The sequence below is a fragment of the Lentzea sp. NPDC036949 genome (assembly GCF_055608075.1).
Genome location: NZ_JBVJRA010000002.1, coordinates 1 through 55,159 on the forward strand (window position 1 = coordinate 1; position 55,159 = coordinate 55,159).

Here is a 55,159-nt window from a genome sequence, read left to right on the forward strand (position 1 = left end):
CCGTCACCAGCACAAACAAGCAGAAATCCAGCCGCAGCAAGAAGACCAAGTCCAGCAACCCGCGACCACGCCGAACAGGTTAAAACTCAAGCTAGTGCTCCAGGCCGAGGGCCAGCGTCAGCTCCAGCACCCGCTGCGGTGACCCGAGGTCCGGGAACAGGTCCCGCAGCTGCTGCATCCGGTACCGCACCGTCTGCGGGTGCACGAACAACGCCGTCGCCACCTCTTCCCGCCGCCCCTGGTGCAGCAGCCACGCCCGCAACGTCTCCTCCAGCCGGCGCGCCGAGTTCTCCGGCAGCGCATGCAAGGGGGCCAACGCGCGTGCGCGCAGGTCGGCGTACGCGTCGGCATCGGCGGTCAGCACCAGTTCAACCAAGTGCTGCTCGGTGTCACGGATGTCCGCCGACACCGCACGCGCGCGCAACGCCCGTGCGTACGAGGCTGACGCACGCACCCAAGGTCGCGCGGGACCGACAACGGCACTGCGGTCGGTCAGCTGGCGCAACAGATGCGCGCGGTCGGCGTCGGGCACCAGCAGGACGCCGGTCGCGTCCGGCAGGTCGTCCAGCACCAGCGTGCCGGGGTCGAGCGCGCGGAACGCCGGGCGGGCCTGCGCGGCGGGCAGCAGCACCACGGTCACCGTCGTGGGCGGTGGCCAGCCGGCCCTGTTCGCCGAGGCCAGCAGCGCCTCGGCGCCCGCGCCGGTCAGCAGGTCGCGGGCGAGCTGCTCCAGGTGCCGCTCGTGGGCCATGCCGCGTGCGGCCAGCTCGTCGGCGTGACCGGCGGCCGACGCGGCGGACAGCTCGTCGATGTAGGCGAAGGTCAGCTCCGCGAACTTCGCCACCTCCTCGGCGGGCAGACCGGCCGCCACGGCGCCTTCGGCGAGCCCGCGCCAGGCCACGCGCGCACCGACGCGGTAGGCGCTGAGCAGGGCGTCCATCGAACGGCCGTCGCGGACCTCGCCGCGGCCGAGCTCGTAGGCGGCGTCGCTCGCGTCCCCACCGGTGGCCACGCCACCCGCGAGGTCCAGGTAATGTCCGAGCGCCGTGCGCACCGCACGCCGTATCGTGCCGCCCATCCGGCCCGACAGGGCACCGGCGTAGCTCGGCACCTCGTCGATGATGGCCTGCACCACCTCGTCGGCCGTGGTCTTCAGGGCCGCCCGCAGCGCGGTGACCGTCGTCTCGTCCAGGGCCAATTCGGTGGCCCGCCGCATTGCCTGAGTCACGATTTGTTCCCTGCGAACAATCTGGTCGAGCAAATTCACGTCCTGCGGACAGGACTTTACGCCCTGTGGCGCATCAAGCTGGAGTCATGACGAGTGCCGCCCTACGCAGCAGGGCGTGGAAACTGCTTGAGCTGGTCACGACGCCACTGCTGCCGTCCGACTACCTCGACCTGGTGAGCCCGCTGCGCGCGGGCGCTGACCTGCGTGGTCGCATCGAGGCCGTCCACCCCGAGACGGGGGACGCCGCGACCATCGTGATCAGGCCGGGCAGAGGCTGGCGCGGTCACGTCGCCGGCCAGTACATCCGCGTCGGTGTCGACGTCGACGGCGTGCGCCTGTGGCGCGCGTACTCGGTGACGTCACCGACGAACCGCGCCGACGGCCGCATCACGATCACCGTCAAGGCCATCCCGGACGGCAAGGTGAGCAACCACCTGGTCCGCAAGGCCAAGCCGGGCATGGTGATCCACCTCGACCAGGCCACCGGCGAGTTCGTGCTGCCCGCCGCGAAGCCCGCCAAGGTCCTCTACCTCACCGCCGGCAGCGGCATCACGCCCGCGATGGGCATGCTGCGCGACACCCGGCTCGACGACGTGGTGATGATCCACTCCGCGCCACGCGAAGAGGACGTCATCTTCCGCAACGACCTGCACGACCTCGTCGCCGACAAGGCGCTGCGGCTGCTGGAGCTGCACACCGACACCCACGGCATGCTCGACGTCGCCCGGCTCGAGGACCTCGTGCCCGACTGGGCCGAGCGCGAGACCTGGGCCTGCGGTCCCGCGGGCCTGCTCGACGCCGCCGAGGCGCACTGGGCCCGGCACGGCATCCCCGAGCGCCTGCACACCGAGCGGTTCCGCCCGACCGTCGTCGTCGCCGGCGAGGGTGGCGAGGTCACGTTCGGCACCACGGGCAAGACCGTCGAGGCCGACGGCGCCACCCCGCTGCTGGACGTCGGCGAGAGCGCCGGCGTGCTGATGCCCTCCGGGTGCCGCATGGGCATCTGCTTCGGCTGCGTCACGCCGCTCAAGTCCGGTGCCGTCCGCGACCTGCGCACCGGCGAGATCACCGAGGCAGAGCCGGGCGTGCTCGTGCAGACCTGCGTGTCCGCTGCCGCGGGTCCGTGCGAGCTCGAACGCTGACCCGCACCCCACCACAGACATCCTTCCCCCGCGAAGCGGCCCACCTCCAGCCGCCGAACCCCTCGAAAGCGAGCTCCATGACCGCCATCGACCCCACCGCCCACCTCACCGACGAGCAGATCGAGGAGCTCGGCCGCGAGCTCGACGCCATCCGCGACGAGGTGATCGCGAGCCGCGGTGAGAAGGACGCCGCCTACATCCGCAAGGTGATCTCGGTGCAGCGCAAGCTGGAGCTGACCAGCCGCGGCATCCTGCTGTTCTCGATCTTCCCGCCCGCGTGGCTCATCGGCACCGCCGGCCTGTCCGTGGCGAAGATCCTGGAGAACATGGAGATCGGTCACAACGTCCTGCACGGGCAGTGGGACTGGATGCGCGACCCGAAGATCCACTCCACCACCTGGGAGTGGGACCACGTCTCGCCGGCCGACCAGTGGAAGCACTCGCACAACGAGCTGCACCACACGTACACCAACGTGATCGGCAAGGACAACGACCTCGGCTACGGCATCATGCGCGTCGACGAGGACCAGAAGTGGCACCCGATGCACCTGGGCCAGCCGCTGTGGAACTTCATCAACGCCTGCTTCTTCGAGTACGGCATCGCCGCCTACGACCTGGAGCTCGGCAAGAACCTGCACAAGCGCCGCCGCAACAACCCCGAGTTCCGCGCCCGCGCCAAGGCGGTCGGCCGCAAGATCCGCAAGCAGGTGCTCAAGGACTACGTGATCCACCCGCTGCTGTCGGGCCCGTCGTTCCTCACCACGCTCGCCGCGACGTTCACCGCGAACCTGGTCCGCAACCTGTGGTCGCACTCGGTGATCATGTGCGGTCACTTCCCCGAGGGCGTGCAGGTCTTCGAGCGCCGCTCGATCAGGGGCGAGACCCGCGGCCAGTGGTACCTGCGCCAGATGATGGGCTCGGCGAACATCAGCGGCAGCAAGGCCATGCACATCATGACCGGCAACCTGTCGCACCAGATCGAGCACCACCTGTTCCCGGACCTGCCGAGCAACCGGTACGCCGAGGTCGCGGTCAAGGTGAAGGCCCTGTTCGAGAAGTACGAGCTGGACTACGTCAGCGGACCGCTGCCCAAGCAGGTGTTCTCCGCGTGGCACAAGGTCTTCCGGCTCTCGCTGCCGAACAAGAAGGTCAAGCAGACGACGAAGAAGTCCGAGAAGGAACTGGTCGCCGCCTGAGCACCTGGCCAAAAGCTTTGTCCGCCACCTCGTTGCTGCTCAGGCGTCTGCAAGTACGACTTGGGGCGTCAAAGGCACGACAGCTGGCAACCTGCTCAGAAGGTGCCGTGTCTTCCGGCGCCGTCCGTGAACCGGGCGGCGCCGGCTGCACCCTCACGGGCCACGACCGGCACACCGGCCGCGCCTTCCGCGCGCAACGCCTCCGCGAGCGGCAGGTCGAGCCCCGCGTAGGTGGACGCCCGGTCCGCGAGCACGCACTCGAACGGGAACCCGGCGATCTGCTCGGCCAGCTCCAGCGCCGCCGCGACCGCCTGACCGGGTTCGACGACCCGGTTGGCCAGTCCCATCGCGAGCGCCTCGTCGGCGGCGACCGGGCGGCCGGTGAGGATCAGGTCCAGCGCCCGGCCCAGGCCGACGACCCTGGGCAGCCGGACCGTGCCGCCGTCGATCAGCGGCACGCCCCAGCGCCGGCAGAACACCCCGAACACCGCGTCGCTCTCCACGACCCGCAGGTCCGCGAGCAGCGCCAGCTCCAGCCCGCCCGCCACGGCGTGCCCGCTGACGGCCGCGATCAGCGGCTTGCTCAGCCGCAACCGGGTCGGCCCCATCGGACCGCCACCGCCGCCCGCGGGGTCGAGCTCGTTGCGCCGCGCGGGATCGCCGACCGACGTCAGGTCCGCGCCCGCGCAGAACGTGCCGCCCGCACCGGCCAGCACCGCCACCCGTTGCGCGGGGTCGGCCTCGAACGCCCGGAACGCCTCCAACAGCTGCGCGGCCATCGGGCCGTCGACCGCGTTGCGCCGGTCCGGGCGGTCCAGCCAGATCAGCGTGGTGGTGCCGGACACCTCGACGCGGACGTCCTCCACGAACCCTCCCTCAGCGCGGAACGGACTGGGCGAAGGCGAACACCCCGTCCGGGTCGTACCTGCGCGCGACGTCCCGCAACCGGGCCAGGTTGTCGCCGTAGTACGCCTTGGCCCATCGTGGCAGCTGCGGGTCGATGTAGTTGACGTAACCGGAGTCGCCGACCAGCTCGCCGAGCCCGTCGCGCACCTGGCCCATCGCCTGCGCGGTCGCGGTGGCGTCGGCCGGCGGTGTCTTGAAGTAGACCTGCGCGCAGGCCAGCGCGGTGCGGTGGGGGAACGCGGTGGCGGCCGGCGCGACATCGGACACCGCGCCTCCCAGGCCGTCGAAGATCAGGTACGACTCGCTGGACTGGCCGTTCATCAGCGCCACGGCCCGCGCGGGGTCGCTGATCGGCTTCTGCACGATCCGCGACGACGCCACGAACGACTCGTGCTGGATCCCGGTGCCCGCGAAGTACTGCGTGGCCTCGGGGTAGCTCTGCGGCTGGACGAACCGGGACGCGGGCGCGGGCAGCGCCGCCAGCAGCGAGGTCAGCTCGCCGGGGGTGCCGACGAAGCAGCCGCCGACCCGGCAGGTCGGCTCGGCGGCGCCGCGCACCACGACGTTGGACCACAGCTCGTTCGGCGCCTGCGCGATCCAGCCCTGCCACGCGCCGAGCACGTCGGCGACACCGGCGTTGTACTGCAACGAGAAGACGGTGACCTGCGGCGCGGGCACCGTGCCGAACACGAGCTCGGTGACGATCGCGAAGTTCCCGCCGCCACCGCCGCGCAACGCCCAGAACAGGTCGGGCTCCTGCTCGGCCGAGGCGGTGACGACCCGGCCGTCGGCGGTGACCGCCGTGGCCGAGACCAGGTGGTCGCAGGTCAGGCCGTACTTGCGGGTGAGGACGCCGATGCCGCCGCCGAGCGTGAGACCGGCGACGCCGACGGTCGGGCACGTGCCGGTGGGCAGGCACCGGCCGGACGCGGCGAGCACCCGCGCCACCTCGCCGAGCTGGGCGCCGGCCCCGACGCGGACCCGGTCACCGGGCAGCACCTCCACCGCGGCGAGCTCGCGCAGGTCGACCTGCAGCCCGTCCTCCGGCGAGGAGTAACCCGCGTAGCTGTGGCCACCGCCGCGGGCGGCGATCGGCACCCGCCGCCGGGCCGCCTCGACGCACGCCCGCACGTCGTCGGCCGACGCACAGCGCGCGACGGCGGCGGGGGTGCGCTGGTTCCACACCGGGTTGAAACCCTGGTAGGTGAACCCCTCCTGGTCGGGCAGCAGCAGCTGACCGGACAGCCGCGCCCGCAGCGCCGCCCAGTCCGGCGGTCCACTCGGAACGGACGAACTGGACGGTGCGGCCGCCGCTGGCGTCGGGGTCGAGGTCGGCGTCGGGGGAGGGGCGCCGGTGCAGGCGGCCAGCGCGGTGGCGGCGCCCGTCAGCCCGGCGGCCAAGAGGAAGCTGCGTCGATCGACTGCCACGCGGCCATCGTGGCACGACGTGATCATCACGGCATGTCGTGATCACCCGTGGCGTTCGGCGAGCGGGTGTCGTCTACTTGTGCCCATGGCAATCGTCTCTCCTGGCTTCTCCGGGCGGCGCCGGTCCTCCGACGTGCAGCTCCCGCCAGGGCAGTACCTGGCAGAGGACTTCCCGGTCCTCACCGCGGGCCCGACGCCGCGGGTGCCGACCGACCGGTGGGAGCTGACCATCAGCACCGAGGCCGGGCACAGGCACGTCTGGTCGTGGCAGCAGCTGATGGAGCTGCCGGCCGAGAAGATCACGACGGACATCCACTGCGTCACCAAGTGGTCGAAGCTCGGCACGCGGTGGAAGGGCGTCTCGCTCGACGTGCTGCTGGAGGAGGTCGAGACGGCGGCGGACTTCGCGCTCGTCCAGTCCTACGGCGGCTACACGACGAACCTGCCGCTGGAGGACCTGCTCGACGGGCAGGCCTGGATCGCCTACCGCTACGACGGCGACGAGATCACGCCCGAGCACGGCGGTCCGGCCCGGTTGCTGGTGCCGCACCTGTACTTCTGGAAGTCGGCGAAGTGGGTCCGCGGGATCCAGTTGCTGCTGGAGGACGAACCGGGGTTCTGGGAAACCGCCGGTTATCACGACTACGGAGATCCATGGCGCGAACAGCGGTATCAGGGCGACTGACCTGGCGGGTGGCCTCGGTCGCCGAGAACAGGGCCATCACCGCGAGCGCGCGCAGCCTCGTGCTCGACGTGCCGGACTGGCCGGGTCACCTGGCCGGCCAGCACGTCGACGTGCGGCTGACCGCCGAGGACGGCTACTCGGTGCAGCGCAGCTACTCCATCGCCTCCGCACCCGACGGCGACCGGGTCGAGCTGGCCGTGCAGCGGGTGGCCGACGGCGAGGTCTCGCCGTACCTGTGCGACGTGCTCTCCCCAGGCGACCAGGTGGAGCTGCGCGGCCCGGTGGGCGGCTGGTTCGTCTGGCGCGCGACCGATCCGGCACCGGTGCTGCTCGTCGCGGGCGGCTCCGGCATCGCGCCGCTGATGGCGATGGTCCGCGCGCGGGCCGAGCAGGGCAGCCGCGTGCCGTTCCGGCTGGTGTACTCGGTGCGCACGCCCGAGGACGTGTACTTCGCCGACGAGCTGCGCCGGCGTGCCCGCGAGGACGCCGGTCTGGACGTGCACCTCGTGCACACGCGACGGGCCCCGGACGGCGCGTCGGAACCGAAGCGGATCGGCGTGGCCACGTTGAACACGCACGGCTGGCCACCGGACTTCACCCCGAACTGCTTCGTGTGCGGGCCCACCGGTTTCGTCGAGACGGTGGCCGACATCCTGGTGGCACTGGGCCACGACCCCCGACGTGTGCGCACCGAGCGCTTCGGCTGACAGGAGACCACCGATGAGCGACGACCACGTCGACGGCAACGCGCTCGCGGGCGACCTGCGGGAGATCTTCGCCGTGGACCTGACCGCGGCGACCGGCCGGTGCGCCGGCTGCGGCCACCGGGGCTCGGTGGCGGCGCTGCGGGTCTACCGCAACGCGCCGGGCCTGGTGGCGCGCTGCCCCGAGTGCGAGGAGGTCGTGCTGCGGCTGGTGCGCGGGCCGGACCGGGCGTGGCTGGACCTGCGCGGCACGGTGAGCCTGGAGATCCCGCTGGGCTCGTGACCCGCGGCTTCGGCCGGGGCCTGCGGCCGGCCTGTGACTGCGGCTTCGGCCGTGACCCGTGGCTCAGCCCGGAGGTGCCCCGGCCTTGTCGCGGGACGCGTGGCTTAGGCGCGTGACCGGTTCGCGACGACCGCGGCGAGGCCGAGGAACGCCGCGAACATGCCGTACGCGAGCACGAGGTCGCCGGCCGACACGAGGGCACCGCCGACGGCACGGCCGAGCAGACCGCCGAACGCCTCGGCGGTGATCACCGCGGTGGCCAGCTCGGTCGCGCCGAACCGCGCACCGGTCGTGCACCGCAGGTACAGGCCGGGGTAGGCCAGGCCGACCCCGGCGCCACCCAGCGTCCACGCCACCACAGCCGTGGTGAAGACCGGTGCTCCCACCGCGAGCACGCCCACCCCCGCGGCGGTGAGCGCGAGGCCGAGTGCCGGGGGTGGCTCCCGCCCGGCGCGGCGCAGCCGGGGCACGGTCAGGCTGGTCAACGCCCACGCCAGCGGAGCCGCGCTGAGGACCACGGCCGCGCGCGCCATCGTCGAGCCGTAGCCGTCGGTCAGCAGGACGGTGACCAGGCTGTCCGCGCCGAAGTAGCCGACCGCGAACAACGTCATCGCCACCAGCGCCGCCGGTGCGCCCCGGCGTGCGCGCAGCGTGCCCGCGGGCATGATCGACGCGACACCGGCCAGGGCGACCGCGATGCCGGCGGCCCCGAGCCACCACCGGTCGCCGAACACGACCACGCCCACCCCGAGCGGGACGAGCAGGGTGCGCCACAGCGGCCGGTCCGCGCCGCGGTCGACCGGGCCGGACGCCGCCCGCAGGACCAGCACCCGCCCGGCGACCACGACCGGTACCGGCGCGAGCAACGTCCACCGCCACCCGACCAGGTGCTCCAGCGCGAGGGTGGCCGCCGGCCCGGCGAGCGCGGGCAGGACCCACATCGCCGACGACGCCGCGATCACCCGCACCCGCCACTGGTCGTCGAGGTGCTGGATGGCGGCGCTGATGCCGAACACCGCCAGCAGCCCGCTCGCGCACCCGGCGACGAACTGCCCCGCCGCGAACACCCAGGCCGACATCGCGGTCGCCGCCGTCGCGGTGCCGGCGAGGTAGGCGAGCACGCCGATGGCGAGCGTGCCGCGCGCGCCCGTCAGGCCGAGGACGCGGGTGGCCAGCGGCAGCGCCACGAACAGGCCCAGCGTGGCACCCGAGATCAGCAGCTCCACCGAGGTGCGCGCGTCGAGGTCGCGCACGACCGCCGGCAGCAGCGTGGAGGACACGAAGGTCGCCACGGCGGCCGCGAACTCCAGCGAGACGATGCCGATGGCCAGCGTCAGCGCAGGCGTCCGCGGCGTCGTCACGTGCAGAGCTCGCGGTCCAGCGCGTTGACCTGCACCCACACCCCGTCCGGATCGCGCACCCGCAGCGACCGCCCGTGGCTCTCGTCCAGCACCGGCCCCGGCGCGAACCCCGCCAGCCGCAGCCGCCGCGCCACGTCCTCCAGCGGCTCGTCGGTCTCGAACGTCAGCTCGCACGTTCCCGCCGCGACGTCCTTCGCGTCGTGCAGCGCGACCATCCCGGAGGCGGCCGGCAGCTCGACCCAGGCGCCCGGCCGGGACTCCGCACCCGGTCGCAGGCCCAGTGCCAGGTAGAAGCGCCGTGCCGCGGCGACGTCCGCCGTGTAGCGGATGGGCACCACTCTCATCCCCGTCCTCCCTCGTCCAGCTGGCGCAGGTAGCTCTCCAGCGCCTGCTCCACGAACGCCGACAGCGACACGTCCGCGTCGACCGAGGCGTGCTTGACCCGTCTCACCAGTGCGGCGGGGAGGTAGATGTTGAACTGCTGCTTCTCTCCGGCCATGGCTACTATGCTAGCAAACTAGCTCCTCCGGTGTCACTCGTCGCCTCTTTCTGTCCACATTGGACCGTCTTAACGCGACACATCCTCTGCGGCTGAAGAAGAAGACCTGGGGGTCCGTCACAGGTTTGGGATCGGCGATCTGCGGGCAACCGCGCTTTGCGCTAGGTTCGAAATCGGGTTCAGCATGCAGCCCTTTGCGTACGGTCTATTCCGTTCGGAAAGGATGGCTTCACGCCATGAGGATTGCGATGCTCACCGTCCAGGACGCGCCTGGCTGGCGCGAGGTGCACGTCACCGGGTTGTCCGGGGCGTTGACCGCGCTGGGGCACGACGTGACCGTCCACCACCAGCCGCCCGACCTGCCGGAGACCCAGCTGGGCCGGTACGTCGACGAGCTGCGGTCCGAATGGGAGAGCGCACGGCCCGAGGTCGTGCACGCGCACTTCTGGCGCCCTGGTCTGGCGGCCGTGCTGGCCGCACAACCCTCCGGTGTGCCCGTCGTCCAGTCCTTCCACGGCCTCGGCGGCGGTCGCGATCAGCGCGCCGGAGTCGAACGGCTGGTGGGCAGGGAGGCGGCGCTGGTCGTCGCTACCTGCGAGCAGGAGATGCTCGACCTGGCCGCCGCGGGAATTCCACGCCGGCGGATCGCGCTCGCGTCCCGCGGTGTCGACGTCGGCCTGTTCGAGTCGCACGGCACCACCGCGGAACGATCGGAGCTGCAGCGGATCGTCACCGTCGCGGACCCGCTGGCGGACAACGGGCTGACCGACCTGGTCACGGCGTTGCCGCGGCTGCCGCGGGTCGAGCTGGTGATCGCGGGTGCGCTGTCGGCAGGGGAGGCCGACCGGGTGCGGCGGTGGGCGCACCGGCTGGGAGTCGAGAAGCGGGTACAGCTGGCCGGGCCGGTCGGCCGCGCGGAGCTGCCCGCGTTGTTGCGGTCGGCGGACGTCGTGGCGTGCGTGCCGGCGCAGGCGACGTGGGACGCGCTGCCGTTGGAGGCGATGGCCTGCGGTGTGCCCGTGGTGGCGACCGCGGTCGGCGGGCTCACCGATGCCGTGATCGACGGCGTCACCGGCGTCCTGGTGCCACCGCACGACGTGAAGCAGCTGGTCAGAAAGCTGCGGATGGTCCTGGACGACGAGACGTTCCGCATCACCTGCGGCATCGCCGGTGTGGACCGGGTCCACGCCCGCCACACCTGGCCGGACGCCGCACGCGGCGTCGAACGGCTCTACCGGCAGCTGCTCGCCACTCCCGTGCCGAGCCGCCGCTGACCTCGCAGCGGGGGTGACCCGCCGTGCGACCCGAGGAGACCGGGCACGACGTCACCGGTGCCGCCGATGCCGTCCGGCGGGTGTTCGAGTTGTTGCCGTTCGTCGCCCACCGCGGTGAGCTGGGCCCGCGACGATCACCCTGACGAGTTGTCCCGCCCGTTGTGCAGACCTCCGACCAGCCCCATACGGTCGTCCACAGGGAGGCGGACGGATGCGAAGCCAGTACGAGTACCTCGCGGTGCTGGGGGTGTGCCTGCTGATCACCCTGCCGCTGGAGTGGATGGGCCGCGGTGTCTACCGCCGGTGGCCGGAGCTGGCCCGCGCGGTCGCTCCGGTGCTGCTCGTCCTCGCCGCCTGGGACGTCGTGGCGATCTTGCGCGGTCACTGGAGCTTCCACCCGCGGGCGACCACGGGGATCGAGCTGGCCGGGGTCCTGCCGATCGAGGAGGTGCTCTTCTTCGTCGTCATCCCGACCTGCGCGGTGCTGACCTACGAGGCGGTGCGCGGCCTGGCCGGCCGGTGGTTGCCCGATGGTTGAGGAGTACCTGCTCGCCGCGGTCGCCGCGGCGGTGCTCGTGGTGCTGCTGGAGCTGCTCGTGCTGCGGACGGGGCTGTTCGCCCTGCCGGCGTACTGGGTGACGATGGCGATCGTGCTGGGGTTCCAGGTCCCGGTGGACGGGTGGCTGACGAAGCTGGACGCACCGGTGGTGCTGTACGCGGACTGGGCGATCAGCGGGATCAGGGTGCCGTGGGACATCCCGGTGGAGGACTTCCTCTACGGCTTCGCGATGGTGACGGCGGTGCTGATGGTGTGGGAACGGGGAAGGCAGGCACGTGAACAAGCTTGAGGTGCCGGGGAAGTTCGACCGGGCGGCCCGCGGGTACGACCTGCTGGTGGGGCTGAACCCGGGCTACCACCAGGCGTTGCGCCGCTCGGCCCGCGCGCTCGGGCTGCGGCCGGGCATGCGCGTGCTCGACCTCGGCTGCGGCACGGGCGCCTCGACCGCGGCACTGGTCACCGCGGCGCCGGGCGTGGAGGTCGTCGCCGTGGACGCGTCGGCCGGGATGCTCGCGCAGGCGCGGCGGAAGCGCTGGCCGAGCACCGTGCGGTTCGTGCACAGCCGTGCCGAGGACGTCGACGAGGGCGAGTTCGACGCGGTGTTCGCCGCGTACCTGCTGCGCAACCTGCCCGACCCGGACTCCACGTTGCGGCACATCGGAAAGTTGTTGCGGCCCGGCGGCCGGCTGGTGCTGCACGAGTACTCGGTGCGCGACTCGCTGGTGAGCCGCGCGGTGTGGACGGCGCTGTGCGGCCTTGTCGTCCCGGCCGGCTGGCTGGTCACCGGCGACCGGTCGCTCTACACCTACCTGTGGCGCAGCGTGGTCGACTTCGACGGCGCCACCGCCCTGCGGGACCGGTTGCGGCGCAACGGGTACACCGGCGTGTGCAGCTCGCCGGTGCCCGGTCTGCAGCTCGGTGTCGTGCACACCTTCCTCGGTCACGCGCCGGGAGGGCAGCGGTGAGGGACCGCAGGGCCGTGCGGGTCCCGGCACCGGCCGGGCGCCCGCAGTTCGACGGCGACGCACCCGTCGTGGCCGTGGTGGGCGGCGGCATCGCGGGACTCGCCGCGTCGACGCTGCTCGCCGAACGGGGCGCGCGGGTCGTGCTGTGCGAGCGGGAGGACTACCTCGGCGGCCGCGTCGGTGGCTGGAGCACCCGGCTCGCCGACGGCAGCGCGGCCACCATGACCCGCGGCTTTCACGCGTTCTTCCGGCAGTACTACAACCTGCGGGCGCTGCTGAAGCGCGTCGACCCGGCGGGCCGCGCGCTCACCGCCCTGCCGGACTACCCGCTGCAGCACGCCTCCGGGCACCGCGACAGCTTCGCGGGGCTGCCGACGACCGTGCCGTGGAACGCGCTGGCGTTCCTGCGCAGCAGCCCCACGTTCCGCTGGCGCGATCTGCCCGGCATCAACGCACGGGCGGCGCTGTCGCTGCTGGACGTGTCGGTGCCGCGGGTCTACGAGGAGCTCGACGGCCTCGACGCCGCGACCTACCTGGAGCGCATCCGGTTCCCCCGCGCCGCGCACGCGCTGGCGTTCGAGGTGTTCTCCCGCAGCTTCTTCGCCCACCCGACCCGGATGTCGGCCGCGGAGCTCGCGGTCATGTTCCACATCTACTTCCTCGGCTCCGACGAGGGCCTTCTGTTCGACGTGGCCGCCGACCCGTTCCCGCACGGCCTGTGGGACCCGCTGGGCCGGCACCTGGCGTCGCTGGGCGCCACCCTGTGCACGGGTGCCGAGGTGCGGTCGGTGCAGCCGGGTGAGAACCGGCGGTACTCCGTGACCATCGGCGGCGGCGCGATCGAAGCGGACGCCGTGGTGCTCGCCGCCGACGTCCCCGGCCTGCGCTCGGTCGTCGAGGCGTCGCCCTCCCTCGGTGACGCGGCCTGGCGCGAACGGGTCGCCGGCCTGCGCACCGCACCGCGGTTCCTGGTCTCCCGCTACTGGCTGGACCGCCCGGTGAACGCCGACCGGCCGGGCTTCCTCGGCACCGGCGGGCACGACCTGCTCGACAACATCAGCGTGCTCGACCACTACGAGCACGAGGCACGGGCGTGGGCCGCCCGCACCGGCGGGTCGGTCGTGGAGCTGCACGGCTACGCACTTCCGTCCGACGTGGACGAAGCCGACGCCAGGAAGCGGTTGTGGGACCAGCTGACCGAGGTGTACCCGGAGACGAAGAGCGCCGTCGTGGTGGACGAACGGCACGAGCTGCGCGAGGACTGCCCGCTGTTCCCCGCAGGCGGCTACGCGCGCCGGCCGGGGGTGCGGACCCCCGACGAGTTCCTGGTCCTCGCCGGTGACCTGGTGCGGATCGACCTGCCGGTCGCGCTCATGGAACGCGCGGCCACCACCGGGTTCGCGGCGGCCAACCGGCTGCTGAGCCGGTGGGGGGTGGCCGGGACGGAGCTGTGGACGGTGCCTCGGGAAGGGCGGGTTCCGCTGCTGCGCGGTGCGGCGCGCCGGTGGAGGACGGTGTGACCGTGTCCGCTGTACCGGTACCGGCTGGAACCGCACCGACGCCCGTTGCCCGTTCTCGGCCGCCCGTCGTCCGTTCCCGTTGGAGGCCATCGTGATCGTCGTCGTGGGCGCCGGCCTGGCCGGTCTGAGCGCCGCACTGGAGCTGACCGCCGCCGGTCACGAGGTCACCGTCCTGGAGGCCGGCGACGAGGTCGGCGGGCGGGTGCGCACGGACGTCGTGGACGGTGTGCGGTTCGACCGGGGCTTCCAGATCATGCTGCCCGCCTACCCGGAGCTCGAACGGCTCGACCTCGGGCCGTTCCCGCTGCGGCACCTGCGGCCCGGTGTGTTCGTGCACGACGAGGGCCGGCACGACCTGCTCGCCGACCCGCGCAGCGGTGCGTCGGCGTTCGACGGCTTGCTGCGCCAGCACGTGCTCGGTGCGCGGGACCTCGCGGCGCTGGCCCGGTTCTCCGCACCGGACGCGTTCGGGCCCGTGCGGCCGTTGCTCGCCGCGCCGGACCGCACGACGTACGACGAGCTGCGGCGGCTCGGGGTGACCGAACGGGGGGTGGAGGCGGTGTTCCGGCCGTTCCTGTCCGGGGTGTTCCTGGAGCGGGAGCTGCGGACCTCGTCGCGGTTCTTCCACCTGGTGTGGCGCAGCTTCGCACGCGGGGGAGCAGCGGTGCCGGCGCTCGGCATGGGGGAGCTGCCCAGGGCGCTGGCGGCCCGGTTGCCCGAGGGGACCGTGCAGCTGGAGACCGCGGTGCGGGCCGTGCACGACGACCGGGTCGACCTGGCCGAGGGCGGTCGGGTCCCGGCGGACGCGGTGGTCGTGGCCACGGACGGCTCGACGGCGGCGCGGCTGCTGCCGGGGCTGGTCGAACCGCGCTGGAACGGTGTCACCACCTGGTACTTCGGCCCGCCGCGGTCGCCGTTGCGCGACGGGTGCCTGGTCGTTGACGCGAACGGCGGGCCGGTCGTGAACACGGCGGTGATGTCGGAGGTGTCGCGGCCGTACTCGCCGCGGACCCCGCTGGTGCAGGCCACCGTGCTCGGCGCAGCGTCCGAACAGGACGTCCGCCACCACCTGAACCGCCTGTACGACACCGACACCCGCGACTGGGAGGTGCTGCGCCGCTACGACATCCCGCGGGCGCTGCCGTCGATGGCCGCACCGCACCGGCTCAAGCAGTCCGTGCGGGCGGGCGAACGCCGGTACGTCTGCGGCGACCACCGCGACACCAGCTCGATCCAGGGCGCGCTGCACTCCGGCCGCAGGGCCGCGCACGCCGTGCTGGCCGACCTGCGCGGTGGCCGGTGACCGGTGAGAAGGCGCTGCTGCTGTTCGGCGACCAGCTCGGTCCGCACTGCCGTCGTGGTGGTCGGAGCTGCGGCCGGCCAGCGTGCGGGCGGTCTGCCTGCGCGCCGCGCTGAAGGGCGTGCGCGACCACGGCTGAACTTCGCCGGCGTCTGCAAGTACCACCAACTCAACATCAACAGGCACTTTTCTACTGCCAACAGCGCCGCCGGCCGTCCGCGGACCTGGAACCTGGTTCGACAGGTGGTGACCGTGTTGGTGGTAGTCAGCGACGGTTTGATCATGTGTTGGTGGTACTTGCAGACGCCTGGGCAGCAAGGAGGGGAGAGGGCGGACAAGACTTCCTAGCCCGCGTCCTGGCCGCGGTGAGAGGGACGCGGGTCAGCCGCGGACGCGGTGGAGCACCAGGTCGATGGCCTCGCTCAACGTGCCGGGCGCCCGCACGAACGACGGCAGCGCCACCTCGGCCCAGCCGGGCCCGGCGACCGCGACCAGGGCGCTCGACCGCTCGGCGAGCTTCGCGAGCGGCACCTGCCGGGCGAGGTCGGGGCGGTGCGCCCACACCAGCACGACGGCCGGGCGCAGGCGCACCACCGCGTCGTACAGCGCCTGGGCGGGTACGCGGGCGCCGAGGTTGCGCCACAGCACGTCCTCCTCGGACAGCGCGGCACCGAGGGCCTCCAGCGCCAGGCCGTGCTGTTCCTCCGGGGCGCACGAGAGCAGCGCGGCCAGCACGCCGGGGCTGCTCGCCACTGGGACGCCGCGCAGCGCGTGCAGCAGGCTGGAGCTCGCCAGGTGCTCGACCTCCACGCCCCGGCCGCGTTCGGTGACCATGTGGCCCAGTTCCACCAGGCACGGCGCGAAGACCTGCTCCCACGCGGCCACCACGCCGTGGGCGGTGAGGAGCTTGCCGGCGAGGTCGAGCATCAGCGGTTCGTCGAGGCGTTTCGCGGCCGTGATGAAACCGCGGCGTACCGACTCGGCCTCGTCGGCGCCGAGCAGGGCGCGCGGGGTGCCGCGCCGGTCAGCCGGTCCGCGTTGCGCCAGCTCGGCCGCGGCCGCGGGGGTGACGCCCTGGCCGGTCAGCGCGACCATCCGGCGCAGCACCTCGACATCGGCCTCCTCGTACCGCCGGTGGCCGCCCTCGGTGCGCCCGGAGGGGCCCAGCCCGTAGCGCTGGTCCCACGTCCTCAACGTGACAGGGGAGACACCGAGCATCGCGGCGACAGCGCGGGGTGCGTAGGTCACCGCCGGCGGGAGCGCTCGGAGAGGATCGCCCTCAGCTCGCTCTCGCCGAGGCCGCCCCAGATGCCGAACGTCTCCTGCACCTCCAACGCGTGCGACCGGCACTTCTCCATCACCGGGCAGCGCTGGCAGATCGCCTTGGCCGCGGCTTCGCGCTGGTCGCGCGCGGAGCCGCGCTCGTTGGGCGTGTGGAAGAAGTAGGCGCTGTCCATGCCGCGGCACAGGCCGGAGAGCTGCCAGTCCCACGAGTCGGTGACAGGCCTGGGCAAACGAGACAGTTCGGGCATGGCGCACGTCCTCTTCGGGGTCTGACCGTGCTGACGCCTCCTAGCCTAAATTCGATTCAAAATCGGTGCAAGTCGACTCGCTCAGTCGGGGAACCGCCCGTTTCGCCGAAGGGCGTACCGGCGTTCGGCGTAGGCCAGGTCGTCGCGCCACAACCGGGCCGCCGCCCAGCGCATCATCGGGCGCAGCGCACCGGCCACCGGCCGCGCCAGCGCGAAACCGGGCCGGTCGGAGTGCGCGATGGTCGCCTCCACGACCGCGGTGCGGCCCTCGCGGATCGGGGTCGCGTGCGTCTCGACGACGCTGCCCTCGCCCTCGCCCTCGACGATGTGCATCACCACCGTCCGCGGCTCCGGGCAGGTGAACGCCGCGACCACCGGCACCCCGACCCGGCCGGCGAGCCGGAATGTCACCTCGACGAGGAACCTGTCGTCCTCCTCGGTCGGCGTCTCGACGACCTTGAGGTTCGCGAACGAGTACGGGTGGAACCACGCGCCGTGCCACGGGTCGAGCCGGTTCGCGACCACGTCCTCCGGGTCGCAACGGCCGATCAGCGTGGCCACGGCGTCGATCGCACCGGCCGGCGGGCGCTGCGGCAGCACCGGCGCCGGCAGCGGCTCCTCGCCACCGGCCTCGTCCAGCCGCACCCACACCAGCACGCCGTCGTCGTGCGCCGGGTAGGGCGTCCACGCGCCGAACTTCTTGCCCTCCAGCGCGAGACCGTGCCAGCGGCAGATCAGCCTGCCCTCGGCCACGGCACCGTCGCACAGCGGCGCACCCAGGTGCGGGCACGACCCGGAACCCGCCATCAGCACGCCCCGCGGCCCGCGCCAGAGCACGACCTCCTGCCCGGCGATCGTGCGGCCGCAGGCCTTGCCGCGCTCGACGTCCCCGCTCGCCCCCGCGACGAACCAGTTGCCCGACGGGCGGGCGGTGGCGCGCTTGAGCGCCGCCTCGATCAGCGCGGGCTTGGCGTCCTGCCAGGTCGGGCGCTGCTCACGCCACGGCGGGCTCGAGTAGACGCGCAGTGGAATCCGGTCGCGCATGGCTTTCCCTCCATCAGGCCGCACGGGCGAACACCGCCCTGGCCAGCGCCGGGAGCGCGACGGCGAGCCGCCTGCCGTTGGACACCACGACGCGCCGGGACAGCACGTCGCAGTCCGCCTCCTCCACCAGGTCGAGGATGCGGCCGTAGAGCCGATACGCCGTCAACACACACGGGCGCGAACGCGGCGCGAGCATCGCGATACCCGGCCACGCCTCCGTGTACACCCGCTTCGCCCGCTGCACCTGGTCGCGCAACGCCGCCCGCACCTGCTCGTCGGCCTTGCCGGTCTTGCGCGCGTGCACCAGCCGCTCGCGGTCGACGCCGAACGCCGCGAGCTCGTCCGCGGGCAGGTAGACCCGGCCGCGGTCGAGGTCCTCGCCGACGTCGCGGATGAAGTTCGTCAGCTGGAACGCGACGCCGAGCGCGGCGGCGGCGGGTTCCGCCTCCGCGCGCGGCACGCTCGTGCCGAGCACCGGCAGCACCTGCAGGCCGATCACCGCGGCGGAACCGTGCACGTACGTCTTTAGATCGGAGAAGGTGGGGTAGTCGGTGGTGGTCAGGTCCATGCGCATGGACGTCATGAAGTCGCGGAAGTGGACGTGCGGGATCTCGTAGCGGTGTGCGGTGTCGAGCAGGGCGGACATCACCGGGTCAGTGGAGGCGCCGTCGCGCAGGGCGGCCTCCAGGTTCCGCTCGGCCTCGGCGAGGGCGGCCTGCTTCCGGTCGAGTCCACTGTGGAGGTCGTCGACGATGTCGTCGACCCAGCGGGCGAACCCGTACAGCGCGTGGACGGCGGGGCGTTGCTCCGGACTGAGCAACCGTGTTGCGAGGTAGTAGGTGCGGCCGTGTTCCGCGTTCAGCGCACGGCAACGCCGGTACGCCTCACGCAGGGCAGGTGTGGTGATGCCGGCGGCGTCGAGCTCCCGGTCTGCGGACATGTGCCCACGCTAGAACCGGCTGTGTCGCCGTGCACAACGACCACGCTCATCATGCGAAGCCGCTGCGGCGCTGATTAGCTCCATTCACCTGACCAGGACCGACCGCCGAGAGGGGCGACGATGTCGCTGCTGACCAGCGTGGACACCCGCATGTCGCGGGTGGACGACTTCGCCGCCCTGTTCGACGCGGCGTTGCACGAGTTCCTCGCCGACCGCCCGGACGTGGCGCCGGAGCTCGCCGGCGAGCTGCACGCGATGCTCGCCGCGGGAGGGAAGAGGATCCGGCCGCGCTTCGCCTGGGAGGGCTGGCGCGCCGCGGGGGGAGGGGAGCGGGACGCCGTCGTGCGCGCCCTGGTTTGCCTGGAGTTGCTGCAATGTTGCGCTCTGGCGCACGACGACGTGATGGACCGCTCCACGATGCGGCGCGGCCGGCCGTCGGTGCACGAGCTGTTCGCACTGCGGCACCGCCGGTCGCGCTGGGCCGGAAGTGCCCGCCAGTACGGCGACTCGGCCGCGGTGCTCGTGGGTGATCTTGCCCTCGCCTGGGCCGACGACGCGCTCGTGACCGCGGGGCTCTCCCCGGCGGCGCTGCAGCGCGCGTGGGTGCCGTGGCAGGCGATGCGCGCCGAGATGATGGCGGGCCAGCACCTCGACCTGCTCGGTGTCGCGCGCCGGGAGGAGTCGCTGGAGCAGGCGCTGCGGGTGGCGGCGCTCAAGACCGCCGCCTACACCGTCGAACGGCCGCTGCAGCTCGGTGCGGCGATCGCTGGCGCCGGTCCGGACACCGTGGCGTGCCTGCGCGAGTTCGGCCGTGACATCGGCATCGCGTTCCAGCTGCGCGACGACCTCATCGGCGTGTTCGGCGACCCGGCGGTCACCGGCAAGCCGGTGGGCGAGGACCTGCGCGAGGGCAAGCGGACGGCGTTGATGGCGATCGCGCTGTCCCGTGCCACGAACGGGTCGGCGGCGGTGCTGCGGCGCAGCCTCACCGGGCCGGTGAACGACACTTTGGTGGAACGGGTGTGCGAGCTGCTGGTCGAGCTCGGTGCCGTCGACGCGGTGGAGGAGCACATCGACGTGCTGTCGGCGAACGCGCTGATGGCGCTCGACCGGGCGGGCATCGACCCCGATGCGAAACGCGAGTTGATCAGGCTGGCCGGCAAGGCCACCGTGCGGAAGGCGTGACCGGGCAGTGGTGAACGTGGTGAAGGGCCGCACCGACCGGGTGGTCGTGGTCGGTGCCGGGCTCTCCGGGTTGTCGGCAGCGCTGCACCTGCGCGGTGCGGGGCACGAGGTGACGGTCCTGGAACGCCTGCCGCACCCCGGCGGGCTCGCGGGGCGGCTCGACGTGGACGGGCACCGGATCGACACCGGGCCGACGGTGCTGACGATGCCGGAGCTGCTCGACGACGCGTTCGCCGCCGTGGGCCAGCGGCGGGAGGACCACCTCGAACTGCTGCCGCTGCACCCGGCCTACCGGGCGTCGTTCTCCGACGGGTCGGCGCTGGACGTGCACACCGACGGCGAGCAGATGGAGCAGGCGGTCCGCGACTTCGCGGGCGGCCGCGAGGCGCAGGGTTACCGCGACCTGCGGGCGTGGCTCAAGGAGCTGTACGAGGTCGAGCGGGACAACTTCATCGGTTCGAGCTTCGACTCCCCGCTCGACCTGGTGGGGCCGGAGCTGCTGCGGCTCACCCGGCTCGGCGGCTTCGGGTCGCTCGACCGGGCGGTGGGCAAGTTCCTGCACGACGAACGGCTGAAGCGGGTCTTCACGTTCCAGGCGCTCTACGCCGGTGTCGCGCCCAAGGACGCCTTGGCCGCGTACGCCGTCATCGCCTACATGGACACCATCGCCGGCGTGTGGTTCCCGAAGGGCGGCATGCGCGCCATGCCCCAGGCGCTCGCGGACGCCGCGGCACGCGCGGGCGTGGAGTTCCACTACGGCGTCGAGGTGACGCAGCTCGACCGCACCGGTCACCGGGTGCAGGCGGTGCGCACGGCCGACGCGCGGTTCCCGTGCGACGCGGTGGTGCTCGCGACCGGCCCGGCGCAGAGCACGCGCCTGCTGCGCGGCGAACCGCGCCGGGTGGTGCCGTTGCGCTGGTCGCCGTCGGCGGTCGTGGTGCACCTGAGCGCCCGCCGCATCGCCGACGACCTCGCCCACCACACGATCTCGTTCGGCGACCGGTGGAACGAGACGTTCGACGAGATCATCCGGCGCGGCCGGCTGATGAGCGACCCGTCGCTGCTGCTGACCACCCCGTCGCTGACCGACCCGGACCTCGCACCGCAGGGGCGGCACCTGCAGTACCTGCTGGCGCCGTGCCCGAACCTCGACGCGGCGCCGATCCGCTGGGACGCGATGGCCGAGCGCTACGCCGAGGAGCTGGTCGCCGAGATGACCGCGCGCAAGCTCGTCGTGGACGCCGAACCGCTCGCCGTCATCACGCCGGACGACTGGGCCAGGGACGGCCAGGCGGCGGGCACGCCGTTCTCCGCCGCTCACACGTTCGGGCAGACCGGCCCGTTCCGGCCGAGCAACCTGCCGTTCCGCGACGGCAACGTGGTGCTCGCCGGCAGCGGCACCACGCCCGGCGTCGGCATCCCGCCGGTGCTGATCTCCGGCCGGCTCGCGGCTCAGCGGCTGTCGGCGTAGCGGAACCGGGGACTGAGGTAGAACGCCGGGGTGGTCGCGGCGAGCACGGCGAGCAGCAGCATCGCCGGGGTGAGCCCGATCGCCCCGGCGAGCGCCGTCCCGAGCACGGCACCCAGCGGCACCGTGGCGACGGTGACGGCGCCGACCAGCGAGCCCACCCGGCCGAGCAGCTCCGGCGCGGTCCGGCGTTGCCGCAGGGTCAGCAGGATGACCGCCCACGCGGTCGCGGCGGCGCCGAAGACGAACTGGTAGACCGTCAGCACCGGGAACGCCAGGCCCAGCGCCGCGGCCGGGATCAGGAAGAGCGCGGCCGCCGCGACGGCCGCGCACACCGCGCAGGCGAGACCGGCGGTCAGCCTGCGCGTCACCCACGCCGACCCGGTCGCGCCCAGCACGGCGCCGAGGCTGAACGCGGACATCGTCAGGCCGACCTCGTCCGGGCCGAGCCGCAGCTGCTGGTAGGCGTACACGAAGAACAGCGCGCCGATGCCGCTGCCCGCGAGGTTCATGGTCGCCGTGCCGAGGACCGCCCGGCGCAGCACCAGGTCGCCGCGCAGGTACCGGACGCCGTCGCGCAGCTGGTCGGCCAGGGACGGACCGTCCGCCGCGGGCGAGCGCCGGGTCAGCAGCGTCGCGGAGGTGGCTCCGACGAGCACCACCGCCGAGGCGAAGAACGTGCCGGCGGTGACGAGCAGGGCGAGCTCGGAGGCGGCCACCGCGATGATCAGGCCGCCCAGTCCGGGACCGGCGACGCGGACCAGGTTGAGCAGCCCCGACCGGGTGGCGTTCGCGCGGTCCAGCCGGTCGGGCGCCACCAGACCGGGGATCGCGGCCTCGGCGGCGGCGTCGAACACCGCGCCCGCCACACCCAGGACCGCGGCCAGCACGTACAGCACCCAGATGTCCCGCAGCCCGGACGCGACGACCAGCGCGACCACGGCCGGGGCGGCGGTGCGGACGAGGTCCATGGCCACGAGCACGGTGCGCGGCCTCAGCCGGTCGATCAGCACGCCCGCGAACGGCCCGAGCAGCGCCGCCGGCAGGAACTCGGCGACCAGCAGCAGCGTCGCCGAGCCGATGCCGGAGCCGAACGCGAGGATGGCGACGGCGGGGATCAGCACGACGGTGACCTGCGTGCCCGTCGTGCTGATGCCCTGCGCGACGAGTAGCAGCCACCAGTCGCGCTCGACCTTCCCCCGCACGGTCACAGCCTTCCCGCGTTCTCGTGCAACGCGCGCACGGCGGGGGTGAACGCCGCTCCGCTCAGGTCCGTCGTGATGCCGTCGACGTTCATCGTGCCCCTGCTGGTGACCGCGAAGACCGTCCCCTGCCCGGTCGCCGCGTCGAAGTCGCGCAACCACGGCCCACCGCTCGTCCCCCCGGCCAGGTCGCAGTCCGTCCGCCACTCCGCCATGACGGAGTTGACCCGCAACGACGCCGGTCGCACGCACTCGACCAGCGCCTCGCCCCGGTTCAGCGCCGAGACCGGGTAGCCCAGCAGCGTGGCGCCGACCGGTGAGCCGGCCTCGTCGAACGACACCCGCTGCGCACCCGCCACGTCCCGGACGTGCCGGCCGCCCACCGGGTCGAGCGCGACCACGGCGTAGTCGTCCTCTGCGCTCGACGGCCCGCGGTAGGTGTCCGGCCAGGCGAACGCGCGTGCCGCGAACACCGGGCCCGCTCCGTGGTCGTAGCCGGGGACGAACACCACGGCGCCGATCGTGATCGGCCGGCCCAGCCGGTCCGTGCCGCCGTGGACGCAGTGCCCGGCCGTGAGCACGACGTCTCCGCTCGCGCTCGGCACGACCGTCGCCGAGCAGGAGCGGTCCTCACCCCGGGAGCTCGACGTGAACAACCGCCCCACCCCCGCGGGCGCCGTCCCCGCGTACGGCCTGCCGATCGTCTCGGCCGGCGGGACCTCGCCCTCTCCGACGGCCTTCACGCGCTCCGGTGTCCAGTGCTCCAGCGCGGCTGTCCGGTCGGCTTCCGGTACCCGCGTGACCACCTGGCCGGCGGCGTGGGCGGGGGTCACGAGGGTCGCGCAGAGGACCGCGGTCGCGCCGAGTGCTTTCCACGTCATGATCGGCTGACGTGCGGCGGTGGCGCGGCGTTGCTCCCGGCACGTCCGGATCAGACCAGGGGATGACCTCAGGCGGGTTCCCAGGCGGCCAGCCGGTCGAAGATCCGCGCGTCGCCCTCCAACTCCAGCGCCTGCGCCGGGACACGGCCGTAGAACGCCAGCACCAGCTCGCTCGCCGTGCCCGTCGCGGTCAGGTCGGCCGGGCCCTCGCCGGTGATCACGCGGGCCCCTTCCGCGGAGAGCCGCACCCGCCACGACCGGCCCTCGGTGGCGCGGTAGTCGACCACCGCGGGCTCGTGCGGCCACGGGCTCGTCGTCGCCACGCAGGTGCGCTGGAACTCGTCGACACCGTCGAGCGCCACGTCGGAGGGCAACGGCTGCGGTGCGCCGATGGTGAGCTGCGCGTCGTAGGTGTGCACGGCGAGCTGCTGGAGCTGGTGCCGCGCAACGGCTCCGCAGGTCGCCGGCGACTGCGAGCCGGTCCACCACACCCAGCACCCGCGGTCGGGACCCGCTTCCCGCAGCGCGGCCAGCAGCAGCTCGGTCGACTCGGCGAGCCACGCGTCCAGCTCGGCGCGGTCCCGCGGCGCCACCCCTTCCGCGGGTGACCTCCCCGCGGCACCGGGACCCGCGGCGACGGTGGCGGCCCAAGCGCGCCGGCCCTCGCCGATGTGCTGGGCCAGGTCGTGCAGCGTCCACTCAGGACAGCTCGGTACCTGCGCGTCGAGGTCGGGTGCGGCGGCGACCGCGGAGCGGAAGGCGGTGGAGCGTTCGTCCATCGACCGCAGCAGTTCGGGGAACGCCGGAGGATTCTGCACGGCGGCTGTCTACCACCGCGCCACGCCACGCGACAGCGAATTTCACGAGCGCTGCACGAGCCCGTTCATGTGCGCGTAGGCGACGGCGTGCACGCGGTCCCGCAGCCCCAGCTTGGCCAGCACCCGCGACACGTGCGTCTTCACCGTCTCGTCGCCGACGTGCAGCCGGGCCGCGATCTCGGCGTTGCTGTGCGCCGCCGCGACGAGTTGCAGCACCTCGCGTTCCCGCGCGGTCAGCAGCGCCAGCTCCGGCGGCGTCGGGGGAGGGGCGAGGCTCACGGCGAACCGCGCGATCAGCCGCTGCGTCACCGACGGGTCGATCAACGCGTCCCCGCGCGCCGCCACCCGCACCGCGGAGATCAGCTCCTCCGGCGGCAGCGACTTCAGCAGGAAACCGCTCGCACCGGCGTTCAGCGCCCGGTAGACGTACTCGTCGGAGTCGTAGGTGGTCAGCAGCAACACCTTCGTGCGGTTGCCGGGGTCGGCCAGGATCTGCTCGGTCGCGCCGAGGCCGTCGAGCTTCGGCATGCGGATGTCGAGCACGGCCACGTCCGGGCGCAGCCGCGCCACCTCGGCCACCGCGGCCCTGCCGTCGGCGACCTCGCCGACGCACCGCAGGTCGGCCTGCGTCTCGAAGATCGCGCGCATGCCGGAGCGCAGCATCGCGTGGTCGTCGGCGACCAGCACCGACAGGGTCATGACGCCTCCAGGGGGAACGTGACGGCGGTGCGCCAGGTCCGGCCGTCCGGTTCCAGACCTGACTGGGTGGTGCCCGCGAACATGCCCGCGCGGTTGCGGATGCCGACCAGGCCGCGGCGCACGGAGCCGGAGTGGCCGGTGCCGGAGCCGGCGGTGTTCTCGGCGGTCACGGTCAGCGCGCGCGGCGCGTACTCCAGGGTCACCGTCACCCCGGACGCGTCGCCGTGCCGCAGCGCGTTGGTGAGCATCTCCTGGATGATCCGGTACACGGTGACGTCCAACGACTCCGGGATCTCCCGGTGCTGGCCGCGCACCAGCAACCGCGCGGGTGTGCCGGCCGCGCGCACGCCGTCGAACAGCTCGTCGAGGTTGTCCAGCCCCGGCTGGCGCGCGCCCTCCGCGTTGGTGCCGTGTAAAAGGTCGAGCAGGTGGCGCAGGTCCACCATGGCCGCGCGGCTGGCCGTCTCGACCGAGAGCAGCGACGTGGCGAGCTTCGGGTTGCTGCCGACGGTGCCCAGCCGGGCGGCGCCCGCGTGCAGGTTGATGGCGCTGACGTGGTGCACGATCACGTCGTGCAAGTCGCGGGCGATCGCGCTGCGCTCCTCGGAGATCGCCTTCGTCACCGCCGCCTGCGCGTCCAGCTCCTCCACCTCGCGCTGCTTCTCCAGCTCGGCCAGGTAGGCGCGCCGGGCCGTGGTGTAACGGCCGACGAGCCACGGCAGCACCGCCGCCTTGGTCGCGACCAGCACCGCGATCGTCACGCCGTACTCGTTCACCAGCGGGGCCGTCATGAGACTGGCAGACAGCACGCCGAGCGACGCCCACGCCGGTGCGCCGCGCAGCCACGCCCCCGCGCGGTACCCGGCGATCAGCATGCCCGCGTCGTTGTGGTCGATGCCCCTGCCCATGGTGAGGAGGATGACCACCGGAACCGCCGCCTGCGCCAGCGCCACCCAGCCGGACAGCCGCGCGGGACCGGCCAGCATCGCGTCCACGGCCAGGGTCATGGCGAGCACCACGGCCAGCTGCCCGGCAGAGCAGGCGTCGTACACCACGAACCCGGCATCCGCGACCATGCAGACGAGCGCGACCAGTCGCGACTGGTGCTTCAGGGGCAGTTTGATCGAGTCCATCGCAGTGGATCCTGCCGCATCGCCGCCCTGAGCTCCTCCCGCTGTGCAGGGGTCGGAAATCCCCCGTGCGGGGGACCCGGTTTCCGACCCCGCAGTGACGCGGCCCGCGGGTCATGATCGCTATCTTCGGTCACGATGAAGCGAAGTGGTGCGATCCTGCTGCTGGTGCTGGGGGCGGTCTTCTCGGTCGCGGCCCCCGCGCTGGCCGACGGTGCCCAGTCGGGCAGCGACCTGCACGTCGCGCAGAGCCTGGGCGACCGCGAGCTGACCGTGATCATCCGGCGGGTCGCGGAGGTGCCCGGACCGGTGCACGTCGACGTGGTCACCCACGCCGGCACACCGCCGGGCGAGCTCACGCTGACCGCGCGGGCCGCCGGTGCCCGGTCGAGCACGGCGAAGGTGGTCCTCGGTGCCACGCCGGGCTTCCACTCCGGTGTCGTGGAGGTCGACCGGCCCGGCCCGTGGGAGCTGGTGGTCGACGAGGCGACGATCCCGTTCGTCGTGCCGGCCAACGTCGCACCACCGTGGGAGAACGCGACCTACGGCGGGTTCATCGCGGCCGGCGTGCTGCTGTTCGCCGCGCTGGTGCTGGCGGTGCTGGGAATGCCCTCGCTGGCCCTCATACCGGCCGGCGGGATGGTCGCGGCCGTGGCCGTCGCGGTGACGGCGGCGCTGCTCGCACCGAGCATCCCCCCGGCACCGGCACCCGGCGCGCAGCTCGACCCCACCTACGACACCGTGCTCGACCCGTGGCAACGAACGTCCACAACGGACTTCTCCCGGCCGCCGGTGAACCTGGTGCCGCGCATGGACGGCGCGGACCTCGTGCTGGACCTGACCGACGGCTCGTCCGGCCGGCCGGTGGACGACCTGCTGGTGCACGACAACGCGTTCGTGCACCTCGTCGTGGTGTCGCCCACCGGGGCGCTGCGGCACCTGCACCCGGTCCGCACCGGGCCGGGCGAGTACCGCACCCGGCTGTCCGGCGCGGAACGGGGCGTGCACGCGCTCGCCGCGGAGATCGCCCGGCGCGGCGGGGGAGTGCAGCTGCTGCGCTCCCGCATCGACGTCGCCGGCACCGGTTCTCCCGTTGCCCACGACGGGAAGGCCGACGTGGCGGTGGACCTCCGGGAAGCGGGCCGGCCCAGCACGCTCACCGCCCGCTTCGGCGAGCGCGACCTGCAACCGTGGCTGGGCATGCTCGGCCACATGATCGTCGTCGGTCCGGTCGGCGACGGTCCCGTCACCGGTGGTGTGGCCGAGGCACCGATCTGGGCGCACGTGCACTCGATGATCCCGCCGGTGCCGGGCATGCCGGACCAGCCCGACGAGAGCGTCGCGGCCTACGGGCCGGACGTGCCGTTCACCTACTCGTTCCCGTTGCCCGGCCGCTACCTCGTGTGGATCCAGGTCGAACGGGACTACTCGATCGTCACCGTGCCGAAGGTCGTCGACGTGCCCGCGGCGAAGGGGGTCGCCACCAAGTGAAACGCACCAGGGGCACCTACGTCGTGGCCGTGCTGGCCGGAGTCGCCGCACTGGTGGGCGTGCTCGTCGTGCTGTGGCCGCGCACCGTCGAGGCGCAGTCGCACCTCGCCGAGACCGACCGGCTGCGGTTCGTCCTCACGCCCACGAGCACGCGGACCGGCACCAACTCGTTCGACCTGCGCATCACCGACCGGTCCGGCAGCCCCGCCCACGGCGAGGTGGTGGTCGAGCCGGCGATGCCGCAGATGGGCCACGCGGTCGCCCCGGTCACCGCGGCCCCGCTCGAACCCGGCCACTACCGGGTCGGCGCCGTCGACCTGTTCATGGCCGGGCAGTGGGAGATCACCGTGTCACTCAGCGAGCAGCGGGTCGTCATCCCGCTGCTGCTCACCTGAAGGGGGAGGAACGATGGACATCACGGCGTCGACGGTGGCCGCACCGTCAGCCAGGACCGTCCCGAAGGGGGTGGTGCCGGCGGGTCTCTTGGTCGGCGGCACCCTGATCTCGTTGATCGGCTTGACCTGGGACATCCAGTGGCACACCGACGTCGGGCCCGACACGTTCTTCACGATGCCGCACCTGTTCCTGTACGCGGGCAGTGCGATCTCGGGCCTGGCGAGCCTCGCCGTCGTGCTGATGACGACGGCCGCCGCGAAGCGCGACCGGCACGTCGACCCGATCGTCGGCGGCCGCGCTGTCGGCGTCTTCGGCCGCACGTTCTCCGCACCCGTCGGCTACCTGATCTCCGGCATCGGCGCGGCGCTGTTCCTCGTCTACGGGCTGTGGGACCAGTGGTGGCACAGCCTGTACGGCTTCGACGCGGTGATCGCCTCGCCGCCGCACATCGGCCTGCTGCTGTCGATCTCGATCACGATGGTCGGCGCGGTGATGGTGTTCGCCGTCGCCCGTGACCGGCCGTGGGGCGCCTACGGCGTGGTCGGCGCCTCGGCGGTGCTGCTCGCGTTCAGCATGGTGACCGTCATCGGCCTGCAGGCGCTGCCGAACGGGGTCGTGAACTCGATCAACGTCGGCGCCGCGTTCTTCTCCGTGCTGATCCTGTTCATGGCGGGCAACGCGCTGAACCGCCGCGGTGGGGCGCTCGCCGTCGCGGTGGTGGTCGCGGCGCTGCAGGCGGTGTTCTGGTGGTTCTCGCCGTGGGCGACCGAGGTCTACGCCTCCGCCACCGGGCTGCCGCTGCGCGACTACACCGACGGCGTTCCCGCGCTGCCCAACATGATCCCGATGGCGCTGGTCCTCGTCGGGGTCGCCGCCGAGCTGCTGCACCGGCTGCCCGCGTGGGTCCCCGGCGCGCTCGGCGGCGTGCTCATCACGGCCTGCGCGCCGGTGCAGCGCATCCTCGTCTTCGGCGACGGCCGGTTCCCCGCGACCGACCGCTACCTCGCCACCATCGCCGCCGGCGCGGTCTTCGGCGCCCTCGCCGGCCTGGCCGGCCGCCGCTTCGGCCGCACGCTGCGCCACCTGGCGCCGGCAAAGGAGAACAGCCATGCGTAAGACGGTGCTGGGACTGGCCGGTGCGGCCGCCCTGCTGTTCGGTCTCGCCGCCCCGGCGCTGGCCTTCGAACCGGTGAACGTCGTGCACACCGAGAAGGTCAAGGCCGGCCCGTACGACCTGACCGTCGGGTTCAGCACCTGGCCGCTCAAGGCCATGCAGTCGCTGGACTTCACGTTCGCGCCCGAGGACGGCATCACCGGCAAGCAGGGCACGCTGACGCTGGTGCACGCCGACAAGGTGGTCGGCGACGACCCGCTGGCCCGCCACCCCCGCAAGCGCGAGGTGTGGGGACTGGACGTGCAGGCGCTGCCCGTGCCGGGGACGTGGGCGATGCGGTTCGACATCACCGGACCGGCCGGCACCGGCACCGGTGAGCTGAAGAACCTCCAGGTGATGGAACAGCCCGGCCCGCCGATGGGCCTGTCCTGGGCGATCAGCACGATCCCCCTGTTCGGCCTGATCGCGTTGATCGTGGTCGCGGTCCGGCGCACCAGGGACACCGCCGCCTGACCGCCGCGGCGCACGAGAGCTGACCTGGCACAATGCCGGGCGTGCTGCTGGAGGCGAGGCTCCTCGCGACGGTGTCCCGCCTCGCGGGTCCCGTCCGCGGCGCCGGTGTCGTCCTGATCAGCCTCTTCGGCGCGCTGTCCGCGGGCTCCGCGGCGGGCTGGACGCTGTTCGCGTTCGTCGTGCTCACCTCCGCCGCCGACTTCCGCCTGCCCGGTGTGGCCCTGCCGGTGGCGTTCGCGCGGGTGGTGGTGCTGCTCGTCGTGCTGGGCGGCACCGCCGAGCAGTGGACGCTCACCGTCCTCACCACCACCTTGATCACCTGGCAGTGGCAGCACCCGCCGCGGGTCACCGTGCCCGCGACGGCGTTGCTGCTGGTCGTGGCGGTGACGGCGGCCGGACCGGACGTCCTGGTGCGCGCGGTGCTGGAGTCGGTGCTGGCCCGGCTCGCCTACGAGCTCCTGCGCCGCTCCAGCCGCCGCGTCGACGTTCTGCGCGAACGCGCCGCCTCGCAGAACCGGGCGGCGGCCGTGGCGCTGGACCGCAGCCGGCGGGAACGCGAGTACCTGGCGTTGCTGCACGACACGGCGGCGGCGACCTTCCTCATGGCGGCGCATGGCGGTGAGCCCTCGGCCGTGGCCGCGCAGGCCCGGCGGGACCTGGTGGTGCTGGCCGAGCGGGACAACGCCCAGGGGACGGTCGACCTCGGTGCGGCGCTCGTGGCGGTGGGGCGGGACCGGGCCGGGGTGCGGGTGGCGGCCGGGTCGGCGGTGGCCGGGGACCAGGTCGACGCGCGGGTCGCGGTCGCGCCGGTGGAGGCCGTGCCGGTGCCCGCCGTGGTGGCGCTGGCGTTCGTGCGGGCCGTGCGGGAGCTGCTGACGAACGTGGCCCGGCACGCACCCGGCGCGACCGCGGACGTGGTCGTGTCGCGGGTGGACGGTGGCGCCACCGTGGTGGTGCGCGACGACGGCCCGGGGTTCGTGCCGGCGGACGTCGCGCCGCACCGGCGCGGGGTGCGGGAGTCCGTCGTGGAACGGGTGCGCGCCGTCGGCGGGTCGGTGGAGATCGACTCGGTGCCGGGAGCGGGGACGACGGTTCGGCTGGCGTGGACCGCCGGCAAAAGCCCGGCCGACCACGCGGCAGCCCTCGACCGCCCCGCAACCCTCGACCCGCCCGGAACCCCCGACCACTCCGCAGCCCCCGACCGGGCCGGTGGGCGATGACCGATCTCGCCGTCGTCACCACCACCCGCCAGGTCCTGCTGGTCGTCGTCACCGCCATCCAACTGGTCCTCACCCTCCCGTCCCTGGCCATCGGCCCCGGCTCCACCACCGCGTGGACCGCGTACACCCTCCTGACCGCGGTCCTCGCGATCGTCGGCGGCCACGTCGCCGCCGGTCGCGCCCAGCTCGGCACCGCGGTGGCCGCGGGGCTCACCGCCGTGGTCCTGGTGGCGTCGGTCCTCGCCACCACCGCCCAGGCCGCCGGCACGCCGCTCGGGTCGCAGGACTGGGCGTTCGGGCTCATCGGCTGGTACCTGCTGCTCGTCCTCGTCGAACGGCCCCGGCCCCTCGTCGCCGCCCTCGGCGCCCACCTCGCCCTGTCGGTCGGGTGGTTCCTGCACGCCGGCAACGGCGACGGGGGTACCGCGGGGGTCGTCATCCTCAGCGGCACGAGCTTCCAGGTCGGCGTCATGGTGATCACGGGGGTGCTCCTGCGGGACGGGCGGCTCGCCGCGGAGGCGGCCGCCGAGCACGACGCGGCGCGCACGCGGGAGGAGTTGGCGCGGCAGCGGGAGCAGGACCTGCGGGCCGGGTTCGAGGGGCAGCTGGGGGCGGTGCTGCCGCTGCTGGCGGACCTCGCCGACGAGGTCGTGAGCGTCGCGGACGAGCCGACGCGGGTGCGGTGCTCGGTGGCGGCGGTGCAGCTGCGGCGGTTGTTCGCGGAGAACGACGACGTGCCGGACCCGTTGCTGCACGAGCTGACGGCCTGTGTGGACGTCGCGGAACGGCGCGGGGTGGTGGTGTCGCTCGCGGTCAGCGGCACGGCCACGCCGGTGCCGACGGAGGTGCGGCGGGAGCTGGTCGCGCCGATGGCCCGTGCGCTCGCCGTGGCCGGTGGGCGTGCGAAGGTGAGTCTGCTCCGGACGGCCACGGAGGTGCGGGTGGCGGTGGTGGCGGACGCGCCGGGGGAGCTGCCGCACCACGACGGCGTGCCGGAGGTGGTCGCGGTCGAGACGAGCGTCCACAGCGGACTGGTGAGGAGCGAGGCGCGATGGCGGGCGACGTGACGGCGGTCGTGGTGGACGACCACCCCGTGGTGCGGGCGGGGGTCGCGCACTGGCTGTCCACAGCGGAGCCGCCGATCGCGCTCGTGGGCAGCGGGGAGGACGTCGAGGTCGCCTGGGCCGCGCCGCAGGACGCCGTGGTCGTGCTCGACCTGCACCTGGGCGGTGTCACGCCCGCGACGGCGGAGCTGCGCAGGCTGGCCGAGGACGGGCGCCGGGTCGTCGTGTACTCGATGCGCGCCGACGACGAGATCGCCCTGCAGTGCCTGGAGCTCGGCGCGCTCAGCTACCTGACGAAGGCCGAGGGCGCCGAGCACCTCGTGCAGGCCGTGCGCGCGGCGGCGGACGGGCAGTCCTACACTCCGCCGGCACTCGCGGGCGCGCTGGCGGGGGACCGGTCGGAGACGCGGCCCGCGCTGTCGCCGCGCGAGACCGAGGTGCTGGTCGAGTGGTTCCAGTCGGAGTCGAAGGAGTTCGTGGCGCAACGGCTCAACATCGCGCTCAGCACGGTGAACTCGCACCTGGAGCGGATCAGGGTGAAGTACGCGGCGATCGGCCGGCAGGCGCCCACGAAGGCGGCGCTCGTGGCACGGGCCATCCAGGACGGTCTGATCGGGCTCGACGACCTGTGAGTCGCGTGTGGTGCGAACGACCGATACCGGACCGTCCACCCGCGACCTAGCCTGCTGGGCAGCCCCAGGTTCCGCAGCGAGGAGTTCCGCAGTGACGCACGCCCGACGTTCCCTGATCATCGTCGCCGCGGCGGGCTTGCTCCTGTCGGCGTGCGGCTCCGAGACCAGCGGCTCTCCCACGCCCGCCGAGACCACGACCGCGGCGGAGACGACGAGCAGCACCACCTCGAAGCCCAGCTCCACCTCGAACGCCCCGATCGCCGCCGGCGGCGAGGTCACCGCGCCCGGTTCGAAGCTCAAGGTCGGCTCCCGCGCGGTCATCCCCTTCACGCTCGGCGACAAGAGCGGCACCGTGGCCGTCACCCTCACCGCCATCGAGCAGGGCGCGAAGGAGGACCTCGCGAAGTTCGGCGACAAGGCCAAGGGCATCACGCCGTTCTACCTGCGGGTGAAGGTCGAGAACCTGAGCGGTACCGACCTGCGCTACATCTCGATCTCCCTGCGCGGTCTCGGCGCCGACGGCAAGGGCACCGGCGTGATCATCAGCGGCGACACCCCGAACTGCGACTCCACCAGCGCCCCGAAGACGTTCACCGCCGCCGGCGAGACGTACGAGACCTGCGTGCTGACCGCGGCCACGGACGGCTCCAAGGTCGTCGCGGGCGAGTACAACCGCGGCGACGACTACGTGAAGTCGCCGATCGTCTGGGAGAGCTGACACCCGTCGTGATCACGACCATGGCTCTGCTCAAGGCACACCGCGGGTTCACCCGAGCCGAGTTCGTCGACTACTACGAGCACCACCACGTGCCGCTCGTCCTCAGCGTCGCGCCACCGCCGGACTACTACGCCCGCAACTACCTGCCGGAGTCCGCCGACGTGGAGTTCGACGTCCTCACCCACATGAGGTTCGCCGACGAGCCCACCCGGCAGCGGTGGCTCGCGCTCGTGCTCGCCGAGGGGTCCGGTGTGGCCGCCGACGAGGCGTTGTTCCTGGACCGGTCGCGGACGCGGTCGTGGGTCGTGGAGGAGCACGTCAGCTAGAGCGGCCGAACCCCGGCCCCGCCCGATGAGGGCGCGAAGGCCGGGGTGGCGCGGGTCGCGGCGCTGCGACCCATGACCGGGTTACGAGTGCGGGCAGGTGTCGCGGTACTCCTCGATCAGGGTGCTGCGGCCCGGTGCCGGGCAGAGGAACTGCTCGTAGCGGGTGTCGTTGTCGATGAACCGCTTGAGCCACGAGATGCTGTACTTCGCGATCGTCGTGTTGTTCGAGTTCGGCGCGAAGTGGTTCGCGTTGTTGAGCTCCAGGTACGCCTTGTCGAGCGTGGACGGCAGCGACGTGTAGAACGGCTCCGAGTGCGACGCGACCGGTGCGATCGAGTCGTCCTCCGCGCCGACCACGAGCGTCGGCACGCGCACCGACGACCAGTTCTTCGTGGTGTGCCAGCCGGTCAGCGGGATCGCCGCCTGCAGGGCGGGGCGCTGGCTGGCGGCGCGCAACGTGCCGCCGCCGCCCATCGAGTGGCCCATGACACCGAGCCGGGTGGTGTCGATGCGGGACCGGACGCTGCTCTGCTGGGTCAGGTAGTCCAGCGCGGCGAGCAGCTGGGAGGCGCGGCTGTCGGGCTGGTCGTAGATCGTGTTCGTGTCGATGGTGAACACCACGAAGCCCTGGGACGCGAGGCGCGGGCCCAGCCACGAGATGCTGGACTGCGTGCCGGTGTAGCCGGGGGAGATCGCGACGGCGCCGAACGTGCCGGAGGCGGTGCTCGTCGGGTAGTAGATCGTGCCGCCGCCGAAACCGCCGACCAGGGAGGACACCGAGGTCTCCGACACGGCGAACGGCCCGCGGAGCGCCTCGATGCTCGCGTTCGTCGGGGCGGGACCGCGTTCGTAGGGGTTGGCCGCGTGTGCGGTACCGGTGCCGGTGACGAGCACCAGCGTGAGCGCCAGGGGGAGCAGGGAGCGGAGTTGCACGGCGTTGTACACCTCATTCGGCAGGGGAAGTGCGAGGACCTCTCGACCCTGCAACCGCCGTGCACGGGTCCGCATCGGTGCAACCACCGGTCTCGCGAAGAACTTCAGCGGTAAAACTAACGCTGGTAGTTGAATTTGTCCCAGACCCCTTCCGCTGGGCCTCCACCGCGGTGAAACTGGCCCGATGTTGCGTGGCCGTGACCGGCAGCGCGTCGCCGTGGACGCGTTGCTCCGACGTGCGCGAGCCGGCCACGGCGGGGTGCTCGTCGTGTGCGGCGAACCGGGCAGTGGCCGGACCGCCCTGCTCGACCACGCCCGCCGTTCGCACGAGGCGGTGCTGTGCCTCGACGACGTGCGCGAGCTCGACGACGACCTGCGCCGGCTCGCCGCCGACGTGACCGGGACGCGGGCGGCGCTGCTCATCGCCACCGAGGGGGAGGCGTTCGGGCTGCCGCACGTGGTGCTCGACCCGCTGGACCGGGCCGAGAGCTTGCTCGTGCTGCACGACCTGCTGCCAGGCCTCCCACCCGCGCTGGCGGTCGACCTCGCCGACCTGGCGTGCGGCAACCCGCTCGCGCTGGTGGAGCTGGCGGGGGCGCTCACGTCGGACCAGCTCGGCGGCATCGCGCCGCCACCGGACGGGTTGCCGCAGGCCAGCTCGTTGCGGGCGCGGCTGCTGGCGCGGTTCGCGGGGCTGTCGGAACGGGCGCGGACCGCGGTGGCGCTGGCCGCCGTGGACGAGGAGCTGACCGCGGACGACCTGGCGCGGCTCACCGGGGACCTGGAGGCGGTGACGGAGGCGGGAACGCTGCTGGACCCGCGGCGGCTGGTGCGGTCGACGCTGGCCGCGGGCCTGTCGCCGGCCGCGCGGTTCCGGGCGCACGCGGAACTGGCCGAGCTGCTGCCCGCGGGCCCGCGGCGCACGTGGCACGCCGCCCGCGCCGGCCGGGCCGGTGACGACGGGCCCGCCGACCTGCTGACCGCCAGCGCCGAGCACGCCCGCCGGTGCGGCGACTTCGCCACCGCCGCCCGCGACCACGACCGCGCCGCCCAGCTGACCGGGGACACCGAGCAGAAGGCCCGCCGCCTCCTCAACGCCGCCGCCGACCACTGGGCCCGCGGCGCACCGCACCAGGCGCGGGCGGTGCTGCGCTGCGCGGTCCGGCTCACCGACACCCCCGAGCTCAAGGCGCTGATGGACCTCGTCGCCGGCGGCATCGACCTGGGCGAGAGCCTCCCGGACGTCGCCGCCGACCGGCTCATGCGGGCCGCGCGCAGCCTCGTCGGCACCCGGCGCGGACTGGCCGTCGCGGCACTCGGGTTCGCGGGCGAGGCGGCGAGCATCGCGGGTGACCACCGCCGCTACAGCGCCGTCGCCGAGTTCGCCAGGGAGATCCGGCTGCCCGACGAACCACCGGCCACCCGGCTCACGCTCGGCCACCTGGCCGGGATGGCCGCCACCTTCGACGGCCGCCACGACGAGGCGCTGCCCGCGTTGCGCGAGGTCGTCGAGCTCGCCCACCGGGTGCCGGGCGCGCAGCCGCGGATCTGGGCCAGCCAGGCCGCCTACGTGCTCGGTGACGCCGTCGGGTCGCACGAGATGGCCACCAGCGCGGTGACTGCGGCGCGCGAGAGCGGGTACACCGCGCTGGTGCCGTGGGCGCTGGTCTACCGGGCGCTGTCGGCGCTCCTGCTCGACCAGCACGCGGCCGCCCTCACCGCGGCCACCGAGGGCGTGCACGCGGCGACGGCGGTCGGGCAGCACAACGCCGTGGTCGACCACCTGACGATCCTCGCCCTGCTGGCGGCGTTGCGCGGGGACTCCGACACGGCGCTGCACCGCATCGACACCGCCACCGAGCACATCACGCAGCGCGGGCTCACCCGACCGGGCACGTTCGGCGCGTGGGCGTTCGCGTGCGTCGACCTGGCCAGGGACCGGCCGGCCGACGCGCTCGACCGGCTGCGCCTGCACCCCGGCCACGCCGGCATCAAGGTCATGGCCGCACCGCAGGTCGTGGAGGCGGCCGTCGCATGCGGGCAGCCCGGCGCGGGGGACCGGGCGCTGCGGCGGTTCGAACGGTGGGCGGAGGCGACGGGCAGCTCGGCCCGCCTCGCGCTGAGCCACCGCTGCCGCGGGCTGCTCGGAGGCGGCAGCGGCGCCGCCGACGAGCACTTCGAGGAGGCCATCCGCCTGCACCGGGCCAGCGGCACCGCGATGGAGCTCGCGAAGACCGAGCTGCTGTACGGCACCCGGCTGCGCAGGAGCCGCAAACCCAAGCTGGCGCGCGACCACCTGCGCGACGCGGTGCGGATCTTCCAGTCCTACCAGGCCGACCACTGGGTCGCCCGCGCCAGCGCGGAGCTGCGCGCCGCCGGCGACAGCACCGGTGGACCCGGCGACCGGCCGGAGCTGACGCCGCAGCAGGCGCAGATCGCGCGGCTGGTCGCCGAGGGCGCCACGAACCGCGAGATCGCCGCGCGGTTGTTCCTGAGCCACCGCACCGTCGAGCACCACTTGCGCAACATCTTCGCGCGGCTCGGCGTGCGGTCGAGGGTCGAGCTGACCAGGAGGCTCGACTGACAGTGCCAGAACCAGAGCAAAGTCCGAACAGAGCAAAGGTGGTCGTGTGCGCGAGCAGTACCGGCACTGGCAGCGGATTCCGACCCGATGGGCGGACAACGACGTCTACGGACACGTGAACAACGTCGTCCACTACGCGTTCATGGACACCGTGATCAACACGTGGCTGATCGCGGCGGGCCTCGACATCCACGAGGGCGCCGAGATCGGCCTGTGCGTGGAGTCCCACTGCAACTACCGCGCCTCGGTGGCGTTCCCGGACGCGCTGGACGCGGGCCTGCGCGTCGGGCACCTCGGCCGGTCGAGCGTGCGCTACGAGGTCGGGTTCTTCCTCGAAGGCAGCGCGGACGTCGTGGCGGAGGGCCACTTCGTGCACGTGTTCGTCGACCGCACGACCCGCAAGCCCGTCGAGATCCCCGCGGGCCTGCGCACCCGGATGGAAGGGCTGGTGGTCGCGTGAAGACGCGCGGTGCGGTGCTCACGGCCGTCGGCGGCCCGCTGGAGGTCGTCGACCTCGACCTCGACCCGCCCGGTCCCGGCGAGCTGCTGGTGCGCGTGCGCGCCACCGGCCTGTGCCACTCCGACCTGTCCGTGATCGACGGTTCCCGCCTGCGGCCGTTGCCGATGGTGCTCGGCCACGAGGCGGCGGGCGAGGTCGTCGAGGCGGGCCCGAGCTCCGAGTTCGCGCCCGGCGACCACGTCGTGCTGTCGTTCGTGCCCGCCTGCGGTGCGTGCCGCCGGTGCGCGTCCGGCCGCCAGGCGCTGTGCGAACCGGGTGCCGCCGCCAACCGCGAGGGCACCCTGCTGAGCGGTCACCGCCGGTGGACCCTCCCGGACGGCACCCGGCCGCACCACCACCTCGGCGTGTCCGGGTTCGCCGAGTACACCGTGGTCTCCGACCGGTCGGCCACGCGCGTGCCTTCCGACCTGCCACCCGAGATCGCTGCGCTCTTCGGGTGCGCGGTGCTCACCGGCGCGGGGGCCGCGTTCTACAGCGCCGAGGTCGTGCCGGGGGACCGGGTCGCCGTGTTCGGTCTGGGCGGTGTCGGTCTCGCGGCCGTACTGGCGGCGGTCACGGCCGGTGCCACGCAGGTCGTCGCGGTGGACGTCGTCGAGCACAAGCGGCAGCTGGCCCGCACCCTCGGCGCCACGCACGACGTGGCGGGCGGCCCGGACGTCGTGGCGCACCTGCGCGACCTCACCGGCGGCGGCGCGGACAAGGTCATCGACACCACCGGCGTCGCGGCCGTGCTGGAGCAGGCCTACGCCGCCACCGCGATCGGCGGCACCACCGTCACCGTCGGCCTGCCGCACCCCGACCGGACCGTCACCCTGCCCGCGCTGAACCTGGTCGCCGAGGAGCGCACGCTCAAGGGCAGCTACCTCGGTTCGTGCGTGCCGCGCCGGGACGTGCCGCGCTTCGTCAACCTCTACCGCGCCGGTCGGCTGCCGGTCGACGGCCTGCTCTCCGGCCGGCTGACGCTGCCGGAGATCAACGACGGCTTCGCGCGGCTGGCGTCCGGCGAGGCGGTGCGCCAGGTGGTGATGATGACCTGATTGCCCGGTTGGGACCGTTCGGTCAGGAATCGGGCAGGACAGGAGCTTTGTCAGCGGTTGACCGGCCGGTGTTGGCTGCGTCACTGTGAGAGCGCTCTCATGTTCGCGCCTTCCGCAACGGGGCGGGAGGCGACCCCTGACGGACAAGGAGAAGAGCGTGCGTCTCAGCGTGTCCAGAATCGTGCCCGCGCTGGCCCTCGTGCTGGTCGGGTCCACCTTCACCGCTCCCGCCCAGGCCTCGGCGCAGGAGCTGTCGCCCGGCCTGCTGTCGGCGATGAGCTCGGCGTTCGGGCTGACCGAACAGCAGGCGCGGCTGCGCCTGGAGAAGGAACACCGCGCGTCGGTGCTCGCACCGCGCGCCGAGGCCGAGGCCGGCACCGCCCACGCGGGCAGCTGGTTCGAGGACAACCGCCTCGTCGTCGCCGTCACCGACCGGGCGGCGGCCGGCCGGGTCGAGGCCACCGGCGCCGTGGCGAAGCTCGTCACCCGGTCCGCCGGGTCGATGAACGCCCACAAGAACCGGCTCGACGCCCTGTCCGCGACCGGTGCCGTGCCGGCCGCGGTCGCGAGCTGGCACCCGGACCCCAGGACCGGCACGGTCGTCGTCAACGTTGAAGCCGGCAAGCAGACCGCCGAGGTCGCCGCGTTCCTCGACAGGGCCAGGCAGTTCGGCGCCATCAGCGTCAACACCGACGGCGTGCGGCAGCCGCAGCCGTTCGCGGCCGGCACCGTCGGCGGCGACCCGTACTACACCGGCAACGTCCGATGCTCCATCGGCTTCTCGGTGCACGGCGGCTACGTCACCGCCGGCCACTGCGGCGGCAACGGCGCGGCGGTGTACGGCTGGGACCGCTCCTTCCAGGGCAACTTCGCCGGCTCCTCCTTCCCCGGCAACGACTACGCCTGGGTCCGCACCGGCGGCGGCTGGTGGACAGTGCCCGTCGTGCTCGGCTGGGGCCGGGTGAGCGACGTGCTGGTCCGCGGCTCGTGGGAGGCGCCGGTCGGCACCTCCGTGTGCCGCTCGGGCTCGACGACGAAGTGGCACTGCGGCGCGATCCAGAGCCGCAACGAGACGATCCGGTACGCCCAGGGCGACGTGCACCAGATGGCGGGCACCAGCGTGTGCGCCGAGGGCGGCGACTCCGGCGGCTCGTTCATCACCGGTGACCAGGCCCAGGGCGTGACGTCCGGCGGCTACGGCAACTGCTCCAGCGGTGGCCGCACCTGGTTCCAGCCGATCAACGAGATCCTGAACGTCTACGGGCTGCGGCTGCACACCGCCTGATCCCGTGCCGACCGGCTGCCCACCGCGAGTCAGCGGTGGGCAGCCGGTCCCGGCGACAGCACGCGGACGGGTCCGCGCACATGTGGCACGGCCTATTCAGCAGGGCCGAAAGTAGCGACCAGCTTCGCCAGGCCGTGCTCGAACCGCTCGTCGAACGACTCCTCGGTCAGGAACGGGAGCACGCGCCGCAACGCGGGCCGTTCACCCAGCACCAGACCATCCGCGGAGCGTCCCGGCAATGCCTGCTCCTCCTGCGTGAGCCCGAGGACGAAGTAGATGACGTCCCACAACGTCCACGCGGCGTCCCGTTCGGACAGCCCGCCCTCCAGCAGTGCCGCGCACAGCGCCTCCGCGACGTCCAAAGTGGCCGGTTCGGCGGCGTAGGTGCCGGCCACGACCACGGCCCCGTCGCGGTGGGCGAGCAGGGCCCGGCGGTAGCGGCGCGCGATCTCGGCGGCCCGCTCGCGCCAGTCGGCCGGCAGGCCGGTGAGCGACACGCCCGCCACGATCGCGTCGGCCATCAGCTCCTCCAGTCGGGCCTTGGTCTTCACGTGCCACAGGACGGTGTTCATCCGCACGTCCAGGCGCTGGGCGATGGCGCGCAGCGAGACCGCGCCCGCGCCGTGCTCGTCGAGGATCTCCAGGGCGGTGCGCACCACGTCCGCTTGACTCTTGGTCACTGACCTAGTCTACTCACGGCACCGAGTGTTGGTCAGTGACCAAGAGGAGTGGGTTGATGCTGGACGTCGTCATCGTCGGCGCGGGGCCGACCGGGTTGTGGCTGGCGGGGGAGCTGAGGCTGGGCGGTGCCTCGGTCGTGGTGCTGGAGGCGCGGCTGGAGCGGGACCGGAACTCGAAGGCGCTCACGATCCACCCGCGCACGGTCGAGGTGCTCGACTGCCGCGGGGTGGTGGAGCCGTTCCTGGCCGAGGGCCTGCGCATCCCGAACGGGCACTTCGGCGGGCTGCCGGACCGGCTGGACTTCGCCGTCCTCGACACGCCCTACCCGTTCACGCTGGCGTTGCCGCAGGTCAGGACGGAGGAGCTGCTCGAAGAGCGAGCGGTCGGGCTGGGGGCGGTGGTGCGGCGCGGCTGTCGGGTCACCGGGCTGGCCGAGGGCGGTGTGGTGCTGGACGACGGCGAGGTCGTCGGCGCGCGCTACGTGGTGGGGTGCGACGGGACCCGCAGCACCGTCCGCGCCGCCGCGGGCGTCGACTTCCCCGGCACCGACGCCACGACCTGGGGCTGGCTGGGCGACGTGGTGCTCGACGACCCGCCCTCGCGCGGGTTCACCAGCGCCACCGGGGCCGACGGCGGCCTGATGGTCGTGCCGTTGCCGGGTGGGGTGCACCGGATCGTGGGCGGTGATCCCGCGAGCAACCGGCCGGAGTGGCCCGGCGAGCTCACCCTCGACGAGCTGCGCGCGGTGGTGAAGGCCATCGCGGGCACCGACTTCGGGATGCGCGACCCGCGGTGGCTGTCCCGGTTCGGCAACGCCACCCGGCAGGCCGCCGCCTACCGCGCGGGCACGGTGCTGCTCGCCGGCGACGCCGCCCACATGCACTTCCCGACCGGCGGGGTCGGAATGAACGTCGGCATCCAGGACGCCCACAACCTCGGCTGGAAGCTCGCGGCCGTCGTCACCGGGCGCGCGGACGAGGCGTTGCTCGACACCTACCACGAGGAACGCCACCCCGTCGGCGCCGCGCTGCTCGCCCACACCAGGGCGCAGACCGCGTTGATGACGGCCTACACGCCGGAGGGGCAGGCGCTGCGGGCGTTGCTGAGCGGCCTGATCGCGTCGGCGCCGGACATGTCCCGCGAGCTGGCGGAACGGCTGTCCGGCCTGGACGTGGCGTACGCGACCGGCCGCAGGGTGCCGGACCAGGTGCTACCCGACGGCGGGCGGTTGTTCGAACGGCTGCGCGGGGGTGGGCACGTGCGAACGGCGGCTGGGGTGGTGCGGCCGGACGGGCACCTCGCCTGAACGCGGTGCACGCCGGGCGGTGTCAGCCTTTGCCGGGCCCGCCCTTGCCCTTGCGGTCCTCCCGCTTGCGCTCGTCGCCCTTGCGGTCCTCCGGCTTGCGGTCGGCCGGCTTCACGTCCTCGCGCTCGGGACGGTCGACCTTCCCGCCGGCCTGGACGGGCACGGCCGGAGCGGTCGTGGTGGTCGCCGGCGGCACCGAGGCGGCTACGGGTACGGCCGACGTCGCCGGAGCAGTGGTGGTGGTCGGCGGCGCGGACTCGGCCGGCGGTGTGGACGCGGTCAGCGCCGCGGTGACACCGGCCGTGGCGACCGCTGCGAACGCCCCCGCGGCCAGGAGCATCCGCACCGGGTGGCGGGCCTGCAGCGGGATGCCGGGCCTGGTCGCCGGCTGGACGTGCCGCAACGCCCGCGCGCACTCCGCGGCGGTGGGGCGGCGCCGGGGCGTCAGCGAGGTCATCGTGTCGAGCAGGCGGCGCAGGTCGGTGGGCAGGTGGCGCGGGATCTCCGGGCGGCGGTGCAGGCGGGCGACGGCGGCCTCGACCTCGCTGCCCTGGTACTCGCGCCGCCCGGTGAGGCACTCCAGCAGCAGGAGCCCGAGCGAGTAGATGTCGACCGCGCAGGTGAGGGCCTCGCCGCGGACCTGCTCCGGCGAGAGGTAGGCGGCGGTGCCCACCAGCTGGTCGGGCCGGGTGAGCCGGGTCGCGTCGACCAGCGTGGCCAGGCCGAAGTCGGCGAGGTGGGCGTTGCCGTCGCGGTCGAGCAGGATGTTCGACGGCTTGATGTCGCGGTGCATCACACCCCTGGCGTGCACGTGGTCCAGCACGTCGGCGAGCTCCGCGCCCAGCCGCCGCACCTCGCCGACCTCCAGCGGCCCGTCGGCGATGCGCTCGAACAGCGTCTGCCCGTCGACCATCTGCAACACGACGAACGGCGTGCCGCCGGTGGTCCCGGCGTCGTGCACCTGGACGAGGCCGGGGTGCGACAACGCGGCCAGGGTCTTGACCTCGTTGTCGAACCGGACCGCGTCCGCGAGGTCGGAGCCGGCGCGGAAGAGCTTCACCGCGACGTGGCGGTGCAGCCGGGTGTCCCACGCGCGGTGCACGTCGGCCATGCCGCCCGAGCCCAGCAGGTCGTCGAGCTCGTAGCGGTCAGCGAGCAACCGCTCGTGCGTGGACACGGACATGGCGGCCTTCCCCTCGGCGATCAGCTCCCACCCGTATTCCCGCTCGTGGCGATCACCAACCCTCAGCGGGCCAGCAGATCGCGCACCGCGCCCACGACGACCCCCGGTGCCTCCTCGGCCATGAAATGTCCACAGGAGACGGTGCGGTGGTCGAGGTCGGAAGCCCAGGCCCGCCACAGCTTCTCGGCCTCGAACCCGAGCGCGGAACCCCAGTCCTGCTGCAGCACGGTGACGGGCATCCCCAGCCGGTTGCCCGAGCGGAGGTCGGCGGTGTCGTGCTCGACGTCGACCGTCGCCATCGCCCGGTAGTCGGCGACGATCGACGTGACCGCCTCGCGGGAGGCGCGCAGGTACTCGGCGCGGACCTCCGCCGGGAACGACGACCCGCCCCAGGCGTCGAGGAAGTGGCCGAAGAACACGTCCGGGCGGGCCCCGATCAGCTCCTCGGCCAGACCGGGCGGCTGCGCCATCAGGAACAGGTGGAAGCCGACGACGCCGGACGTCCCGCGCATGACGTCCCACATGTCCAGCGTGGGCAGGACGTCGAGCGAGGCCAGGTGCGTGACGTGCGCGGGGTGGTCGAGCCCGGCGCGGAACGCGACGTGCGCGCCCCGGTCGTGGCCGACGAGCGCGAACCGGTCGTGGCCCAGGTGCCGTGCGACGGCCACGACGTCGGCGGCCATGGTGCGCTTCGAGTAGGTGGAACCGGTGTCGGCGGGCTTGTCGCTGTCGCCGTAGCCGCGCAGGTCGGGCATGATCACGGTGTGGTCGGCGGCCAGGTCGGCGGCGACGTGCCGCCACATCAGATGCGTCTGCGGGAAGCCGTGCAGCAGCACGACCGGGGTGCCGGAGCCGGTGGTGGCGACGTGCAGCTCGACGCCGTCGGAGACTTGGACGCGCTGGTGGTCGAAGTTCGTGATGTTCACGCCGACACCTTGCGCGCGCCCGATCAGCAACCGATCAGTGCCGGGGTCAGCGGGTGGTGACGTTCGGGGTGCTCGGCCCGCTGACCGCGGGCGCGGCCCGGCTCGGCGGCCCGAAGCAACGCGCCGTGCTCGCCCGGCTGCTGGTGGCGCGGCGGCGTGTCGTGCCGGTGCGCACCCTCGTCGCGGACCTGTGGGAAGACCCGCCGGACGGGGCGGTCGGCACCGTGCAGACGTTCGTGGGCGCGCTGCGCAAGGCGCTCGAACCGGACCGTCCACCCCGGACCCCGTCGACCCTGCTCGTCACCGAGGGCACCGGGTACGCGCTGCGCGCGCAGGACGTGGACGCGTGGCGGTTCGAGGAGATGCTGGGCGGCGACCTGCCGGTGCTGGACGCGGCGCTGGCGTTGTGGCGCGGCCCCGCCTACGCCGAGTTCGCCGACGAGCACTGGGCGCGCGCGGAGGTCGACCGGCTGGAGGAGCTGCGCCTGGTCGCCGTCGAACGCCGGGCCGAGGCGGCGCTGGCGGCTGGCCGTGCCGCGGAGGTCGTGGCCGACCTGCGCGCGCAGGTCACCGCGCACCCGTGGCGGGAGAAGGCGTGGAGCCTGCTCGCGCTGGCGCTGTACCGGGAGGGCCGGCAGGGCGACGCGCTGGCGGCGGTGCGCTCGGCCCGCACCGCCCTGGCGGAGCACCTGGGCGTCGACCCCGGCCCGGAGCTGCGGGCGCTGGAGTCGGACGTCCTCGCGCGGTCGCCCCGCCTGACGCCGTCGCCGCCGATCGGCCTGGTCGGGAGGTCCGCCGAGCTGGCCGTGCTGGCGGACGCCGTGCCCGCGGCGGGCCTGGGGATCGCGGTGGTGACGGGCGAGGCGGGCGTGGGCAAGACGGCGCTGGCGGAGGCGTTCAGCGCGGTGCTCGCCGGCCGCGGCTGGCGGACGGTGTGGGCCCGGTGCCCGGAGGACGCGCCGGTGGCGTGGCCGTGGCAGCAGGTGGTGGAGGCGCTGGGCCTGGAGCTGGCGGCGGACGACCGCTTCCGGCTGCGCCGGTCCGTGGTGGCGGCGGTGTCGTCGGCGGCACCGGTGCTGGTCGTGCTGGACGACCTGCACCAGGCCGACGAGGAGACGCTGGCGGTGCTGGCGGCGTTCACGGTGGCGCCGCTGCCCGGCCGGGTGCTGGTGGTGGCGACGTCACGGGTGCCGGTGGCCTCCGAGGCGCTGGCCCGCGCGGAACCGGTCCGCGTGGAGCTCACCGGCCTGGGCGAGGAGGCGGTCGGCGCGCTCGTGCGGTCGATCGCGGCCGGCGCCGACGTGCGGCTCATCGCCGAACGCAGCGGCGGGAACCCGTTCTACGTCAAGGAACTGGCCCGGCTGAGCGCGGCGGGCGGCGATCCGGGCGCGGTGCCGGCGGGGGTGCGGGACGTGCTGCGGCACCGGTTGGCGGGGCTGCCCGCCGGGGTGCGCACGGTGCTGCGGCAGGCGTCGGTGCTCGGCCGTGAGGTGGACGTGGACCTGCTGGCCGCGGTGGCGGGCGGGGACGTGCTCGACGCGCTGGACGTGGCGTTGGACGCGGGGTTCGTGGTGGAGGTGGCGCCGGGGCGGGCGCGGTTCACGCACGTGCTGGTGCGGGACACGCTGTACGAGGAGGTGTCGCTGACGCGGCGGGCGCGGTGGCACGGGGTGGTGGCGCAGGCCCTGGAGTCCCGGATGGGTGACGCGGTGGCGGGGGCGAGCGGTGCGGCACGGCCGGGCGAGGTGGAGTTGCTGGCGCACCACTACCTTGCGGCCGGTGCGCGCGGGGAGGCGGCGATCAGGGCGTTGGCCACGGCGGCGGGGGTGACGCGGTCGCCGCGGGACGCCGTGCGGTTGTGGCGGGCGGCCATCGCGGCGGCGGACGGGGTGCGGGTGGACCTGCTGACCGGACTGGCGCGGGCGCTGGCGGTGAGCGGGGACCTGGAGGGCGCGCGGGAGCAGCGGTCGGTGGCGTTGCGCGCGGCAGGCGGGGGAGGACCGCAGCGGCTTGCGGACCCGCCGACTGCCCCTCCACTGGTGCCCGCGGACCCGCCACCCGCCGATCCGCAAGCCGTGGCCGACGTCATCGGCTCCTTCGACGTCCCCGGGATCTGGACCACCAACGACGACCCGGCCCACTCCGCCGAGCTCGTCGCGGCCGCCGAACGCGTCCTGCCCGCGTTCCCCGGCCCGACCGCCACCCGCGCCCGCCTGCTCGCCACCATCGCCATGGAGGACCGCGGCACCGGCGCACGCCTGCCGGAAGCGGAGGAGGCCGAGGCCATCGCCCGCGAACTGGACGATCCGGGGCTGCGGGCGTTCGCGCTCAACGCCCGGTTCATGCACACCTTCCACCGCGCCGGGCTGGCCCCGCACCGCGCCGCGATCGGTGCGGAGATCGTCGCCCACGCCGCCGAGCACCGCCTGGTCACCCACGAGGTCCTCGGCCACCTGGTCCTGGTCCAGGCGCACGCCGCACTCGACCGGCTCGGCACCGCCGACCGGCACGCCGAGGAGGCCGACGACCTCGCCCGCCGGTACGACCTGCCGCTGGTCGGGGTGTTCACCGGCTGGTACGCGGCGCTCAAGCTCGCCGCCGCCGGAGACGTCCCCGCCGCCGACCGCGCCTACCGGGCCGCCGCCGCCCGTGTGGAGGGCACCGGCATGTGGGGCATGGAGCGCGGGCTCCTGCCGCTGGCGCTGCTGAGCCTGCACGGTCCGTCGGTGGTGGACCTGGACGACGACTGGGGCCCGCACCGCGACTGGGTGCGCCCCCTCGTGCTGCCGCACGACGAGGCGCTCGCCGCGGCGAGGGACCTCCCGGCCGGGCCCGCGGACCTGCTCACCGAGACGCGGGCCTGCCTGCTCGCGATGGCGGCGATCCGCCTGGGGGACCGGGGGCTGGGAGAACGGGCCCGCACGACACTGGCACCGGCGAAGGACGAACAGGCCGCCGGCACCGGCCTGTTCACCTTCGGACCGATCAGCCGCTTTCTGGCCGCGCTGAGCTGACCAGCGGCATCCGGCGCAACGCCGGTTTGAGCACCTTCCCCGAACCCGTGCGCGGCAGCTCGGCGACCACCTCGACGTGCACCGGGATCTTGTACTTCGCCAGGCGCGGAAGCAGGAACTCGCGCAGTGACGGTGCGTCCAGCGAAGCACCGTCGCGGGGCCGCACGAACGCGCGGCCCACCTCACCCCACCGGTCGTCCGGCACGCCGACCACCGCCACCTCGGCGACGTCCGGGTGGTCGGCGATCGCGTTCTCCACCTCCGCCGGGTACACGTTCTCCCCGCCGGAGATGTACATGTCCTTCAGGCGGTCGACGACGTGCAGGTGGCCGTCGGTGTCCAGGCGGCCGATGTCGCCGGTGCGGAACCAGCCGTCCGGGGTGAACGCGGCCGCGGTGGCGACCGGGTCGTTCCAGTAGCCGGGCGTCACGTTCGGGCCCTGCACCTCGATCTCGCCGGTATCGGCCAGCCGCAGGTCGCCGAGGAACACCGGCGGGCCGGCCGAGCCCGCCTTGCGCACGCTGTCGGCCGCCTCCAGGAACGTGGCGCCCGGCGCGGTCTCGGTGAGGCCGTAGCCCTGGCAGAACACCAGCCCGCGGTCCTGGTAGGTGTGGATCAGCGCGTCCGGTATCGCCGCACCGCCGCAGAGCAGCACCCGCACCGACGACAGGTCCGCCGTGTGCCAGTGCGGTGACGCGGCCAGGTCGGCGTACATCGTGGACACGCCGAACAGCCACGTCACACCGTGCCGCTCGATCAGCGACACGCACTCGTCGACGTCCCAGCGCGGGGTCAGCACGCTGTGGCCGCCCTTGACGAACGTGGGCAGCAGCGTCTGCGTCAGCGCGGCGACGTGGAACAGCGGCGCGGCCACCAGCGCCACCTCGTCGGCGGCGATGTCGACGCCGACCATCAGGTTGAACGTGTTCCACAGCAGGTTGGCGTGGGTGAGCACCGCGCCCTTGGGCCGCCCGGTCGTGCCGGAGGTGTAGAGGATCAACGCGGGGTCGTCGACCGCCACCGGCACGTCGAGCGGGTCCGCCGAGCCCCCGGCCAGCCATTCCTCGTAGCCGTCCAGCGAGATGGCGTGTTCGTGCGTGACGCGGTGCGAGGCCGCGTGCACGAGCACGCGGGCCCCGCTGTCGTCGAGCTGGTAGTCGACCTCCGCCGGGGTGAGCCGGAAGTTCAGCGGCACGAACACCGCGCCGAGCAGGTGCGCGGCGAACATCGTCTCGGCGAACGACGGGTGGTTGGGCCCGAGGTAGGCGACCCGGTCGCCGTGCCGCACCCCGAGCTCCTCCAGCCGCCGCGCGAGCCTCGTCGTGCGCTCGTCCAGCTCCCCGTAGGTCGTGGTGATCCCCTGGTGGGTCAGCGCGTCACGCTTCGGCGCCATGCGCGCGCGGCGGTGCGGCCAGCTGCCCAGACCCGAGTTCCGCATCCCTGTCTCCCGTCAGGCTGGTGTGGCTGGTCTCCCGCAACACGACCGTGCAGACCACGGTCAGCAGGCAGAAGGCCGCGAGGATGAACGGGATCGCGTCCGTCCCCGCGCTGTTCTGCACCTGCGCGAACAGCAGCGGGGCGAGGCCCGCGCCCAGTCCGGCGAGCTGGTAGCCCAGCGACGCCCCGGTGTAGCGGCTGCCGGTGGTGAACAGCTCGCTGTAGAGCGCGGCGAGCGGCCCGTACATCATCGGGTGGACCACCGCCTGGCCGAGCACCAGCGCGAGGACGACGTACCCGTTGTCCACCAACGGGAACAGCGCGAACCCGAACACGGCCATCAGCACGGCCCCGGCGAGCACCACCGGCCGGCGCCCGAACCGGTCCGAGGCCGCGGACCAGCCGAGGATGCCCAGCACCGCGAGCGCCGACGACAGCGTGAGCGCGTTGAGGATCGCCTGCCGGCTGTTCCCGGCCTGCACGCCGTAGGCGAGGATGAACGTCGTCAGCGTCGACTGCGCGACGAACGCCGACAGGCCGACCCCGACACTCAGCAGCAGCGTGCGCGGGTGGTTGCGCAGCACGTCGACCAGCGGCGTGGACGTCCTCCTGCGCTCGGCCCGGAACACCGGCGTCTCCTCGACCCGCATCCGCACGAACAGGCCGACCGCCAGCAGCGCGAGGCTCAGCAGGAACGGCACCCGCCAGCCCCACGACAGGAACGCCTGCTCGCCCACCAGCGCCGCGGTACCGGTCAGCGCGGCGGTCGACAGGACCATGCCGCACGGCGCACCCGCGTTGGTGAAGCTCGCCCACAGCCCGCGCCGCGAGGTGGCGTGCTCGGCGGACATGAGCACCGCGCCGCCCCACTCGCCGCCAACGGAGATGCCCTGCACGACCCGCAGCAGCACCAGCCCGGCCGGTGCCAGCCAGCCGATCTGCGCGTAGGTGGGCAGCAGGCCGATCAGGAAGCTCGCCACACCCATCAGCGTCATGGTCAGCACGAGCATCTTCTTGCGGCCCAGCAGGTCGCCGTAATGTCCGAAGAGGACACCTCCGAGCGGGCGGGCCAGGTAGCCGGTGGCGAACGTGCCGAAGCTCGCGATCGTGCCGACCAGCGGGTCGAGCGAGGAGAAGAAGACCTTGTTGAACACGACCGCGGAGGCCGTGGCGTAGAGCAGGAAGTCGTAGTACTCGATCACACTGCCGAGGAAGCTGGACGAGACCGCACGGCGTAACTGCGTTGTTGTCGCCATGACCTCACCTCACGCGTAGTGGCGGTAGACGGCGCGTGCGACGCACGCGGGCTTTTCGGAGCCCTCGATCTCGACGGTGAAGTCGACGGTCAGCTGCACGCCGTCGCCCGTGACGTCCTCGACGGACGCGACGCGGCCGGCCAGCCGGATCTTGGCGCCGACCGGGACGGGTGCGGGGAAGCGGACCTTCTCCAGCCCGTAGTTGAGGCTCATCCGCACGCCGGAGACGGTCAGCAGCTGCCCCATGAGCGGGATGAGCAGTGCCAGCGTCAGGTAGCCGTGCGCGATCGTGGTGCCGAACGGGCCGGTCGCGGCGCGTTCGGGGTCGACGTGGATCCACTGGTGGTCGTCGGTGGCGTCGGCGAAGGTGTCGACGCGCTCCTGGGTGACCTGCAGCCAGTCGGTGTGGCCGAGGTCGGCCCCCGCCAGCGCCTTGAGCTCGGAGATCCCTTGCACGGCGGTGGTCATGCGTCCTCCTTGACGAGTCCGAGCAGGCGTGCGGCGTTGTGCTTGAGGATCTTCGGGCGGACCTCGTCCTTGATCTCCAGCGCGGCGAAGTCGGCGAGCCAGCGGTCCGGGGTGATCACCGGGTGGTCCGAGCCGAACAGCACCTTGTCCTGCAGCACGGTGTTGGCATACCGCACCAGCTGCGGCGGGAAGTACTTCGGTGACCAGCCGGACAGGTCGATGTGCACGAACGGCTTGTGCGTCGCGACCGCGAGCGCCTCGTCCTGCCAGGGGAACGACGGGTGCGCGAGGATGATCCGCAGGTGCGGGAAGTCGACGGCGACGTCGTCGACGAGCATCGGGTTGGAGTGCTTCAACCGGATTCCGCCGCCACCGGGCACGCCGGCGCCGATCCCGGTCTGCCCGCTGTGGAACAGGGCGGGGACGCCGAGCTCCTCGATCGCCTCGTAGAGCGGGTAGGCCATCCGGTCGTCGGGGGAGAAGTCCTGCAGGCTCGGGTGGAACTTGAACCCGCGCACGCCGTGCTCCTCCACGAGCCGGCGCGCCTCGCGGACCGCGGCCCTGCCCTTCCACGGGTCGACGCTCGCGAACGGGATGAGCACGTCGGCGTGCTCGGCGCAGGACGCCGCGACCTCCTCGTTGGCGATGCGCGGGTGGCCGGTGGCGTGCTCGGCGTCCACGGTGAAGATCACCGCGGCCATCCTGCGCTCGCGGTAGATCGCGGCGGTCTCGGCGATGGTGGGCTGGCGGTGGGCGGCCTTGAAATACCGGGCGGACGCCTCGACCAGATCGGGGCTGAGCGAGCTGTGGCCGTCCTTCGAGATCTCCGCGTGCGTGTGGACGTCGATGGCGACGATCTCGTCCAGGTCGATGCCGGTCATGGCGCCACCGGAGCCGGGATGCCGTAGGTCTCGGGTTCGAGCTCGCCGAACCGCTCGGCGATCGCGGCCGCCGACCAGCCGCCGTCGGCGAACAGCACCTGCTTCTCCGCGGGGTGCGCCCACAGCGCGAGCCGGTCGCCGCCGATGCCGATGGCCTGTCCGGTGATGCCCTTCGCGGCGTCGCTCGCCAGGAACACGACCAGCTCGGCGGCGTCCTCGACGGTGCCCATGCCCTCGTCGCGGCGCACCCAGTCCGGCAGCGGCGTGCCGGTGCGTTCGGACTCCTCGATCAACGGCGCGAACGCGGGGATCGTCCTGGTCATCTCGGTGGCCGCGACCGGCACGACAGCGTTGACCGCGACGTCGGCCCTGGCGAGCTCCAGCGCCCAGGTCCGCGCCATGGTGGCGATCCCGGCCTTGGCGGCGGCGTAGTTGGTCTGCCCGAAGTTGCCGCGCTGCCCTGCCGGTGACGACACCAGCACGAGCCGGCCGCCCGTGCCCTGCTCCCGCATCCGGACCGCCGCCGCGCGAGCGCACGTGAAGGTGCCGCGCAGGTGCACGTCGATGACGGCGTCGAACTCGTCGTCGGTCATCTTCCACAGCACCCGGTCGCGGAGGATGCCCGCGTTGGTGACCAGCACGTCGAGCCGCCCGAACGCCGCCACGGCGGTGTCGACGAGCCGTTGCGCGGTCTCCGCCGGCCCCACCGGTGCGACGACCGCCGTGCCGCCGATGGCCGCGGCGACCTCCTCCGCGCTCTCGTCCACGTCGTTCACCACGACCGCGGCCCCGTTGCGCGCCAGGGCTTCCGCGTAGGCCCGTCCCAGTCCGCGACCGGCGCCGGTGACGATCGCGACCTTGCCAGACAGCTCCATCCGACGAGTCCTCTCCGTTGGGATCGCGACCAAAAGTAAGGCATATTCGTGACGCTCGTCTAGATGTTGCCCAACATGTATCGTGAGCAGCGTGACGCCCCAGTCCTTGCTGCTCAACTTCCTCGGCCTGTACGTGCTGGGCCGGGACATCGCGGTCTACTCGGGCAGCGTGATCGACGTCTTCGCGCGCGTGGACGTCTCCGAGGAGGCCGTGCGGTCGACGCTGACCCGGATGACCTCCCGCGGCCTGCTCACCAAGCACCGCAACGGCCGCAAGGTCTACTTCGGACTCACCCCGCGCGCGAACGACGTGCTGCACGACGGTGAGCGCCGCATCTGGCAGCGCGGCGCCGTGAACAGGGACTGGGACGGCACCTGGACGCTCGTCGGGTTCTCCCTGCCGGAGGGCCGCCGTTCCACCCGCCACGACCTGCGCACGCAGCTGCAGTGGGCGGGCTTCGGCCCGGTGCAGAACGGCCTGTGGATCACGCCGGGCACCCACGACGTGACCGAGATCGTCGCGGGCCTGGGCCTGGCCGACCACATCACCGTGTTCACCGCCCAGCACGCCAAGCCGACGGAGGCCGCCGACCTGGCCGCGCGCGCCTTCGACATGGCCGCGATCGCCGCGCGTTACCAGGACTTCCTGGCCCGGTGGCGCACGCCGGACGACACGTTGCCCGACGACCTGGCCCGGCAGCTGGTGCTGCACGGCGACTGGCTCGACCTCGTGCGGCAGGACCCGCACCTGCCGGCGGAGCTGCTGGCGCACGACTGGCCGGCGATCGCTGCGGAGCAGCTGTTCCGCAAGCTCGCCACCCGGTACGCCCAGACGGCGGCCCCGCTGGCAGCCGCGGCAATCGAGTCACTCGCTCTCTAACCCCTGCTGCTCCCGCATCTGCAAGTACCACCAACTCAAGATCACCCAGCACTTTTCTACTGCCGACTGCTTCGGGGGCGGCCCGCGGCCGGACGCGCGCTTCGGCGTGCGGCGAAGCGGTTGGTGGTGGTCAGCGGCGGTTTGATCAAGGGTTGGTGGTACTTGCAGATGCCTGGGCGGCAGGGGGCGTGGTCAACTGGGGGCGTGCGGGTGGTTGTCGTTTCCGGTGGCGATCCGGGGCATGTCGTTCCGGCGATCGCGTTGTGCCTGCGGTTCAGGGAGGCCGGGGACGCCCCGGTCTTGCTGACCGGCGACCGTTGGGTGGACGCGGCGGTGCGGGAGGGCGTGCCGGCCGCGCGGGTCACCGGGCTGGCGTTGCGCGACCTGCGCGACGAGGCCGACCTCGGGAAGGCGTTGCACGACCAGGCGGCGGAGCTGGCCCTCGCGCTCGGGCCCCAGCTCGCCGAGTCAGAGCCTGACCTGGTCGTGTGCGACGTCCTGGCGCTGGGTGCGGGCATGGCCGCGGAACGGGCAGGCGTCCCGTGGGTGCAGCTGTCGCCGCACCCGCTCTACGCGCCGTCGAAGCACCTGCCGCCGATGGGCAGCGGACTGGCGGCCGGGGTCGGGGTACGCGGGAAGCTGCGGGACGCGGTGCTGCGCGCGCTGACCGCCCGTTCGCTGAAGCAGGGCGAACGGCAGCTGGTCGCGGTACGGCGGCGGGTCGGGCTGAGCGGCAGGGGAGCGGGCCCGGTCGCACGGCTGGTCGCGACGTTGCCCGCGTTGGAGGTGCCGCGACCGGACTGGCCGGCCGACGCGCACGTGGTCGGGCCGCTGCTGTGGGAGGCGAGCCGGGAGCTCATGACCCCGCCACCGGGCACCGCGCCGCTCGTCCTGATCGCTCCGTCGACGGCGTGGACCGGGGCGGCCGGCATGGCCGAGATGACGCTGGCCGCGCTGGACGGCCTGGGCGTGCGGGCCGTGGTGTCCACGTTCGCGCCGCCGTCCGGGACGTTGCCGGACTGGGCCAGGTCAGGACCGGGACGGCAGGACGAGCTGCTGCGCGACGCGGCGGTCCTGGTCTGCGGCGGCGGGCACGGGATGCTGGTCAAGGCGCTGCGGGCGGCCGTTCCGGTGGTCGTGGTGCCCGGCGGCGGCGACCAGTGGGAGATGGCGAACCGGGTCGCGCGGCAGGGCAGCGGCGTGCTCGTCCGCCCGGCCGCGGTGGACGGTCTGCGGGCAGCCGTCACGCGCGTGCTGGACGATCCGTCGTTCGCCGCCGCGGCGGCCTTGGCGGCGGCGGGTGTGCACGAGGTCCGCGATCCCGTCGAGGTGTGCCGCACCGCCCTGGCGTGACGGGAGCGGTCTGGTCAGCCGGAGGTCGCGCTCACCCTCGCCCGCCTGCGGCGGTCGACCAGGGAGGTGCCCAGCAGCACCACCGCGAACAGCACCCAGCACAGCCACATCGGCGGTCCCGCGAGCAGCGTCACGAGCAGCACGGTCACCCCGCACAACGCCGTGACGACACGCGCGCGCACCCCGTCCGCGAGCTTGGCGAACGCCGCCGCGCCCACGCCGTAGAGCACGAAGTAGATCCCGCCCGACACCACGAAGAGCGCCTCGAACGACACCAGCCCCAGTGCGCCGAGCACCGCGATCACGGTCAGCACCAGCCCGACCACGACCACGGACGTCACCGGGTTCGCGTCACGGGTCCGCACCCGGCTCAGCGCGGCGGGCAGGTAGCCGCTGCGGGCCATGCCGAACACCAGACGGGACAGGGCGAGCACCGAGGCGCAGACGTTCGCCGTGATCGTGACGATCACCAGCAGCAGCGTCATCGGCCGGCCGACGCCGCCGAGCGCCCGTTCGGCGAGGAGCAGCAGCGGTGCCGAGTTCAGCGCCGGGTCGCCGGAGTCGACCACGGCGAAGATCCCCAGCAGCAGCAACGCGTACAGCGCCACCACGACGAGGTAGGAGGTGACGAAGATGCGCGGGATCGCGTCCGAGCTCTTGTGCTCCTCGAACGTGAAGGCGACCGTCTCCCAGCCGGTGAACGCCACGTAGACCGCGGTGAGCGCGGTGCCGAGCGCGGAGAACTCCGGCAGGCGCGTGCTCGGGACGGCCGGGCCGTGCGAGCCGATCGCGATCACCGCCGTGACCACGACGAGGGCGAACAACGCCAGCAGCAGGGTGACCTGCAGCCGGCCCGAGACGTTCGCGCCCAGCAGCGCCACGGCGGTCGCGGCCGCGAGCACGACCACGGGGAACGCCCAGGTCAGCGCGGCGGCACCGGAGAACTCGGCGAGGTAGCGGCCACCGGTGATCGCGGTCGCGGGAATGCCGGTGACCAGCGCGAACGTGGCGAGCATGCCGGAGGTGCGGCCGGTCGACCGGCCGAGCGCGACCTCGGCGTAGTGGGCGACGCCGGACGCGGCCGGGTACCGCCGGCCCAGCCAGGCGTAGCAGTACA

55 protein-coding genes (1 of these 55 cut by a window edge) are annotated in these 55,159 nt (G+C 73.3%); 30 read left to right on the forward strand and 25 right to left on the reverse strand.

The genetic code is table 11. The features are described from left to right. Positions 1 to 91: 91 nt before the first annotated feature. Complete coding sequence (locus ACZ7CD_RS06055; protein WP_470368982.1) at positions 92 to 1,228, reverse strand: PucR family transcriptional regulator; 1,137 nt, start codon at positions 1,226 to 1,228, stop codon at positions 92 to 94. Between the two features lie 86 nt (positions 1,229 to 1,314). Between ACZ7CD_RS06055 and ACZ7CD_RS06060 the strand changes: the two genes are divergently transcribed. Together ACZ7CD_RS06060 and ACZ7CD_RS06065 are read left to right on the forward strand one after the other, a co-directional pair. Continuing rightward, entirely contained in the window at positions 1,315 to 2,370 is a 1,056-nt protein-coding gene (locus ACZ7CD_RS06060) for a ferredoxin reductase (RefSeq protein ID WP_360384455.1), read from the forward strand. A gap of 77 nt (positions 2,371 to 2,447) precedes the next feature. Further along, entirely contained in the window at positions 2,448 to 3,566 is a 1,119-nt protein-coding gene (locus tag ACZ7CD_RS06065) for a fatty acid desaturase family protein (protein WP_360384453.1), read from the forward strand. Between the two features lie 95 nt (positions 3,567 to 3,661). On the opposite strand, the gene ACZ7CD_RS06070 is transcribed toward ACZ7CD_RS06065, so the two are convergent. Further along, positions 3,662 to 4,432, reverse strand: coding sequence for a crotonase/enoyl-CoA hydratase family protein (locus ACZ7CD_RS06070; RefSeq protein ID WP_470368983.1), 771 nt, complete (start codon positions 4,430 to 4,432; stop codon positions 3,662 to 3,664). 10 nt (positions 4,433 to 4,442) lie between these two features. Then, positions 4,443 to 5,900, reverse strand: a complete 1,458-nt coding sequence (locus ACZ7CD_RS06075) for an FAD-binding oxidoreductase (protein WP_470378403.1) — start codon at positions 5,898 to 5,900, stop codon at positions 4,443 to 4,445. A gap of 85 nt (positions 5,901 to 5,985) precedes the next feature. On the opposite strand from ACZ7CD_RS06075, the gene ACZ7CD_RS06080 reads away from it, so the two are divergent. Genes ACZ7CD_RS06080 through ACZ7CD_RS06090 form a run of 3 tightly spaced genes read left to right on the forward strand, consistent with a single transcriptional unit; the run spans position 5,986 to position 7,572 of the window. Next, the gene (locus ACZ7CD_RS06080; protein ID WP_360384447.1) at positions 5,986 to 6,585 is read left to right on the forward strand and encodes a sulfite oxidase-like oxidoreductase; all 600 of its coding nucleotides are present in this window, start codon (positions 5,986 to 5,988) and stop codon (positions 6,583 to 6,585) included. Beyond that, positions 6,555 to 7,292 (forward strand): ferredoxin reductase, encoded by a 738-nt coding sequence (locus ACZ7CD_RS06085; protein ID WP_470376399.1) that lies wholly within the window; start codon positions 6,555 to 6,557, stop codon positions 7,290 to 7,292. The genes ACZ7CD_RS06080 and ACZ7CD_RS06085 overlap by 31 nt, the downstream gene beginning before the upstream one ends. Positions 7,293 to 7,305: 13 nt before the next feature. Further along, positions 7,306 to 7,572 (forward strand): DUF6510 family protein, encoded by a 267-nt coding sequence (locus ACZ7CD_RS06090; RefSeq protein WP_360384443.1) that lies wholly within the window; start codon positions 7,306 to 7,308, stop codon positions 7,570 to 7,572. Between the two features lie 104 nt (positions 7,573 to 7,676). Here ACZ7CD_RS06090 and ACZ7CD_RS06095 read toward each other — a convergent pair whose 3' ends face one another. The 3 genes from ACZ7CD_RS06095 to ACZ7CD_RS06105 are packed head-to-tail and all read right to left on the reverse strand — an operon-like array spanning position 7,677 to position 9,432. Beyond that, complete coding sequence (locus ACZ7CD_RS06095; RefSeq protein ID WP_470378404.1) at positions 7,677 to 8,933, reverse strand: MFS transporter; 1,257 nt, start codon at positions 8,931 to 8,933, stop codon at positions 7,677 to 7,679. Further along, positions 8,930 to 9,277: a VOC family protein gene (locus tag ACZ7CD_RS06100; protein WP_470378405.1), complete on the reverse strand. Its 348-nt coding sequence runs from the start codon at positions 9,275 to 9,277 to the stop codon at positions 8,930 to 8,932. Before ACZ7CD_RS06100 ends, ACZ7CD_RS06095 begins: the two co-directional genes overlap by 4 nt. Further along, positions 9,274 to 9,432, reverse strand: a complete 159-nt coding sequence (locus tag ACZ7CD_RS06105) for a ribbon-helix-helix domain-containing protein (protein WP_470378406.1) — start codon at positions 9,430 to 9,432, stop codon at positions 9,274 to 9,276. Before ACZ7CD_RS06105 ends, ACZ7CD_RS06100 begins: the two co-directional genes overlap by 4 nt. Before the next feature lie 236 nt (positions 9,433 to 9,668). On the opposite strand from ACZ7CD_RS06105, the gene ACZ7CD_RS06110 reads away from it, so the two are divergent. From ACZ7CD_RS06110 to ACZ7CD_RS06135, 6 genes are all read left to right on the forward strand, one after another. After that, positions 9,669 to 10,706, forward strand: a complete 1,038-nt coding sequence (locus tag ACZ7CD_RS06110; protein WP_458432643.1) for a glycosyltransferase — start codon at positions 9,669 to 9,671, stop codon at positions 10,704 to 10,706. A gap of 211 nt (positions 10,707 to 10,917) precedes the next feature. Further along, positions 10,918 to 11,244: a lycopene cyclase domain-containing protein gene (locus ACZ7CD_RS06115; RefSeq protein WP_360384433.1), complete on the forward strand. Its 327-nt coding sequence runs from the start codon at positions 10,918 to 10,920 to the stop codon at positions 11,242 to 11,244. Then, on the forward strand, positions 11,237 to 11,554 hold the full coding sequence (locus ACZ7CD_RS06120; protein WP_360384431.1) for a lycopene cyclase domain-containing protein: 318 nt from the start codon (positions 11,237 to 11,239) through the stop codon (positions 11,552 to 11,554). Before ACZ7CD_RS06115 ends, ACZ7CD_RS06120 begins: the two co-directional genes overlap by 8 nt. Beyond that, entirely contained in the window at positions 11,541 to 12,230 is a 690-nt protein-coding gene (locus ACZ7CD_RS06125) for a class I SAM-dependent methyltransferase (protein ID WP_470378407.1), read from the forward strand. The genes ACZ7CD_RS06120 and ACZ7CD_RS06125 overlap by 14 nt, the downstream gene beginning before the upstream one ends. Beyond that, complete coding sequence (locus ACZ7CD_RS06130) at positions 12,227 to 13,750, forward strand: FAD-dependent oxidoreductase (protein WP_470378408.1); 1,524 nt, start codon at positions 12,227 to 12,229, stop codon at positions 13,748 to 13,750. Before ACZ7CD_RS06125 ends, ACZ7CD_RS06130 begins: the two co-directional genes overlap by 4 nt. 91 nt (positions 13,751 to 13,841) lie before the next feature. Beyond that, positions 13,842 to 15,053 carry an NAD(P)/FAD-dependent oxidoreductase gene (locus tag ACZ7CD_RS06135; RefSeq protein WP_360384425.1) on the forward strand — a complete coding sequence of 404 codons (1,212 nt, stop codon included), beginning with the start codon at positions 13,842 to 13,844 and terminating at the stop codon, positions 15,051 to 15,053. 378 nt (positions 15,054 to 15,431) lie between these two features. Here the strand turns inward: ACZ7CD_RS06135 and ACZ7CD_RS06140 are convergent, their stop codons facing one another. From ACZ7CD_RS06140 to ACZ7CD_RS06155, 4 genes are all read right to left on the reverse strand, one after another. Continuing rightward, on the reverse strand, positions 15,432 to 16,298 hold the full coding sequence (locus tag ACZ7CD_RS06140; RefSeq protein WP_360384423.1) for a MerR family transcriptional regulator: 867 nt from the start codon (positions 16,296 to 16,298) through the stop codon (positions 15,432 to 15,434). Then, the gene (locus tag ACZ7CD_RS06145) at positions 16,295 to 16,582 is read right to left on the reverse strand and encodes a WhiB family transcriptional regulator (protein ID WP_360384421.1); all 288 of its coding nucleotides are present in this window, start codon (positions 16,580 to 16,582) and stop codon (positions 16,295 to 16,297) included. The genes ACZ7CD_RS06140 and ACZ7CD_RS06145 overlap by 4 nt, the downstream gene beginning before the upstream one ends. 81 nt (positions 16,583 to 16,663) lie before the next feature. Next, the gene (locus ACZ7CD_RS06150; protein WP_360384419.1) at positions 16,664 to 17,626 is read right to left on the reverse strand and encodes a DUF5914 domain-containing protein; all 963 of its coding nucleotides are present in this window, start codon (positions 17,624 to 17,626) and stop codon (positions 16,664 to 16,666) included. 13 nt (positions 17,627 to 17,639) lie between these two features. Then, complete coding sequence (locus tag ACZ7CD_RS06155; protein WP_360384417.1) at positions 17,640 to 18,566, reverse strand: phytoene/squalene synthase family protein; 927 nt, start codon at positions 18,564 to 18,566, stop codon at positions 17,640 to 17,642. Positions 18,567 to 18,686: 120 nt separating this feature from the next. On the opposite strand from ACZ7CD_RS06155, the gene ACZ7CD_RS06160 reads away from it, so the two are divergent. Then, complete coding sequence (locus ACZ7CD_RS06160) at positions 18,687 to 19,751, forward strand: polyprenyl synthetase family protein (protein ID WP_470368993.1); 1,065 nt, start codon at positions 18,687 to 18,689, stop codon at positions 19,749 to 19,751. A gap of 10 nt (positions 19,752 to 19,761) precedes the next feature. Beyond that, the gene (crtI, locus tag ACZ7CD_RS06165) at positions 19,762 to 21,222 is read left to right on the forward strand and encodes a phytoene desaturase family protein (RefSeq protein ID WP_360384980.1); all 1,461 of its coding nucleotides are present in this window, start codon (positions 19,762 to 19,764) and stop codon (positions 21,220 to 21,222) included. On the opposite strand, the gene ACZ7CD_RS06170 is transcribed toward crtI, so the two are convergent. The 5 genes from ACZ7CD_RS06170 to ACZ7CD_RS06190 all read right to left on the reverse strand — a co-directional run bounded on the left by ACZ7CD_RS06170 (position 21,204) and on the right by ACZ7CD_RS06190 (position 25,952). Next, on the reverse strand, positions 21,204 to 22,424 hold the full coding sequence (locus ACZ7CD_RS06170) for an MFS transporter (protein ID WP_470378409.1): 1,221 nt from the start codon (positions 22,422 to 22,424) through the stop codon (positions 21,204 to 21,206). The genes crtI and ACZ7CD_RS06170 overlap by 19 nt on opposite strands. 2 nt (positions 22,425 to 22,426) lie before the next feature. Continuing rightward, positions 22,427 to 23,302, reverse strand: coding sequence for a trypsin-like serine peptidase (locus tag ACZ7CD_RS06175; protein WP_470378410.1), 876 nt, complete (start codon positions 23,300 to 23,302; stop codon positions 22,427 to 22,429). A gap of 68 nt (positions 23,303 to 23,370) precedes the next feature. Beyond that, entirely contained in the window at positions 23,371 to 24,120 is a 750-nt protein-coding gene (locus tag ACZ7CD_RS06180; RefSeq protein ID WP_458432633.1) for a maleylpyruvate isomerase family mycothiol-dependent enzyme, read from the reverse strand. A gap of 42 nt (positions 24,121 to 24,162) precedes the next feature. Next, the gene (locus ACZ7CD_RS06185) at positions 24,163 to 24,819 is read right to left on the reverse strand and encodes a response regulator (protein WP_470378411.1); all 657 of its coding nucleotides are present in this window, start codon (positions 24,817 to 24,819) and stop codon (positions 24,163 to 24,165) included. After that, positions 24,816 to 25,952 (reverse strand): sensor histidine kinase, encoded by a 1,137-nt coding sequence (locus ACZ7CD_RS06190; protein ID WP_470378412.1) that lies wholly within the window; start codon positions 25,950 to 25,952, stop codon positions 24,816 to 24,818. The genes ACZ7CD_RS06185 and ACZ7CD_RS06190 overlap by 4 nt, the downstream gene beginning before the upstream one ends. A 135-nt stretch (positions 25,953 to 26,087) precedes the next feature. On the opposite strand from ACZ7CD_RS06190, the gene ACZ7CD_RS06195 reads away from it, so the two are divergent. From ACZ7CD_RS06195 to ACZ7CD_RS06235, 9 genes are all read left to right on the forward strand, one after another. Then, positions 26,088 to 27,440, forward strand: coding sequence for a hypothetical protein (locus ACZ7CD_RS06195; RefSeq protein WP_470378413.1), 1,353 nt, complete (start codon positions 26,088 to 26,090; stop codon positions 27,438 to 27,440). Next, on the forward strand, positions 27,437 to 27,835 hold the full coding sequence (locus tag ACZ7CD_RS06200) for a FixH family protein (RefSeq protein ID WP_360384401.1): 399 nt from the start codon (positions 27,437 to 27,439) through the stop codon (positions 27,833 to 27,835). Before ACZ7CD_RS06195 ends, ACZ7CD_RS06200 begins: the two co-directional genes overlap by 4 nt. Positions 27,836 to 27,848: 13 nt before the next feature. Beyond that, positions 27,849 to 28,952 (forward strand): hypothetical protein, encoded by a 1,104-nt coding sequence (locus ACZ7CD_RS06205; RefSeq protein ID WP_470378414.1) that lies wholly within the window; start codon positions 27,849 to 27,851, stop codon positions 28,950 to 28,952. Beyond that, positions 28,945 to 29,463 carry a hypothetical protein gene (locus ACZ7CD_RS06210; protein ID WP_360384397.1) on the forward strand — a complete coding sequence of 173 codons (519 nt, stop codon included), beginning with the start codon at positions 28,945 to 28,947 and terminating at the stop codon, positions 29,461 to 29,463. Before ACZ7CD_RS06205 ends, ACZ7CD_RS06210 begins: the two co-directional genes overlap by 8 nt. Positions 29,464 to 29,504: 41 nt before the next feature. After that, the gene (locus ACZ7CD_RS06215; protein WP_470378415.1) at positions 29,505 to 30,683 is read left to right on the forward strand and encodes a sensor histidine kinase; all 1,179 of its coding nucleotides are present in this window, start codon (positions 29,505 to 29,507) and stop codon (positions 30,681 to 30,683) included. Then, positions 30,680 to 31,750 (forward strand): hypothetical protein, encoded by a 1,071-nt coding sequence (locus ACZ7CD_RS06220; RefSeq protein WP_470378416.1) that lies wholly within the window; start codon positions 30,680 to 30,682, stop codon positions 31,748 to 31,750. Before ACZ7CD_RS06215 ends, ACZ7CD_RS06220 begins: the two co-directional genes overlap by 4 nt. Next, on the forward strand, positions 31,735 to 32,379 hold the full coding sequence (locus ACZ7CD_RS06225) for a response regulator (protein ID WP_458432625.1): 645 nt from the start codon (positions 31,735 to 31,737) through the stop codon (positions 32,377 to 32,379). The genes ACZ7CD_RS06220 and ACZ7CD_RS06225 overlap by 16 nt, the downstream gene beginning before the upstream one ends. A 91-nt stretch (positions 32,380 to 32,470) precedes the next feature. Then, positions 32,471 to 33,097: a hypothetical protein gene (locus ACZ7CD_RS06230; RefSeq protein WP_360384389.1), complete on the forward strand. Its 627-nt coding sequence runs from the start codon at positions 32,471 to 32,473 to the stop codon at positions 33,095 to 33,097. Positions 33,098 to 33,117: 20 nt separating this feature from the next. After that, positions 33,118 to 33,423 carry an EthD domain-containing protein gene (locus ACZ7CD_RS06235; RefSeq protein ID WP_458432624.1) on the forward strand — a complete coding sequence of 102 codons (306 nt, stop codon included), beginning with the start codon at positions 33,118 to 33,120 and terminating at the stop codon, positions 33,421 to 33,423. An 81-nt stretch (positions 33,424 to 33,504) separates the two neighbouring features. On the opposite strand, the gene bdeA is transcribed toward ACZ7CD_RS06235, so the two are convergent. Then, positions 33,505 to 34,356, reverse strand: coding sequence for a bis(hydroxyethyl) terephthalate hydrolase (gene bdeA / locus ACZ7CD_RS06240; protein WP_458432623.1), 852 nt, complete (start codon positions 34,354 to 34,356; stop codon positions 33,505 to 33,507). Positions 34,357 to 34,540: 184 nt separating this feature from the next. On the opposite strand from bdeA, the gene ACZ7CD_RS06245 reads away from it, so the two are divergent. The 4 genes from ACZ7CD_RS06245 to ACZ7CD_RS06260 all read left to right on the forward strand — a co-directional run bounded on the left by ACZ7CD_RS06245 (position 34,541) and on the right by ACZ7CD_RS06260 (position 39,782). Further along, the gene (locus ACZ7CD_RS06245) at positions 34,541 to 36,940 is read left to right on the forward strand and encodes a helix-turn-helix transcriptional regulator (RefSeq protein ID WP_458432622.1); all 2,400 of its coding nucleotides are present in this window, start codon (positions 34,541 to 34,543) and stop codon (positions 36,938 to 36,940) included. Positions 36,941 to 36,986: 46 nt separating this feature from the next. After that, positions 36,987 to 37,400 (forward strand): acyl-CoA thioesterase, encoded by a 414-nt coding sequence (locus ACZ7CD_RS06250; RefSeq protein ID WP_360384382.1) that lies wholly within the window; start codon positions 36,987 to 36,989, stop codon positions 37,398 to 37,400. Further along, positions 37,397 to 38,497 (forward strand): zinc-binding dehydrogenase, encoded by a 1,101-nt coding sequence (locus tag ACZ7CD_RS06255; RefSeq protein ID WP_470378417.1) that lies wholly within the window; start codon positions 37,397 to 37,399, stop codon positions 38,495 to 38,497. Before ACZ7CD_RS06250 ends, ACZ7CD_RS06255 begins: the two co-directional genes overlap by 4 nt. 157 nt (positions 38,498 to 38,654) lie before the next feature. After that, on the forward strand, positions 38,655 to 39,782 hold the full coding sequence (locus tag ACZ7CD_RS06260; protein WP_458432621.1) for a S1 family peptidase: 1,128 nt from the start codon (positions 38,655 to 38,657) through the stop codon (positions 39,780 to 39,782). Positions 39,783 to 39,874: 92 nt separating this feature from the next. Here ACZ7CD_RS06260 and ACZ7CD_RS06265 read toward each other — a convergent pair whose 3' ends face one another. Further along, positions 39,875 to 40,462: a TetR/AcrR family transcriptional regulator gene (locus ACZ7CD_RS06265; RefSeq protein WP_470369002.1), complete on the reverse strand. Its 588-nt coding sequence runs from the start codon at positions 40,460 to 40,462 to the stop codon at positions 39,875 to 39,877. Positions 40,463 to 40,518: 56 nt separating this feature from the next. Here ACZ7CD_RS06265 and ACZ7CD_RS06270 point away from each other — a divergent pair, with 56 nt between their 5' ends. Beyond that, a complete protein-coding gene (locus ACZ7CD_RS06270; protein ID WP_470378418.1) occupies positions 40,519 to 41,769 on the forward strand; it encodes an FAD-dependent monooxygenase in 1,251 nt (416 codons plus the stop codon). 22 nt (positions 41,770 to 41,791) lie between these two features. On the opposite strand, the gene ACZ7CD_RS06275 is transcribed toward ACZ7CD_RS06270, so the two are convergent. Both ACZ7CD_RS06275 and ACZ7CD_RS06280 read right to left on the reverse strand, forming a co-directional pair. After that, entirely contained in the window at positions 41,792 to 42,952 is a 1,161-nt protein-coding gene (locus ACZ7CD_RS06275) for a serine/threonine-protein kinase (protein WP_470378419.1), read from the reverse strand. A gap of 62 nt (positions 42,953 to 43,014) precedes the next feature. Next, positions 43,015 to 43,878, reverse strand: a complete 864-nt coding sequence (locus ACZ7CD_RS06280) for an alpha/beta fold hydrolase (protein ID WP_470378420.1) — start codon at positions 43,876 to 43,878, stop codon at positions 43,015 to 43,017. A 53-nt stretch (positions 43,879 to 43,931) separates the two neighbouring features. On the opposite strand from ACZ7CD_RS06280, the gene ACZ7CD_RS06285 reads away from it, so the two are divergent. After that, positions 43,932 to 46,892 carry a BTAD domain-containing putative transcriptional regulator gene (locus ACZ7CD_RS06285; protein ID WP_470378421.1) on the forward strand — a complete coding sequence of 987 codons (2,961 nt, stop codon included), beginning with the start codon at positions 43,932 to 43,934 and terminating at the stop codon, positions 46,890 to 46,892. On the opposite strand, the gene ACZ7CD_RS06290 is transcribed toward ACZ7CD_RS06285, so the two are convergent. Genes ACZ7CD_RS06290 through ACZ7CD_RS06310 form a run of 5 tightly spaced genes read right to left on the reverse strand, consistent with a single transcriptional unit; the run spans position 46,864 to position 51,809 of the window. Next, entirely contained in the window at positions 46,864 to 48,330 is a 1,467-nt protein-coding gene (locus ACZ7CD_RS06290; protein WP_360384369.1) for an acyl-CoA synthetase, read from the reverse strand. The genes ACZ7CD_RS06285 and ACZ7CD_RS06290 overlap by 29 nt on opposite strands. Next, positions 48,269 to 49,585 (reverse strand): MFS transporter, encoded by a 1,317-nt coding sequence (locus ACZ7CD_RS06295; protein ID WP_470378422.1) that lies wholly within the window; start codon positions 49,583 to 49,585, stop codon positions 48,269 to 48,271. The genes ACZ7CD_RS06290 and ACZ7CD_RS06295 overlap by 62 nt, the downstream gene beginning before the upstream one ends. Before the next feature lie 9 nt (positions 49,586 to 49,594). Beyond that, positions 49,595 to 50,053: a MaoC family dehydratase gene (locus ACZ7CD_RS06300; protein WP_360384365.1), complete on the reverse strand. Its 459-nt coding sequence runs from the start codon at positions 50,051 to 50,053 to the stop codon at positions 49,595 to 49,597. Continuing rightward, a complete protein-coding gene (locus tag ACZ7CD_RS06305; protein ID WP_458432610.1) occupies positions 50,050 to 50,934 on the reverse strand; it encodes an amidohydrolase family protein in 885 nt (294 codons plus the stop codon). Before ACZ7CD_RS06305 ends, ACZ7CD_RS06300 begins: the two co-directional genes overlap by 4 nt. Beyond that, positions 50,931 to 51,809, reverse strand: coding sequence for an SDR family oxidoreductase (locus ACZ7CD_RS06310; RefSeq protein ID WP_470378423.1), 879 nt, complete (start codon positions 51,807 to 51,809; stop codon positions 50,931 to 50,933). Before ACZ7CD_RS06310 ends, ACZ7CD_RS06305 begins: the two co-directional genes overlap by 4 nt. Positions 51,810 to 51,900: 91 nt before the next feature. Between ACZ7CD_RS06310 and ACZ7CD_RS06315 the strand changes: the two genes are divergently transcribed. Both ACZ7CD_RS06315 and ACZ7CD_RS06320 read left to right on the forward strand, forming a co-directional pair. Next, positions 51,901 to 52,689 carry a PaaX family transcriptional regulator gene (locus tag ACZ7CD_RS06315; RefSeq protein WP_360384361.1) on the forward strand — a complete coding sequence of 263 codons (789 nt, stop codon included), beginning with the start codon at positions 51,901 to 51,903 and terminating at the stop codon, positions 52,687 to 52,689. A gap of 204 nt (positions 52,690 to 52,893) precedes the next feature. Next, positions 52,894 to 54,042 carry a glycosyltransferase gene (locus ACZ7CD_RS06320; RefSeq protein ID WP_470378424.1) on the forward strand — a complete coding sequence of 383 codons (1,149 nt, stop codon included), beginning with the start codon at positions 52,894 to 52,896 and terminating at the stop codon, positions 54,040 to 54,042. Between the two features lie 14 nt (positions 54,043 to 54,056). On the opposite strand, the gene ACZ7CD_RS06325 is transcribed toward ACZ7CD_RS06320, so the two are convergent. Further along, positions 54,057 to 55,159 carry the 3' portion of an APC family permease gene (locus tag ACZ7CD_RS06325; protein ID WP_458432606.1) on the reverse strand. The gene runs 166 nt beyond the window's last position, so the window shows 1,103 of its 1,269 coding nt (coding positions 167-1,269); its start codon lies off the right edge, out of view; the stop codon is at positions 54,057 to 54,059.

Coding starts and splice junctions, on each gene's coding strand:
- ACZ7CD_RS06110 (WP_458432643.1), top strand. CDS start 9,669: ATGAGGATTGCGATGCTCACCGTCCAGGACGCGCCTGGCTGGCGCGAG.
- ACZ7CD_RS06155 (WP_360384417.1), bottom strand. CDS start 18,566: ATGTCCGCAGACCGGGAGCTCGACGCCGCCGGCATCACCACACCTGCC.
- ACZ7CD_RS06185 (WP_470378411.1), bottom strand. CDS start 24,819: ATGACCCTGTCGGTGCTGGTCGCCGACGACCACGCGATGCTGCGCTCC.
- ACZ7CD_RS06305 (WP_458432610.1), bottom strand. CDS start 50,934: ATGACCGGCATCGACCTGGACGAGATCGTCGCCATCGACGTCCACACG.
- ACZ7CD_RS06210 (WP_360384397.1), top strand. CDS start 28,945: ATGCGTAAGACGGTGCTGGGACTGGCCGGTGCGGCCGCCCTGCTGTTC.
- ACZ7CD_RS06205 (WP_470378414.1), top strand. CDS start 27,849: ATGGACATCACGGCGTCGACGGTGGCCGCACCGTCAGCCAGGACCGTC.
- ACZ7CD_RS06175 (WP_470378410.1), bottom strand. CDS start 23,302: ATGACGTGGAAAGCACTCGGCGCGACCGCGGTCCTCTGCGCGACCCTC.
- ACZ7CD_RS06245 (WP_458432622.1), top strand. CDS start 34,541: ATGTTGCGTGGCCGTGACCGGCAGCGCGTCGCCGTGGACGCGTTGCTC.
- ACZ7CD_RS06115 (WP_360384433.1), top strand. CDS start 10,918: ATGCGAAGCCAGTACGAGTACCTCGCGGTGCTGGGGGTGTGCCTGCTG.
- ACZ7CD_RS06060 (WP_360384455.1), top strand. CDS start 1,315: ATGACGAGTGCCGCCCTACGCAGCAGGGCGTGGAAACTGCTTGAGCTG.
- ACZ7CD_RS06090 (WP_360384443.1), top strand. CDS start 7,306: ATGAGCGACGACCACGTCGACGGCAACGCGCTCGCGGGCGACCTGCGG.
- ACZ7CD_RS06310 (WP_470378423.1), bottom strand. CDS start 51,809: ATGGAGCTGTCTGGCAAGGTCGCGATCGTCACCGGCGCCGGTCGCGGA.
- ACZ7CD_RS06120 (WP_360384431.1), top strand. CDS start 11,237: ATGGTTGAGGAGTACCTGCTCGCCGCGGTCGCCGCGGCGGTGCTCGTG.
- ACZ7CD_RS06275 (WP_470378419.1), bottom strand. CDS start 42,952: ATGTCCGTGTCCACGCACGAGCGGTTGCTCGCTGACCGCTACGAGCTC.
- ACZ7CD_RS06100 (WP_470378405.1), bottom strand. CDS start 9,277: ATGAGAGTGGTGCCCATCCGCTACACGGCGGACGTCGCCGCGGCACGG.
- ACZ7CD_RS06085 (WP_470376399.1), top strand. CDS start 6,555: ATGGCGCGAACAGCGGTATCAGGGCGACTGACCTGGCGGGTGGCCTCG.
- ACZ7CD_RS06195 (WP_470378413.1), top strand. CDS start 26,088: ATGAAGCGAAGTGGTGCGATCCTGCTGCTGGTGCTGGGGGCGGTCTTC.
- ACZ7CD_RS06220 (WP_470378416.1), top strand. CDS start 30,680: ATGACCGATCTCGCCGTCGTCACCACCACCCGCCAGGTCCTGCTGGTC.
- ACZ7CD_RS06065 (WP_360384453.1), top strand. CDS start 2,448: ATGACCGCCATCGACCCCACCGCCCACCTCACCGACGAGCAGATCGAG.
- ACZ7CD_RS06150 (WP_360384419.1), bottom strand. CDS start 17,626: ATGCGCGACCGGATTCCACTGCGCGTCTACTCGAGCCCGCCGTGGCGT.
- ACZ7CD_RS06235 (WP_458432624.1), top strand. CDS start 33,118: ATGGCTCTGCTCAAGGCACACCGCGGGTTCACCCGAGCCGAGTTCGTC.
- ACZ7CD_RS06145 (WP_360384421.1), bottom strand. CDS start 16,582: ATGCCCGAACTGTCTCGTTTGCCCAGGCCTGTCACCGACTCGTGGGAC.
- ACZ7CD_RS06190 (WP_470378412.1), bottom strand. CDS start 25,952: ATGGACTCGATCAAACTGCCCCTGAAGCACCAGTCGCGACTGGTCGCG.
- ACZ7CD_RS06225 (WP_458432625.1), top strand. CDS start 31,735: ATGGCGGGCGACGTGACGGCGGTCGTGGTGGACGACCACCCCGTGGTG.
- ACZ7CD_RS06160 (WP_470368993.1), top strand. CDS start 18,687: ATGTCGCTGCTGACCAGCGTGGACACCCGCATGTCGCGGGTGGACGAC.
- ACZ7CD_RS06290 (WP_360384369.1), bottom strand. CDS start 48,330: ATGCGGAACTCGGGTCTGGGCAGCTGGCCGCACCGCCGCGCGCGCATG.
- ACZ7CD_RS06080 (WP_360384447.1), top strand. CDS start 5,986: ATGGCAATCGTCTCTCCTGGCTTCTCCGGGCGGCGCCGGTCCTCCGAC.
- ACZ7CD_RS06105 (WP_470378406.1), bottom strand. CDS start 9,432: ATGGCCGGAGAGAAGCAGCAGTTCAACATCTACCTCCCCGCCGCACTG.
- ACZ7CD_RS06295 (WP_470378422.1), bottom strand. CDS start 49,585: ATGGCGACAACAACGCAGTTACGCCGTGCGGTCTCGTCCAGCTTCCTC.
- ACZ7CD_RS06300 (WP_360384365.1), bottom strand. CDS start 50,053: ATGACCACCGCCGTGCAAGGGATCTCCGAGCTCAAGGCGCTGGCGGGG.
- ACZ7CD_RS06270 (WP_470378418.1), top strand. CDS start 40,519: ATGCTGGACGTCGTCATCGTCGGCGCGGGGCCGACCGGGTTGTGGCTG.